This window comes from Gammaproteobacteria bacterium, assembly GCA_016199745.1.
Classification (GTDB): Bacteria; Pseudomonadota; Gammaproteobacteria; order Acidiferrobacterales; family Sulfurifustaceae; genus JACQFZ01.
In genome coordinates this window covers 57,672-104,404 of the sequence record JACQFZ010000046.1, presented here as the reverse complement: position 1 = coordinate 104,404, position 46,733 = coordinate 57,672, and the positions used below count along the sequence as shown (strand labels likewise).

44 protein-coding genes and 1 riboswitch (1 of these 45 only partly in view) are annotated in these 46,733 nt (G+C 59.6%); of the genes, 7 read left to right on the top strand and 37 right to left on the bottom strand.

Going from position 1 to position 46,733, the window contains the following annotated elements:
- Positions 1-566: 566 nt before the first annotated feature.
- From gcvPB to prlC, 16 genes are all read right to left on the bottom strand, one after another.
- Complete coding sequence (gcvPB, locus tag HY308_11080) at positions 567-2,018, bottom strand: aminomethyl-transferring glycine dehydrogenase subunit GcvPB (GenBank protein MBI3898826.1); 1,452 nt, start codon at positions 2,016-2,018, stop codon at positions 567-569.
- Positions 2,019-2,269: 251 nt separating this feature from the next.
- Positions 2,270-2,767: a thiol peroxidase gene (gene tpx / locus HY308_11075; protein ID MBI3898825.1), complete on the bottom strand. Its 498-nt coding sequence runs from the start codon at positions 2,765-2,767 to the stop codon at positions 2,270-2,272.
- A gap of 177 nt (positions 2,768-2,944) precedes the next feature.
- Positions 2,945-4,333, bottom strand: coding sequence for an aminomethyl-transferring glycine dehydrogenase subunit GcvPA (gene gcvPA, locus HY308_11070; protein ID MBI3898824.1), 1,389 nt, complete (start codon positions 4,331-4,333; stop codon positions 2,945-2,947).
- A 65-nt stretch (positions 4,334-4,398) separates the two neighbouring features.
- On the bottom strand, positions 4,399-4,794 hold the full coding sequence (gcvH, locus tag HY308_11065; protein ID MBI3898823.1) for a glycine cleavage system protein GcvH: 396 nt from the start codon (positions 4,792-4,794) through the stop codon (positions 4,399-4,401).
- 15 nt (positions 4,795-4,809) lie between these two features.
- A complete protein-coding gene (gene gcvT / locus HY308_11060) occupies positions 4,810-5,904 on the bottom strand; it encodes a glycine cleavage system aminomethyltransferase GcvT (GenBank protein MBI3898822.1) in 1,095 nt (364 codons plus the stop codon).
- Positions 5,905-6,133: 229 nt separating this feature from the next.
- Positions 6,134-6,235, bottom strand: a riboswitch (glycine riboswitch).
- Positions 6,236-6,347: 112 nt separating this feature from the next.
- A complete protein-coding gene (locus HY308_11055; GenBank protein MBI3898821.1) occupies positions 6,348-7,415 on the bottom strand; it encodes a DUF1513 domain-containing protein in 1,068 nt (355 codons plus the stop codon).
- A complete protein-coding gene (locus tag HY308_11050) occupies positions 7,415-8,419 on the bottom strand; it encodes an imelysin family protein (GenBank protein ID MBI3898820.1) in 1,005 nt (334 codons plus the stop codon). The genes HY308_11055 and HY308_11050 overlap by 1 nt, the downstream gene beginning before the upstream one ends.
- A gap of 74 nt (positions 8,420-8,493) precedes the next feature.
- A complete protein-coding gene (locus HY308_11045) occupies positions 8,494-9,957 on the bottom strand; it encodes a c-type cytochrome (GenBank protein ID MBI3898819.1) in 1,464 nt (487 codons plus the stop codon).
- A 245-nt stretch (positions 9,958-10,202) separates the two neighbouring features.
- Positions 10,203-11,348, bottom strand: coding sequence for an iron-regulated protein (locus tag HY308_11040; protein ID MBI3898818.1), 1,146 nt, complete (start codon positions 11,346-11,348; stop codon positions 10,203-10,205).
- 32 nt (positions 11,349-11,380) lie between these two features.
- A complete protein-coding gene (locus HY308_11035) occupies positions 11,381-11,599 on the bottom strand; it encodes a hypothetical protein (GenBank protein MBI3898817.1) in 219 nt (72 codons plus the stop codon).
- Positions 11,600-11,662: 63 nt separating this feature from the next.
- Positions 11,663-12,439, bottom strand: a complete 777-nt coding sequence (xth, locus tag HY308_11030) for an exodeoxyribonuclease III (protein MBI3898816.1) — start codon at positions 12,437-12,439, stop codon at positions 11,663-11,665.
- Positions 12,440-12,507: 68 nt separating this feature from the next.
- The gene (locus HY308_11025; GenBank protein MBI3898815.1) at positions 12,508-12,702 is read right to left on the bottom strand and encodes a type II toxin-antitoxin system HicA family toxin; all 195 of its coding nucleotides are present in this window, start codon (positions 12,700-12,702) and stop codon (positions 12,508-12,510) included.
- Complete coding sequence (locus tag HY308_11020; GenBank protein MBI3898814.1) at positions 12,702-12,944, bottom strand: DUF1902 domain-containing protein; 243 nt, start codon at positions 12,942-12,944, stop codon at positions 12,702-12,704. The genes HY308_11025 and HY308_11020 overlap by 1 nt, the downstream gene beginning before the upstream one ends.
- Before the next feature lie 513 nt (positions 12,945-13,457).
- Positions 13,458-13,955, bottom strand: a complete 498-nt coding sequence (locus HY308_11015) for a glutaredoxin family protein (GenBank protein ID MBI3898813.1) — start codon at positions 13,953-13,955, stop codon at positions 13,458-13,460.
- 2 nt (positions 13,956-13,957) lie between these two features.
- Positions 13,958-14,581 carry an SH3 domain-containing protein gene (locus HY308_11010; protein ID MBI3898812.1) on the bottom strand — a complete coding sequence of 208 codons (624 nt, stop codon included), beginning with the start codon at positions 14,579-14,581 and terminating at the stop codon, positions 13,958-13,960.
- A gap of 4 nt (positions 14,582-14,585) precedes the next feature.
- Positions 14,586-16,640 carry an oligopeptidase A gene (prlC, locus tag HY308_11005; protein ID MBI3898811.1) on the bottom strand — a complete coding sequence of 685 codons (2,055 nt, stop codon included), beginning with the start codon at positions 16,638-16,640 and terminating at the stop codon, positions 14,586-14,588.
- An 83-nt stretch (positions 16,641-16,723) separates the two neighbouring features.
- Between prlC and HY308_11000 the strand changes: the two genes are divergently transcribed.
- The gene (locus HY308_11000) at positions 16,724-17,806 is read left to right on the top strand and encodes a serine/threonine protein kinase (protein ID MBI3898810.1); all 1,083 of its coding nucleotides are present in this window, start codon (positions 16,724-16,726) and stop codon (positions 17,804-17,806) included.
- A gap of 4 nt (positions 17,807-17,810) precedes the next feature.
- Here HY308_11000 and HY308_10995 read toward each other — a convergent pair whose 3' ends face one another.
- Both HY308_10995 and HY308_10990 read right to left on the bottom strand, forming a co-directional pair.
- The gene (locus HY308_10995; GenBank protein ID MBI3898809.1) at positions 17,811-18,632 is read right to left on the bottom strand and encodes a methyltransferase domain-containing protein; all 822 of its coding nucleotides are present in this window, start codon (positions 18,630-18,632) and stop codon (positions 17,811-17,813) included.
- A 279-nt stretch (positions 18,633-18,911) separates the two neighbouring features.
- Positions 18,912-19,166: a hypothetical protein gene (locus HY308_10990; GenBank protein MBI3898808.1), complete on the bottom strand. Its 255-nt coding sequence runs from the start codon at positions 19,164-19,166 to the stop codon at positions 18,912-18,914.
- A gap of 357 nt (positions 19,167-19,523) precedes the next feature.
- Between HY308_10990 and HY308_10985 the strand changes: the two genes are divergently transcribed.
- Positions 19,524-20,051, top strand: a complete 528-nt coding sequence (locus HY308_10985; protein MBI3898807.1) for a gamma carbonic anhydrase family protein — start codon at positions 19,524-19,526, stop codon at positions 20,049-20,051.
- On the opposite strand, the gene aroE is transcribed toward HY308_10985, so the two are convergent.
- Positions 20,052-20,897 (bottom strand): shikimate dehydrogenase, encoded by an 846-nt coding sequence (gene aroE / locus HY308_10980; protein ID MBI3898806.1) that lies wholly within the window; start codon positions 20,895-20,897, stop codon positions 20,052-20,054.
- A 94-nt stretch (positions 20,898-20,991) separates the two neighbouring features.
- A complete protein-coding gene (locus HY308_10975; protein ID MBI3898805.1) occupies positions 20,992-23,094 on the bottom strand; it encodes a nitrite/sulfite reductase in 2,103 nt (700 codons plus the stop codon).
- Between the two features lie 130 nt (positions 23,095-23,224).
- On the opposite strand from HY308_10975, the gene cysB reads away from it, so the two are divergent.
- On the top strand, positions 23,225-24,202 hold the full coding sequence (gene cysB, locus HY308_10970; GenBank protein MBI3898804.1) for an HTH-type transcriptional regulator CysB: 978 nt from the start codon (positions 23,225-23,227) through the stop codon (positions 24,200-24,202).
- 3 nt (positions 24,203-24,205) lie between these two features.
- Here cysB and HY308_10965 read toward each other — a convergent pair whose 3' ends face one another.
- The 12 genes from HY308_10965 to HY308_10910 form a co-directional block, all read right to left on the bottom strand.
- Positions 24,206-24,550: a DMT family protein gene (locus HY308_10965; GenBank protein ID MBI3898803.1), complete on the bottom strand. Its 345-nt coding sequence runs from the start codon at positions 24,548-24,550 to the stop codon at positions 24,206-24,208.
- A 6-nt stretch (positions 24,551-24,556) separates the two neighbouring features.
- Positions 24,557-25,207, bottom strand: coding sequence for an alpha/beta fold hydrolase (locus tag HY308_10960; protein MBI3898802.1), 651 nt, complete (start codon positions 25,205-25,207; stop codon positions 24,557-24,559).
- 1 nt (position 25,208) lies between these two features.
- Positions 25,209-26,222 (bottom strand): sodium:calcium antiporter, encoded by a 1,014-nt coding sequence (locus tag HY308_10955; protein MBI3898801.1) that lies wholly within the window; start codon positions 26,220-26,222, stop codon positions 25,209-25,211.
- Between the two features lie 10 nt (positions 26,223-26,232).
- Entirely contained in the window at positions 26,233-26,832 is a 600-nt protein-coding gene (locus HY308_10950) for a glutathione S-transferase N-terminal domain-containing protein (GenBank protein ID MBI3898800.1), read from the bottom strand.
- Between the two features lie 4 nt (positions 26,833-26,836).
- Complete coding sequence (gene ubiA / locus HY308_10945) at positions 26,837-27,697, bottom strand: 4-hydroxybenzoate octaprenyltransferase (protein MBI3898799.1); 861 nt, start codon at positions 27,695-27,697, stop codon at positions 26,837-26,839.
- Complete coding sequence (locus HY308_10940; protein MBI3898798.1) at positions 27,688-28,266, bottom strand: chorismate lyase; 579 nt, start codon at positions 28,264-28,266, stop codon at positions 27,688-27,690. The genes ubiA and HY308_10940 overlap by 10 nt, the downstream gene beginning before the upstream one ends.
- Before the next feature lie 89 nt (positions 28,267-28,355).
- Positions 28,356-30,428, bottom strand: a complete 2,073-nt coding sequence (gene recG / locus HY308_10935; GenBank protein ID MBI3898797.1) for an ATP-dependent DNA helicase RecG — start codon at positions 30,426-30,428, stop codon at positions 28,356-28,358.
- A 151-nt stretch (positions 30,429-30,579) separates the two neighbouring features.
- The gene (locus tag HY308_10930) at positions 30,580-31,044 is read right to left on the bottom strand and encodes a RidA family protein (protein MBI3898796.1); all 465 of its coding nucleotides are present in this window, start codon (positions 31,042-31,044) and stop codon (positions 30,580-30,582) included.
- Positions 31,045-31,067: 23 nt separating this feature from the next.
- Positions 31,068-33,374 carry a bifunctional (p)ppGpp synthetase/guanosine-3',5'-bis(diphosphate) 3'-pyrophosphohydrolase gene (locus HY308_10925; GenBank protein ID MBI3898795.1) on the bottom strand — a complete coding sequence of 769 codons (2,307 nt, stop codon included), beginning with the start codon at positions 33,372-33,374 and terminating at the stop codon, positions 31,068-31,070.
- Positions 33,304-33,597, bottom strand: a complete 294-nt coding sequence (gene rpoZ, locus HY308_10920) for a DNA-directed RNA polymerase subunit omega (protein ID MBI3898794.1) — start codon at positions 33,595-33,597, stop codon at positions 33,304-33,306. The genes HY308_10925 and rpoZ overlap by 71 nt, the downstream gene beginning before the upstream one ends.
- A 150-nt stretch (positions 33,598-33,747) precedes the next feature.
- Positions 33,748-34,353, bottom strand: a complete 606-nt coding sequence (gene gmk, locus HY308_10915; GenBank protein MBI3898793.1) for a guanylate kinase — start codon at positions 34,351-34,353, stop codon at positions 33,748-33,750.
- Between the two features lie 111 nt (positions 34,354-34,464).
- Positions 34,465-35,328 carry a YicC family protein gene (locus HY308_10910; GenBank protein ID MBI3898792.1) on the bottom strand — a complete coding sequence of 288 codons (864 nt, stop codon included), beginning with the start codon at positions 35,326-35,328 and terminating at the stop codon, positions 34,465-34,467.
- A gap of 146 nt (positions 35,329-35,474) precedes the next feature.
- Here HY308_10910 and HY308_10905 point away from each other — a divergent pair, with 146 nt between their 5' ends.
- Positions 35,475-36,422 (top strand): serine/threonine protein kinase, encoded by a 948-nt coding sequence (locus tag HY308_10905; GenBank protein MBI3898791.1) that lies wholly within the window; start codon positions 35,475-35,477, stop codon positions 36,420-36,422.
- Positions 36,419-37,381 (top strand): serine/threonine-protein phosphatase, encoded by a 963-nt coding sequence (locus HY308_10900; protein MBI3898790.1) that lies wholly within the window; start codon positions 36,419-36,421, stop codon positions 37,379-37,381. Before HY308_10905 ends, HY308_10900 begins: the two co-directional genes overlap by 4 nt.
- Here HY308_10900 and HY308_10895 read toward each other — a convergent pair whose 3' ends face one another.
- Together HY308_10895 and HY308_10890 are read right to left on the bottom strand one after the other, a co-directional pair.
- Positions 37,382-39,025, bottom strand: coding sequence for a sigma-70 family RNA polymerase sigma factor (locus HY308_10895; protein ID MBI3898789.1), 1,644 nt, complete (start codon positions 39,023-39,025; stop codon positions 37,382-37,384). It lies immediately after the preceding gene.
- Between the two features lie 20 nt (positions 39,026-39,045).
- Positions 39,046-40,746, bottom strand: coding sequence for an Ig-like domain-containing protein (locus tag HY308_10890; protein MBI3898788.1), 1,701 nt, complete (start codon positions 40,744-40,746; stop codon positions 39,046-39,048).
- A gap of 290 nt (positions 40,747-41,036) precedes the next feature.
- Here HY308_10890 and HY308_10885 point away from each other — a divergent pair, with 290 nt between their 5' ends.
- Positions 41,037-41,852 carry an alpha/beta hydrolase gene (locus HY308_10885; GenBank protein ID MBI3898787.1) on the top strand — a complete coding sequence of 272 codons (816 nt, stop codon included), beginning with the start codon at positions 41,037-41,039 and terminating at the stop codon, positions 41,850-41,852.
- 55 nt (positions 41,853-41,907) lie between these two features.
- On the opposite strand, the gene HY308_10880 is transcribed toward HY308_10885, so the two are convergent.
- The 3 genes from HY308_10880 to HY308_10870 all read right to left on the bottom strand — a co-directional run bounded on the left by HY308_10880 (position 41,908) and on the right by HY308_10870 (position 46,170).
- Entirely contained in the window at positions 41,908-42,408 is a 501-nt protein-coding gene (locus HY308_10880; protein ID MBI3898786.1) for a protease complex subunit PrcB family protein, read from the bottom strand.
- Positions 42,405-45,086 (bottom strand): S8 family serine peptidase, encoded by a 2,682-nt coding sequence (locus HY308_10875; GenBank protein ID MBI3898785.1) that lies wholly within the window; start codon positions 45,084-45,086, stop codon positions 42,405-42,407. The genes HY308_10880 and HY308_10875 overlap by 4 nt, the downstream gene beginning before the upstream one ends.
- Before the next feature lie 100 nt (positions 45,087-45,186).
- Entirely contained in the window at positions 45,187-46,170 is a 984-nt protein-coding gene (locus HY308_10870) for a hypothetical protein (GenBank protein ID MBI3898784.1), read from the bottom strand.
- 287 nt (positions 46,171-46,457) lie between these two features.
- Between HY308_10870 and rph the strand changes: the two genes are divergently transcribed.
- Positions 46,458-46,733, top strand: partial view of a ribonuclease PH gene (rph, locus tag HY308_10865; GenBank protein ID MBI3898783.1) — the beginning only. It continues 447 nt past the right edge of the window; the window shows 276 of its 723 coding nt (coding positions 1-276); the start codon lies at positions 46,458-46,460; its stop codon lies off the right edge, out of view.

The following is a 46,733-nucleotide window of genomic DNA, read 5'->3' as shown; positions in this document are numbered from 1 at the left end:
ATCCAATCCGATCACCGCTGCGTTAGTATTCATCTGGGCTCCACCTCCTGACGATAGCGCGTTGACCGATTCAACCCGCTTGGCGCATTGTGACGCCGTTGAGTAAGGGGGTGGAGTCCATTGCATTAGGGTGGGCAACTTTGCTGCCCACCCGTTATTTGAACCCGCGTGGACAAAAAGGCGTTGCCCACCCTACAACAGCCACGTTCCCTCCCCCGCAACAGCGGGGGAGGGCTAGGGTGGGGGGTGAGTTAAATGGGCTTTTGCTGTTGTTGTTGCGGTTGCGGTTAATCCTCGTGTGGCGCATTCCGAGCATCGCAGCTTTTGACCTCGACGCGCGCAGGAAGCGCGCGGTCTGGCTCAACACAGGGATGTGTTGTGCCAGACATAGTTGGTAGCCAAAAGTGAGAAGCACAGGAAGGCTTTGCGCCACCCCGGGGGGTGCTTTCTTTTGGTTCCTTTTCTTTGCACAAGCAAAGAAAAGGAACCCTGGGCTGCGGGGCGGAGCATCCCGCTGATTACATTTATTACCTCGACCAGCATCGCCCCAACGGGGCGATTCAACCCTACTCCCCCGACCCCCACTTAAGATCCAACTCCCGCGCCGCCCGCACATCATCAAGCCGACGCACCGGCGTATTATGCGGCGCTGCCTTCACCATCTCCGGATTCTCATTCGCCTCGCGCAAAATTTCTTTCATCGCATCGATAAACCGATCCAGCTCTTCCTTCGCTTCCGTCTCGGTCGGCTCAATCAAAAAACACTCCGGCACAAGCAACGGAAAATACGTCGTCGGCGCATGGAAGCCTTTATCGAGCAGCCGCTTGGCCACATCCATCGCCGTCACACCCTTCTGCTCTTTCAATTTCTTAAACGTCAAAATGAACTCATGCGTCGCCCGCCGTGTCGGAAACGCCGCGTCGAACCCAGACTCGGTCAATCGCTTGAGCATGTAATTGGCATTGAGCGTCGAGTACTCGGCGACGCGCAGCATTCCTTCGCGACCGAGCAAGCGCGCGTACACATACGCCCGCAGCAACACCCCCGCGTTGCCCATGTTGGCCGACAAACGACCGATGGTTTGCGGCCGATCCTTCTCGGCCAACCAGTGATAACGGCCCTGCGTGTTACCCACGATCGGCACCGGCAGAAACGGCTCGAGCCGCGCACCCGCCGCCACCGGCCCGGCACCCGGACCGCCGCCGCCGTGCGGCGTCGAGAACGTCTTGTGCAAATTCATGTGTATCACGTCGAAGCCCATGTCGCCCGGCTTCACCCGACCGAGAATCGCGTTCAAGTTGGCGCCGTCGTAATACAGCAACCCGCCGGCTTCGTGGACGATGCTGGCGATCTCAGTGATCTTGCGTTCGAACACGCCAAGCGTCGACGGATTAGTCAGCATCAAACCTGCGGTCTGCGGACCCACCGCCGCTTTCAGCGCCGTGATATCGACGTCGCCTTCGTTGTTGGTCGGGATCTCGCGCACGGTGTAACCGCACATCGTCGCCGTCGCCGGATTGGTACCATGCGCCGCATCCGGCACCAAAATTTCTTTGCGGTTCCGGTCGTCGCGCGCGTCGTGGTAAGCACGGATCATCATCACGCCGGCGAGTTCGCCCTGCGCACCGGCGAGCGGCGTGAGCGACACGGCTTGCATACCGGTGACGTCCTTCAGGATTTCTTGCAGGTCGTACATGCACGCCAGAAAACCCTGGCCGGTCGACTCGGGCGCGTACGGGTGGCGGCCGAGCAACGACGGCAACATCGCCAACTTGTTACAAGCGCGCGGGTTGTACTTCATGGTGCAGGAGCCGAGCGGATAGAACTGCGTATCGATCGAAAAATTCTGGCGCGACAAATTGGTGTAGTGTCGCACCGCCTGCATCTCCGACACTTCCGGCAATAGCGGTCGACGCTGGCGCCGAAAACGCTCCGGAATGCCGTCGATCTCCGGCTTGGTCAACGGCGCTTGCGACGGATTACGCCGGCCGGGCTGGGAATGTTCGAAGATCAACATGGTCTGACTCCGCTTTTACATTTACCACGACTACTGAACAACGGGCCTCCCTCCCCCCTTGCGGGGGGTGAGGCGGGGATTTCACGAATGCACTTAACGTGCGTTCGCGCCGCCGAACGGGTGCGCGTGATTTTCGTGCACCCCGGGCGGGAACGAGAACGAGGGAGAGGGGGAAACATACGACGCCCCCTCTCCCCTTTCCCCTCCCCCGCAAGGGGGGAGGGGAACGATACTTTTTACATCGGTGCTGCCTACTTCAGCGCCGCTAACGCCGCTTCGTAATTCGGTTCTTGCACAATTTCCGGTACGAGCTCGGTGTACTTCACCTTGTTGTTCTCATCGAGGACCACCACCGAACGCGCGCACAGACCGGCGAGCGGGCCGTCTTCCATCAGCACGCCGTAGTCCTTGCCGAAGTGGCGATCGTGCATGCTCGACAGATGCACAACATCGCCCGTGTGCTCAGCGGTACAAAAGCGATTGTGCGCGAACGGCAGATCGGCCGAGATCATCAGCAGCGCGGCGTTGAGCTTCTTCGCCTGTTCGTTGAATTTCTTCACGCTCATGGCACAGATGCCGGTGTCGAGACTCGGAAAAATATTGAGCAACTTTTTCTTGCCGGCGTACGCCGCTAGCGACACGTTATCGAGATCGGTCTTGGTGAGTGAAAAATCGGGTGCAGCGCTTCCGACTTTCGGCAGCTCACCGTTGGTATGGATCGGATTGCGTGTGAACGTGACCTTGGCCATTTTTTCTAACTCCTCCAGAGTTGAACGAAGCGATCTCCCTCCCCCTCAGGGGGAGGGTCGGGGTGGGGGTGGGTTTTTCTTCTTGATTCAAACCCGCCCCCTTCGTTTGAACCCACCCCCACCCTTTACCCTCCCCCTGAGGGGGAGGGGAAGTCGGTGGGAATCTCTTTTATTAAGCTATTTAATCTGCCGCACGCGCGGCATTACCTGGCGATTGCCAGTGATGCGACTCAATTGATTGGCGTAGCGTTTGATATCGTCCGGCGTACGCACTTCCGTCGCACACACCAGCAACGCCGGGCCAAGCTCGGGGTAATACGGCGTCAGATCGTAGCCACCGAGGATGCCTTCGGCTTCGAGCGCGCGCAGTGTGCTGTCGACGCTGGTCGGCAAACGCAATACCGATTCGTGAAACACCGGCCGATTGAACACACGCTCGACACCGGGAATCGATGTCAGCTGCTCGACCAACGCGTTGGTGTTGGCATGGCACGCATGGGCGACGCGCTCCAACCCATCCGGACCGAGCAAGCTCATATGGATAGTGGCGGCGGTGACGACCAATCCTTGATTAGTGCAAATATTCGAGTTCGCCTTGGAACGACGAATATGTTGCTCGCGCGCTTGCAGCGTCAGCGTATAGCCGGGCTTGCCGTCGCGATCGACCGTGCGGCCGATAATGCGACCGGGCATTTGTCGCACCAGCGCTTGCTTGCAGCACATGAAACCGAAGTATGGACCGCCGGACGACAACGGCGCGCCGAGCGGCTGACCTTCGCCGACGGCGATGTCGGCGCCCTTGCTGCCCCACTCGCCGGGCGGTTTCAAAATCGCCAGCGACGTTGGATTCACTAAGCCGATCACGATCATGCCGCGCGCATGCGCCATGTCGGTCAGTTCGTCGACCTCTTCGAGCACGCCGAAGAAGTTCGGCTGCGGCACTACCAGCGCGGCGAAATCACCGCTGGCGTAATCGTCGAGCGCGATCGGTGCGATATTGCCGCCGTCTTTGGAGTGCGGCACTTCGACGATGTCGATGCCCTGATGGCGCACGATCGCACGCACGACTTTGCGGTAAATCGGATGTACTGTCGTCGGCATCAACACACGGCGCGCGCTTTTGTGTGCACGCACCGCCATCAACACCGCTTCGGCCAGCGCCGACGCGCCTTCGTAGAGCGACGCGTTCGACACGTCCATGCCGGTGAGCGATGCCATCATCGTCTGAAATTCGTACAGCAATTGCAGCGTGCCCTGCGCCGCTTCCGCTTGGTACGGCGTGTACGACGAGTAGTACTCGCCGCGGGTCGTGATCTCCCACACCGCCGCCGGAATGTGATGCTCGTAGGCGCCGGCGCCGATGAAGTTAATGTGGTAGCCGTCATGCACCGCACGCTCTTGCATCAACCGCGCGATCTGCATTTCGTTCAAGCCCGCCGGCACGCGTGCGAGCCGGCCGCTACGCAGACGCTCGGGGATCTCTTCGAACAGGGCGTCGATACTGCCAACGCCGATGGCGGCGAGCATCTGCTCGATATCGTGGTCGGTGTGCGGAATGAAAGGCATCACTTCAATCCTAGTTGAAAGAATCTTGGGGACTCCCTCTCCCTGACCGGAGAGGGAAACAATTCCTAGTGGCTCTCCGCCGCCAGCACCGCGTTGTAACCGGCGGCGTCGAGCAACGCGCTTAGATCGGCGGCATTCGCCGGCTTCAGACGAAAGATCCAGCCTTCGCCGTAGGGATCTTTGTTCACCGTTTCCGGAGCATCGGCTAACGCTTTGTTGATGCCGATAACTTCGCCGGCAACCGGCGCATACACGTCGGACGCGGCTTTGACCGATTCGACGACGGCGGTTTCTTTACCGGCGGTAACCTGCCGACCGGACTCGGGCAGATCGACGTACACCATATCGCCCATCATCTCTTGGCCGTGATCGGTAATACCGACGACCAGCGTTCCGTCGGCTTCACGCCGCACCCACTCGTGCGATTTAGTGTATTTGAGATTGTCTGGCACATTGCTCATGAGGAGTCCTCTGAATTAAGACAAACAGCTTTTACCCTGGCGAACGAATGGATATTTCACGACGCGCGCCGGCACCAGTTTACCGCGGATGTCGACTTGGCACTGACTGCCGATCGGCACACCGGCCGGTACGCGCGCGAGCGCGATCGAGCGGTTGAGCGTCGGCGAGAACGAGCCGCTGGTGATTTCGCCGCGGCCGAAGCCGTCGCACACCACTTGCTGATGCGAGCGCAGCACGCCTTTCTCTTCGAGCACCAACCCCACCAATTGCCGCGGTGCACCCAGGGTTCGCTGCTGATCGAGCGTCTGCCGGCCGATGAACTTGCGGTCCTTCGGCTCGAACCCGACGGTCCACGAAAGACCGGCCTCGAGCGGCGTCGTGCTTTCGTCCATATCGAGCCCATAAAGATTCATGCCGGCTTCGAGCCGCAACGTGTCGCGCGCACCGAGACCGATCGGCGCGACACCGGCGGCGATCAACGCTTGCCAGGCCGATACCGCCGCACCGCGCGGCAAAATAATTTCAAAACCTTCTTCACCGGTGTAGCCGGTGGTGGCGACAAAATAATCGCCGATAGTGGCGGCATGAAACGGCGGCAACACCGCCGCCGCACGCAGCGGCGCGCCCAGCGCCGTGTAAACTTTTTGCTTCGCGTTTGGACCTTGCACTGCAATCATCGCCACGTCGTCGCGCGGCACGAGCTGCACGCCGCCGAACAGCTGCGCGGTGTTGTGTACCCAATTCAAATCTTTTTCACGCGTGCCAGCATTGGCGACGACGCGGAACCAGTTTTCGTTCAGGTAATAAACGATGAGATCGTCGATGACACCGCCATCCTTGTTCAGCAGGCACGAATACAGCGCCTTGCCGGGGGTGCGCAACTTGCCGATATCGTTCGCCAACAGCAACCGCAGAAAATCGCGCACCTGCTCGCCCTGCAACTCGAACACGCTCATGTGCGAAACGTCGAACATACCGGCGTCCTGGCGTACGCGATGGTGCTCGTCGATCTGCGAGCCGTAATGCAGCGGCATGTCCCAACCGCCGAAATCGACCATCTTGGCGCCGGCGTGGACGTGCGTTTCGTAAAGCGGTGTGCGATGACCCATATTGTCGGCGGATGTAAAACTGCAAAAAAGGGACGTGACAGGAGGCGTCTTCGAGACTGCGGTCCGATCACACCAAAGAAAAGCGACTAACGCTTTTCAAAATTTAAACGGAAAAAGGGCGATGACAGTCGCCATCGCCCCTCTGTTTGGGTGACCTGAGAGTCTTAGCCCCTTCGGTGGACCGTGCCTTACCTTATATATAGGAAGGCCGATCGCTCTCCAGAGTCGAATGCTCCCTGCGGTCCTTTTGCCTGAGCGATTCCGGGCGGGTTGCGCCTTCGGCGCCTCGCGGCGGGGTTAAAGCGCGCGAGGTCTCTCCCGCAGGGAGAACATCGATGGCCGAACTATAACGCACACGCCCTATTCTTGCCAAGGCGCGTCATCGTCTGCGTGCTGGAGGACTGCGGGCACCGTGGTGCAGGAAACACCGGACACTACCGGTTCTAGACAGACATCGCGGCGAGATGGTTGTCCCATAAGCGGCCGCGCACCTGCCGCTGTACTCGTACCCGCAACTGCTCGGCGTCAATACGAACAAGTTCACCAAACTCGTTGCTGACCAGCCAATCGTTGCCGAGTCGGACGATGCCGGACGGCTTGCGCACCGTCAGCTCACCGCAATAACGACCGCGCGTATCCCACACGACCACGCGATCGGCGCGAGTGCAGGTGACAGCGAAGCGATCGCCCCAGGTAGCAACGGCGGCGGCGTAACCGCCGATGTGTTGCGCCAACGTCGGCGAGGTCGGTACCGCCTGGAACGTCCCGTTGCGCAGTAGTGCCAGCAACGGCGCGGCGGCAGCGCCTTCGTTTTGTAACGCGACCGCGAGCGTGCCATCGTCGGCGCGCGCGAGGTGGCGAATGCTGAGCTTGTGATCAGCCAAGACGAAGGCGGCGAGCCGGCTGCCGTCGCGCGCATCGACTAACACCAACGACGGTGCCATACGGTCGATGTTTCGTTTGACACGTCCGGTCTCGGGCAACGTCAAGATACCGCCGTTCGCCACCACCAACACATCGCGCTCGAGCCATAACAATTCGTGCGGACCGATGCCGTGCGTTGGCCAGCTACCGAGGCGCTGTAAGCTGACACCATCATATAAACCGATACGACCTTGGCCCTGATCGATCTCGCTCTCAGTGACGAGCACGCGGTCGCGCACGGCGTCGATCAACACGTGACCCTCGAATCGATAAATCGCTTCGTCGACTTGCGTAGCAGCGCGCGTGCGGGCGGTCTGTGGATCGAAGTGAATCAGGTACGAACCCGGACGGCGCGCGCAAACATAAGCGCTGTCCGATCGTTGCGGATGGGCGATAACAGCATGGGCGCGCGCCGCTAACGCCAGCGCCGGTACGGCCGTATCGATCGCGCCGGCGAAATAACGCCGTTCACCAGCAATGTCTTCGGCCCAGGCCGACAATACCGACGGCGTCGCTGACGCGTGGCCGATGCGCGTTGCCGCCAACGCCGTGCCGGCCATGCACGATAAAAAAATGCGCCGCTGCATCAATCGCCGTCGCTCTCGTTGAAACCGATGCTGATATGCAAGGTCTCGGCCACGTCGCCAGCGAGGGTCTGCTGCAATTGCGCGACGGCGGCAATCGCCTGCTTCAACAACGGCACGTGCTTAGGCGCGGGTTGTACCGGCAACGCCGACAACGCGTGCTCGACCGCGCGCATGTCGCGCGTCACTCGGACAGCGAGCGACTTGCGTAACAACCGCGTCAGGCCGACGCCGGAAGCACCACCGATCAGCGCGATCCGCAAACCATCGGCAGTCGCGAGCCAATGCGCGCGGGTAGCGCCGCTACGCCAGGCGTCGAACAGCGGCTCGCGCCGGCCGAGCGCCTGCATCGGCTTCGACAACTTGCGCGAATACAGCTGGCCAAGCGCACCGATGATGGCGTTGATAGCGTCGGTCAATGCCGCTTGCTCGCGTTCGCGATCGATCGAGCCGTCGCTCCAATGCGCGCTCCATTGGCGCCATTCTTGCGCGAGCACACCGGCTTCGTCGGCGACCGCGTGCGCCAGCTGCCCGGCATAGCGGCAACGCGGACCATCGGCAGCGCTTAACGGCCGCGCCGGATCGAACAACAAATATTCGAGCGCCGGTAATCCTTGCGCACCGACACCAGCGGTTGCATTGCCGGCGATGGCGGCATCGATCTCGGCCGGACGCGTCGGCCAGAAATCGAACCGGCGCAAACTGCGGCGTTCGAGCGTCGGTCCGATCGGCAATACGTCGAGCCGGCGCCAGGTTTTGGCGAGCGCACGCCATTGCACCTGCGCCTGGCTAGCGTTGTTGTCGGTCGCTGCGCACAACGCTTGCAGCGATCGATCGAGCTGCTGCGCCTCATCGGCAAGATCGCGGTAACCCGGCACCAACAAATCGTCCGCGAGCGCATGCAGCCATTGCGCCGGTCGGATCACGGATCCGGCATCGGCCCGTATCGGCGTCAGCGGTAACAGCGCGATCGATCCCAAGCAGGAGAAAAATTTTCGTCGGTCCATTGGCAACACCGATCTTCCAAGAAGCGTTGAATAGTTCAACGTAGGGTGGGCAGAGCGCTGCCCACCCTACATTTTTAAAGAGACTGCAAGAAACTCAGCAACGCCGCTCGCTCGCTCTTAGTCAGTTGCAGCACACGCTGCTTCGCCGCCTCAGCCTCGCCGCCATGCCACAACACCGCCTCCATCAAGTCGCGGGCGCGGCCATCGTGCAGATAATAGGTATGGCGGTTGACGGTCTTGATGAGGCCGATCCCCCAGAGCGGCGGCGTCCGCCATTCGCGGCCGTCGGCGGCGAAATCGGGACGGTGGTCGGCGAGGTGTTCACCCATGTCGTGCAACAACAAATCGGTGTACGGGCGGATCGTTTGTCCGGACAGCTCGGGAAGACCGTTGAGCTCACCGGTGCGGTATTGCGGTACGTGACAGCTGGCGCAACCGGCGTCGTGAAATAGGCGTTTACCCCGCAACACCTCGGGCGCGTCCCAGCGGCGCCGCGCCGGCACCGCCAGCGTGCGCGTATAGAAGATCACTTTATCGAGCGTGCGTTCGTCGATATCGACCGGTGATTCGCCGCGAGCGCGACGAACCCCGGCTTCGCGCGCGACCGCGTCGCGGCAATCTGGCTGCGCATCGGTACAGCCGTCGTTGCTAAAACGTTGCGAGGTAATGCCGATGTCGCCGACAAAGGCGCCGGCGTCTTGATGGGCGACGCTGCCAACGTTAGCCTTCCAACCGAAACGGCCGATCACCCACTCTTGCGCATACGCATCCCAAACGCGATTCGGGCGGCCGGAGATGCCGTTGTTGGCGATACGCTGGCGCTCGGCGTTGGCGAGGATATCGTCGGCGCGAATCGCTTCGAGCAAACCGAGACCGATCACTTGCGGCGCCACGCGCGGCGAGATCAGCGTCTGTGGATGTAGTTTGCCGTAGGCCAAATCGGTGAAGCGATAGAGCGGCTGGCGCAATTGATAACGCGCACCGTCGGCGAAGCGGCCGGCGATCGTTTGGTAACGAATCTGTACGCGCGCTTCCGGCTGCACGCCTTGAATCGCGCGGTTGTTCAACTGGCCGCCGTAGGTCGGTTCGGAGACGACACCGTAGATGCCGCCGTCGCCGGGAATCGAAAGTCGAAACAACAAACCGGTCGGCGGTTCGATAGCGACACCGCCGCGGGTTTTGGGCGGCGCGCCGCGGCCGTCGAGCACGTGGCAACCGGCGCACGCACGCGCGATGAAATGCGGCCCGAGGCCGTCACGGGCGCGCGTTGATGCTGGCGCTTCGACCCAGTTCTTTTTGAAAAACGAATTGCCGATAAAAAAATCGGTTTGACGATCGGACGTGAGATTCGCTGCTGGATAGGAGAAGGCGTTGCGGCCGTCGTCGAATACGGTGGTGGCACCGCCGGATAATTCTTCGCCGAGCTCGGCGTGGGCGGCTGGGCCGGCGGCGTGAGTGGCGGTGGTCAACGCAAAGAGTAATACCCCCACCCTAACCCTCCCCCGCAACAGCGGGGGAGGGGATGCAGCTGTCAGCATTCGGCGTTTTTTAATTCCCTCCCCCGCGCTGTTGCGGGGGGTGAAGCGGAGCTTTCGCGAGTGTCCAGTGGACACTCGCGCCGCTGAACGGGCGTGCTGTCGTTGCGCGTACCGGACGGGAATAGCTAGGGTGGGGGTATTATGACAATTCTTAGCCATAAATAATTTTGAAAAGAATTCTGAATCATCGGATCTAATTCGGTCGATGCAGAACGAACCATCGCTGCTCGCTCTACGCCAACTAATCACTCCGGCACCGCCGTGTTCAACCGCTTAATGCCCAACACGCCCGCCGCCACCACCAATCCTTCAGCCTGACGCTTCAGCGCCACTACCGTCTGCTCGACCGCCGGTCGCCCTGGGCTACCGACGACGATGGCGCGATCGAATGGCGCCGGAATCGACTCGGCCGCTTGCACACTGGCGTCCACGTCACTGTCGACGCGCTCGGCCGCGGCTTTGTTCTTCGCCGCTACCAACTCACGCAGACTCGGACCGGTGAGCACCGAACCATCGGCACGCTTGAATTCACCGCGCCAGACGTTGCGAATGCCGCGGCTGTTGGCGACGACGTCGCGATGGGTGTTGTCGGAGAAGCACGAGTGCTCGTCTTCTTGGCTTTTGGTATCGAGCGCGACCTCGATGCGTTCGCCGGCGAGCTCACCGCGCGACAACACGCCGATGCCGGTCAGCATCTTGCCGAGATTGGCCGGGTTGGCGACGAAACGAGCACGATAGTTTTTCGCCGTCGGTGCCCACGCCTTCGTCACCTGCGTGAGATCGTCGAGCAATAGGTCGGTCGCTACCTTCAAATACTGCCGGCGGCGCACAGCGTTCGGCGCTTTGTCATCGACGAAGTCGGTGTACGGCCGATTGCCCGGGCCGTTGATGTCTTGGTCCTGACCCCAGAGCAAAAATTCGATCGCGTGCCAGCCGGCGCTGATGTTCTCCTCGCCGTCCTTCTCGTTGAGTGCCATCAGAGTTTTCTTAGTGATAGCGATCTTCGGATTGTTGATGATGCCGCTGTCGGCACGATCCTTTACCGCATCGATATAAGCCTCGTCCACCGGCCACGCATTGAGCCGTCCTTCCGGACCGGTGGCGCTGTCGATCGGCCCACCGTAAAAACGAAACGCCTCGGTCTGGCCATACCACTCGCGGGCAGCGAGCCATTGTTTACGTGCCTCCTGCAATCCGTCGGCGCTCGGCGCAGCAACGAAACGATCGACCGCCTGCTGTAGATGGCGCGCGGCGTTCAATGTGTCTTCATAACTGGCGTAGACGACTACCGCATAATGCTCGACGACGGCCTTCGGCGTTGGCGCTGTGGTGGCGGCGGCCGACGCCGAAAAAATCATCGTCGCCGCCATCACTGCAAAACGTTTACCCATACTCAACTCCTCTCTCGTATCGTTCTGTCGGATTAAAGCGTCGCTCCACCGGGCGCGCGACTGGCTGGGCACAACCCGCCGGTCTGCAGGCCGTCGAGCACACGCAACGTTTCTTCCGGGTTGAGACCAACGTTGAGGCCGTTCACGGCGAAGTAGATGACCTTCCACTTACTGGAAAACGATTTCTCGGTGATCTCTTCGGCGTTCACGCGGTGTCTGTCATCGGTAATGAGAATGATAATGATTCTCATTTATCCAATGGAACGCGTCAAGTCCCGCGTCAGTTCTATAGAGAGAAAATTTATTCGGGGTTTTTAGAGGTCGAACTCGGCGATGACGGGCGCGTGATCCGACGGACGCTCCAAGGCGCGCGGCGCCTTGTCGATCGAGCAGGCCCGGCAGCGATCGGCAAGCGCTGGACTACAGAGGATGTGGTCGATGCGCAAACCGAGGTTACGGCGGAACCCGCCCATGCGGTAATCCCACCAGCTATAGCTAGCTTCCGGCTGGTCGAAGCGACGAAAAATATCGACCAAGCCGGTACCGACAACCGCCTGCAGCGCCGCGCGCTCCGGCTCGCTGCATAACACTTGGCCGCGCCAGCGCTCTGGATCGTGCACGTCGCGATCTTCCGGGGCGACGTTGAAGTCGCCGACGATGGCGAGTTGTGGATAACGCTGAAGCTCGGCGGTTAAGTAACTGGTTAACGCGCGGTACCAAGCGAGCTTGTACACATACTTTTCCGAAGTGACACTCTCGCCGTTCGGAACATAGACGTTGATCACGCGCACGCCGCCGACGGTAACGGCGACCGCTCGCTTGTGCGAATCGTTGAGCACCGGCGGCGACTCCATCACTTCTGCCGGTGCGACTCGCGTCAGCGTGGCCACACCGTTGTAAGCTTTCTGACCGAGATGGGTAACGTGATAGCCCGCCGCCCGCAACGACTCGTGCGGGAATTCCTCGTTAGTAACTTTCGTTTCTTGCAGGCACAGCACGTCCGGCTGCACTTGCGTCAACCAATCGAGCACGTGCGGTAAACGCACGCGAATGGAATTAACGTTCCAGGTGGCGAGTTTAAAAATACTCATAACTGTATGAATACGAGAGAGTTCAACTTGAGATTATCGAAAAAATAAAATAGCCAAGTCGCTATAACCTAAAATTTCTTTTCTAAGCCGGCTTGTTTCAGCGCCGCATTGGCGGTGTGGCGAGACTTAATGTTGTTGTCGACGGTAAAGCGGATTTTCGTAATTGGGCTGTACCAAGTTTCATGGTCGCCCTTTCCCTGCTTTTCTTTGTAGCACCCCGCAGCCGTAAGAATCTTCTTAAGCTCCGGGGTATAACCAGCCATTAAGCTGCTTTGCCAGCCTTTAGCTGAAAATGTTTTTGAGTAAGCAACTCAATAGGAATTTCTTCGGGATGATTAGATACCACCCCGTTGAGTTCAAGCAGTTCAGGAACAATTACTCGAAGCTTCTCGAGCAAGCGCTCGACAGTTTCTGCTTCGGTTGCAAGGCCCGGAACATCGTCGCTAGTAGCAACCCACACCTTAGCATCTGGGTCCCATGTGGCATGAATGGCAAACGCACGCATAGGCATCTCTAACTTCCCCTGGTAACAATTCACCCGCTGTAGGACAGACAATAGCACAACATGTTGCGTTTTTCGTATTCCTGCCTACGCGTGGTTTGTTATAAGACAATGTTTTTATTGGTATTTTTACGGAAACTGCCATTAAAATTTATCAAATCCTTACCAAATCTTTAGCAAAAAACCCACCGTTAATCGTATGCCGTGGGTGGTTGATTTTCCATCACACCGTCCCGTCCTTGTGGGCCTCGCCTATTACCCCCTTCGCACTTTTTCCCTTGAAAGGTGCTAAACCAACCGGGGAAGGGGTTCTCGCTTTTCGTGGATCCATTTAGACTTGGGTTATTACTTTTGTCCGTAATTACGCAGCTAACTCTCGACCTTCTTAACGGGGAATTATGGATGGCTTAAAAGGTAATTTTTTTGATTCTTGATCGAGGACTGGGTGTCTTGTGACATTGCGAGAAATGACTAAAGGCGCAGGTAACGCGTTCCAAATTTAACAGCGACCGGCAATCAAGGTTGCGCAGGAGTTTGCGCCGATTCCTCGGGTTTGGTTTCGGCTTTCGGATAACCGGCCTGGTCGAGCTCGCCTTCGAGCAGCGATTCCATATAACCGCGCATGACTTTTTCCCCAACCGTAACAGTGGGGACCGACAGACCACCGGTCTGCTTGATCATTTCATCTTGCAGTTTACGATCTCCCTCGACGTTCTTTTCGGTAAACGGCACGCCGCGTTGCTTCAGGTAAGTGCGAGCGTTGTTGCACGATTCGCATTTGGGAGCGACATAGAGCACGACCGGAAATTTCTCCGAGGCATCGCTCTTAATCGGCGGTTTCGATTGACCGGCGATCAACTTTTCTTCAACGCGATAATCGGAATCGCTCGGCGGCAATTGATCGTGATACGACACGTTGCCATTTTTATCGACCCATTTATAAAGTTTCTGGGCGTACGCGGTTGGGGCAAGAATAAGCGCCGCTAATAACAACCAAGATAATCGCCGACTCATCGCTAGATCCTCAAGTACATTCCGCCCATGCGCCGGCGGATCGATTCGCGCACCCAAATAACCCCGCCGATAAAACCTATTACTAGCATAGCAAAGCTCGCTATTAGCCAAATAAGGCTGAACCGACTAGCGGCCGGTGCGGTGGGAACCGGCGGAACAACGCCAGGAGATGCGCCGGCGAGCGCCATGTCGCGTTGCGTCAGTTCGGCGCGGGTACGTGCCAATTGGGCACGGGCGGCGGTCAATTCCTCTTGCAGCGCTTCCGTACTCGGTGCCGTTGTCATGTGACCTTGGTCGATCAAGGCTTGCGCGGCGACGAGCTGGGTACGGGTACGTTCGAGCTCGGCGCGCAGTAGCTTCAACGGCGCCGCCGCCGGTGGTTGCGGCAACAGTAGCGACGCTTCGATCCAGCCCTCGACGCCGTGGCTGTCGCGCACTTGCACCGAGACACCGTCACGACCGATGACTTCCAGCGCATCGCCGGTGTCGGCGGTCGCCAGTATCGCCGCGGTCGCGGTCGGCTCGGCGCGCAAAGGCACGGTTAGACGGTCGATCACGTATACCGTCTCGGCGAACACTGCGGTTGGCGCCAACACGGCAGCGGCAAGTAACCAGCGCAAGCGCATCGTCTTAAACCGCGAGCCCGGAATGTCGCAACAATGGCTCGATCGACGGCTCACGCCCGCGGAAATTGACGAACAGCTCCATCGGCTCGCGCACGCCGCCCTGCTCCAAAATGTTGTGCAGGAATTCGAGGCCGGTGCGGCGATCGAACACGCCGTTTTCTTCGAACTTGCTGAAGGCGTCGGCCGATAACACCTCGGCCCACTTGTAGCTGTAATAACCGGCGGCGTAACCGCCGGCAAAAATGTGACTGAAGCTGTTTTGAAAGCGGTTGATCGGCGGCGGAATGATGACTGCCACCTCGCGCCGTACCTCGTCGAGCAGCTGCTGCACGGTGCGCGTGCCGGCCGGATCGAAATCGGCGTGCAGGCGCATGTCGAACAGCGCGAACTCGAGCTGACGCGCGAATTGCATTCCCGATTGGAAGTTTTGCGCCGCCCGCATTTTTTCGTACAGCGCCGCCGGCAAGTGTTCGCCGGTCTGGTAATGCGCGCTGATGAGATCGAGCGCTTCGCGTTCCCAACACCAGTTCTCCATAAACTGACTCGGCAACTCGACGGCGTCCCACGCCACGCCGTTGATGCCGGAGACGCCGACGTAGTCGACCTTGGTCAGCATGTGGTGCAGGCCGTGGCCGAACTCATGGAACAGCGTGTTCACTTCATCGTGCGTAAACAATGCCGGCCGACCATCGACCGGTGGCGTGAAGTTACATACGAGATATGCCACCGGCACTTGCACGTCGCCGCCGCGTTGCCGACGGCTGATGCAATCGTCCATCCAAGCACCGCCGCGCTTATGAGCGCGCGCGTACAAATCGATGTAGAAGCGACCGCGCACCTCGCCGGCCTCATCGCGGATCTCGTAGAAACGCACTTCAGGATGCCAAGTTTCGACATCTTCGACCGCGCGAATCGACAGTCCGTACAAGCGCCGGACGACTTCGAACATACCCGGCACGACACGGTTTTCCGGGAAGTACGGCCGCAACTCTTCTTGCGTGAACGAATACCGATGCGCCCGTAATTTCTCGGAGTAATACGCCACATCCCACGCCGCGAGATCGCTCAGGCCATGCTCGCTGCGCGCATAGGCCTTTAGATCTTCCAAATCGCGCAACCCGGCCGGCCGCGACGGTGTGACCAACTCTTGCAGAAATTCGAGCACCTGCGGCACGGTCTTCGCCATGCGGGTTTGCAGCGCGTACTCGGCGTAATTATCGAAACCCAGCAAACGCGCTTCTTCGCGACGCAGCTTCAGTAATTGAACGATGAGCGGACCGTTATTCCATTGACCGGCGTTCGGCCCCAGCTCACTGGCGCGGGTGTTGTAAGCCTCGTACATCTTTTGCCGGAGCGCGCGATTGTCGGCGTACGACATGAACGCCATGTACGACGGCGCATCGAGCCCGAACTTGTAACCGTTCTTCTGCTCGCGCTCGGCCGCTTGACGTGCCATCGCCATCGCCGACGGCGGCAAACCGGCGACATCTTTCGGATCGGTCAACACGAGTTCCCACGCTTGTGTGGCGTCGAGCACGTTCTCGGAGAACTGGCTCGCCAGCATCGACAATTCGGTTTGAATCTCGCGAAAACGATTTTTATCTTTTGGCGACAGCTCGGCACCGGACAAACGAAAATCGCGCAGCGTATTTTCGATGATCTTGCGCTGCGCCGGCGACAGCTGCTGGAACTCGGGACCGTTAGCAATCGCGCGATACGCTCGGTACAGGCGCTCGTCTTGCGCCAATTCGGTCGAGTAATCGGTGATACGCGGCACGGCGGCGTTGTAAGCGCTACGCAAAGCCTCGTTATTGACGACGGAATTTAGATGGACCACCGGCGACCACACACGCTGCAGTCGTTCCTGCATGTCCTCCATTGGCCCAGCGAAGTTGGCCCAGGTGTAGGACGAGTTGGCGGACAGCAGCCGTTCGCGTTCGCGCCGATTTTCGGCGAGCAGTTGATCCAACGCCGGACCAACATGTTCGGGAAGAATCGCGCTGAAGCGCGGCAGACCGGAAATATCGAGTAAAGGGTTGGTAGTGTGTGAGCGTTCCATAGCAGAGGAATAAGCATGCGAAACCGCGGTGCGAGTAATGTAGCATGCCTTCGTCGTCGTTAGATAAGCCGGAGCTGCCGTCCATGGCGGAACATAATCGCCCTAAAGATACCCCGGCCCGTACTTCCGTGTACGGGCGTTCGCCGGGCGAAGACACGTTAAGTGTCTTCGCTACTGACCCGGCTCACCCCTACGACGCGCTGACACCGGAGACCATTCTCGACGCGGTTGAAACCTTTGGCGATCGCTGCACCGGCGCGCTACTGGCGCTGAACAGCTACGAAAATCGCGTGTATCGCGTGAATGTCGACGACGGCGAGCCGGTGGTCGCCAAATTTTATCGGCCGGGCCGCTGGACCGACGCGGCGATTCTCGAAGAGCACGCCTTCGCCCAACTATTGGCCGATCATGAGATCCCCGCCGTCGCACCGTTGATACACACTGACGGCCGCACGCTGCACGAGCATGCCGGCTTTCGCTTCGCGCTATTTCCGTGGGCCCGCGGACGCACGCCTGAGCTTAACACCGCCGATGATCGCAAACTGCTCGGCCGCTACATGGGCCGGTTGCATTTAATCGGCCAGGCCGAACCGTTCCAACATCGGCCGCGGTTGACGGTCGAGGAGTACGGTCGCAAGTCGGTCGCGTTATTGGCGCAAACCGCGTTTATTCCGGACGAGCTGCGCGAGCCGTATTTCCGCGTGACCGAAATGCTACTGCCGATGCTCGACGAAATTTTCCGCGAAGTCGGCGATGTCGCCTGGATTCGATCGCACGGCGATTGCCATCTCGGCAATATTCTCTGGGGCGCTAACGGTCCGATCTTGGTCGACTTCGACGATTGCCTGGCGGCGCCGGCGATTCAAGATCTGTGGATGATGCTCGGTGCCGAGCGTGAGGAAATGGAATCGACGTTGGCCGATTACCTGAATGGCTACGTCGAGTTCCACGACTTCGATCCGACCGAGCTGCGTTTGATCGAGCCGCTGCGGACCTTACGCATGCTGCGCTACGGCGCTTGGCTCGCGAGCCGCTGGGACGATCCGGCGTTTCCGCGCAGCTTCCCGTGGTTCGCCGCGCGCCGCTATTGGGAAGAACAAATTTTGGCGCTTAAGCAGCAGCTGGCGGCGCTGAGCGAACCGCCGTTGATTTGGCGTCTGGTCTAAGACGTCAACGAGACGAGCGTGTAGCAATCGTTTGCAGGTACTCGGCTTCGAGCATCATCGTGCCGTCGGTAGCGCGGTTATAACGGTTGAATACGGCGGCGAGGTCCCGGTGCAAATCGGTCTGCGTTTGCGCGTCGCTCTTTTCCAGTGCCCACCGCGTCGGACCGAAGTACGCGCGAAAGACATCGACCGCATGATCGGTCGAGCGATAGTACTCGAACAGCGATCGCCGTTCGTGCTGCATTGAGCTGACGCCGGCCCGCAGTAATTCATCGAGCCCTACCGCTGTGCCCCAACGAATCGCCGGCTTGACCTCAGGCGGCGCCGGCAAATACCGCGCGTGCACTGTGAAGAATTCGCCGCCGAACGCTTCCGGCATCCAACAGACCAAACCGATTTTCCCACCCGGCCGGCAGACGCGCAGCAGCTCGCGGGCGGCACGTTCCTGATCCGGCGCGAACATCACGCCAAACACCGATAGCACCACGTCGAAGCTGGCATCGGCAAACGGCAGCGCCTGCGCATCAGCCACACGAAAATCGACCGTCACTCCTTCCGCCGCCGCGCGCGCTTTGGCGCGTTCGAGGAGCGCCGGCACGTAGTCGATCCCCGTCACCTCGCAGTAACGCCGCGCCGCGCTCAGCGCGGTGTTGCCGCTGCCGCAGGCGACGTCCAACACGCGCTGCCCGGCATGCAGATCGAGTGCCGTACACAACGCATCGCTCGCCGACATCATTTGGCGTGCGATCTCGTGATAGTCGCCGGTCGCCCACATCGCTTGCTGGCGTTCGGTAATCGCTCGATAGTCGGTCGGTGTCGTTGCCATATTGCCTCTTCGGTCGTCCCTTCACCTTAAAGAACTATCATTAAATATTCTTCCGGCGGGAGCTAGCTTCTTAAAGATACCGTGGCGAAGCGCTCCATCAAACTGAAGCAAGAATGTGACGGACGATAAAACAGGCAAGCAGCCGAAGAATTTATCGGATGAAAACACGGGAGAGCCGGCGACGTACTTTGCCAGCCAGAACGGTCTGATAGTTAAACGCCAACGGAAATTTTCTTAGAAATCGGCCGGCTAGCGTCGCTAACCGGCCGATGCATTCTGCTATTTAATGACTTTCCCGCCCTTCTCTTCGCATTCTTTGGTGGACTTCGCGTTTACCCAACCGTGGCCTTTGCAGGTGTTCTGACCCTTACAAGCGTTGGACGCCGTCTTACATTCGGATGTTCCTTTGCAGCTATTGATGCCGGAACATTTGACCTTCGCGCTGGCGGCATGAGCGACGGTCGTCGTCGTAACACCGACGGCGAACAACAGTGCCGCCGTCGTCGCAATCGCCACGCCTGATCTGATCTTCATCAAAGTCTCCTTGTCGTTGGTTGAAGGTGAGAACAACTCCTGATTACAGCTTGACCTCGATCTCCAGGCGCATATTCGGACGCGACGTGCATTCCACTCCGTCTTGCGGGTAAGAACCAAGGTCGAACGTGGCGATTTCGCTTAAGCTAACAATATAGTGCGAGTCAGCGGCAATTCCTTAACACTAGTACAAAAAATCGGGCGCAATGGTAAGAACCGCTGGATGGGATTATGGACCGGCGAAAATTAGGGGGTGCTTAGGGAAGGTGCTGCGCCCGCCAAGGCGAATAAGGGGCTTTTTATTTCTTGCGGTGGCTTTAAAGTAGACGACCTTACTTAAACCAACGTCGACGCTCCATGGCTATTCAACCCTTCAAAAACATTCGGCCGGCAATCGCCGAAACCGCCTTCGTACACGAATCCGCCGCGATAATCGGCGACGTCGTCATCGGCGACGACGCTTCGATCTGGCCACAGTGCTCGGTCCGCGGCGACGTCAATTACATCCGCATCGGTGCACGCACCAATATTCAAGACGGTGCCGTTATCCACGTTACCAGCCCGCACCCCTATGCGCCCCAGGGAACACCGACGGTGATCGGCGATGACGTTACGGTCGGTCATCAATGCATCTTGCATGCATGCACGGTCGAAGACCTGTGCCTGATCGGCATGGGCTCGGCGATTCTCGACGGCGCGATTTTGCGCAAAGGGGTACTGCTCGGCGCCGGTTCGCTCGTGACCGAAGGCAAAGAGCTCGAAGGCGGTTACTTATGGGTCGGACGGCCGGCGCGACGCATGCGCGAGTTGACGGAGCAGGAAAAAGCCTGGTTCGCGAAGTCGGCCAAGCACTATGTGGATTTGAAGAACAATTACCTGAAGTAATCAGGCGTTGTTTCGGAGAAGCGCGATTACCGCCGGCGTCTGCGGTCTTACGCCACGCCAGATGAAATACGACTCCGCCGCCTGCTCCACTAACATACCCAACCCGTCGCTGACGCGCTCGGCGCCATGCAGCGACGCCCACTCCATGAATCGTGTCGGCTTGTCGCCGTACATCATGTCGTAAGCGAGCGCGTCGCGCGCAAACAGCGTTGCCGGCAAATTCGGCACCTCACCCTGCAAGCTCGCACTAGTACCGTTAATGACGATATCGAAGTGCTTACCGCGTAGATCGTCGAAACTACAGCCGTCGACTTGACCATGACCGGCGAACACGTCGGCAAGCTCGCGCGCTTTCACCACGGTACGGTTGGCGATCACGATGCGGGCGGGATGATGTTTCAGTAACGGCCCAAGCACGCCGCGGCCGGCGCCGCCGGCACCAAGTAGCAGAATCTGCTTACCCTTCAGCGCGACGTTTAGATTTTTTTCGATGTCATGGACCAGGCCGGCACCATCGGTATTGTCGCCGAAGATCTGGCCGGCACCGTCGAACTTAAGCGTGTTCACGGCGCCGGCGAGCTTGGCGCGATCGCTCAAATGCTCGGCCAAACGAAATGCGTCGAGCTTGAACGGTACCGTGATGTTGAGGCCTTTGCCGCCAACCGCCTGAAATTGCGCCACTGCTTGCGGCAAGCCGCCAACATCGACTTGAATCGCCGTGTACTCGAGATGGTGGCGGAATTGGTGCGCGAACTGTGCGTGGATTGCCGGCGACTTACTGTGCGCCACGGGGTTACCCATAACCGCGTAACGGTCCCGGCGTTCGAAATCGAAAGGATCGGTCATACGGCTAGTGTAACGCGCCGCGCGCCGAAGCGAGATGGCTTAACGAAAAACGGCCGAGGCGAACTTGCGCCTCGGCCGTTGTCGGAAAAAACGACTAAGCGATGCGCGCCGACGGTGCCGGCGCAATCGGGATAACACGCGCGCGATCCATCTCGCGCGGTACCGAGGTCGACAGATCGAGCAGCGGATCGAGCGACTCGCAGAACGTGGCCGATAGCCGCATCCAGTTGTCGATCTGCGCCGCGGCCAGCGTGTAGGTGTCGACTTCTGAGTGGGCGCGGAACGTATCCAGACCGATCAATGCGGCTTGTAGCGTCGATGCCAAATCCGGCCGATCGGGCACGGCTTCCTGCATCAAATTCGGCAATACACTGAGCTCGGCATCGACGATCTTGCGCGTTGTCACATGCAATACCGATTTTGCCGTCAGCCGCAGAATCGCTTCGAGGCATTCCAACGCTTCGTGGTATTTGTGCTCAATCGCGAAGTTGTTGCGGCAATCGCGCTCGTACGCGGCTTCGAAGAAGAACGCCGACACTTGCTCTTGATTGGCACCGCCGCACTCGCCGCCGCCGAGCTGCAACACCTTGAAGGCGCCCTGCTCGCCGTGGTCGGATAACAGCGACGGGACATCGGCTTCTTCGACCTTGGCCAAATCGACCAACAGCGTTTCGAAATAATCCGCGCCCATGCGCCGGCTCCACGAGAAGAACGTCTCGTTGGCGCTGCGCGCCGTCTGGAATTTATCCTTGATGCGCTGCACCGCTTCGACCACGCGCGTCGCCGGAATTTCCGGGCCGTCGAACGTGAACGCGCCGCCGGCCATGCCGTTGCCGCCGAGTTGCAACACATAATGCGGAATTAATTTACCGAACAAACGGCGGCCTTCGCCATAGAGGCCGATATCGCCGGTATCCGGTTGGGCACAGCTGTTATGGCAACCGCTGACGCGCACACGCAGATCGAGCGGACCGCCGTTGACCAGTTGACCGACGATTTTCGACGAGGTGATGCCAAGCTTGCAGGTCGAGGTGCCGGGGCAAGCGACGACGTCGTCGCCGATCTGCGGTTCGCCGAGCGCGAGCGGTTTCAAGCCAGCGCGCAACCGCGGGATAGTCGCCTCGGGCACGTTCAGGATCATGAGGTTCTGATCTTGCGTCGCGCGAATTTCGTCGAGGCCTTCGCGCTCCATCAATGCGGCAATACCGCGCAGCTGTTCAGGCGTGAGGTCGCCGATGGGAGCGGCGATCGGAAATACGAACAATCCTTTTTGCTTCTGCGCGATCACTTTGCGCGGCGCACCGGCGCCGCAAACCGGGCCGTCGGTGCCGGTTTTCCAATCGCCCTTCGGATAGTCCTGATGCTCGAACGCCGATTTCGTGCGCGCGAATTCTTCGCGATACTTTTCGAGGAAGCCCTCTTTGCCGAATTTGTCGACCAGGAACTTGATGCGCGCTTTGGCGCGGCGCTTACGATCGGAGTAACGATGGTGCAACGCGATCACGGCCTCGATGCACGGCAGCAGGTCTTGTTCGCTCAGGAACGGCTCGACGACGATCGCTTCGTGCGGCTTGTGGCCTAACCCACCACCGGCCAGCACTTTCAGACCAAACTTGCCGTCTTGCTTGACCGCCACTACGCCGAGGTCATGCATCATCGCCTGCGCGCAATCGGACTCGCAGCCGGAGAAGCTCATCTTAAATTTGCGTGGCAGGTGCTGCGTCAGCGGATGCCGCAAGAAACGCTTCACCGTGCCTTCGAGATGCGTGGTGATGTCGACATGCTCACGCGGGCAGACGCCGGCCATCGGGCAGGCGGTGATATTGCGCACCGTATTGCCGCAGGCTTCGCGCGTGGTCAGCTCGTAGCCGGCCAGGTGACGCAGCAATGCCGGCGTATTTTCGGTCGGGACGTAATGCAGTTGGATATCTTGGCGCGTGGAGATGTGCGCGATCTTGTGATTGGCGTACTTCTCGGTCACTTCGGCGACGGCGATCAACTGCTGACGAGTGATACGCCCGCCCGGCAACTTGATGCGCACCATATGAACGCCGGTCTGCCGTTGGCCGTATACCCCTTGTTGCAGGCGAAAAGCCGTAAAGCGTTCGGGGTCTAACTCACCGCGAAGGAAGGTGTTAACCGTTTCTTCGAACCGGTCGAGCTCTGTCGGTTCGGTCAGATTCCAGCGTGAATCCATAACTCTATGCACCGTAATAAATAGGGGAATGGGCCGTGTGGCGGGTTTTATAACTTTGAAACTCTAGCAATGGTCGCTGCTATATTAAAGAATAATGCAGTATATTTTTATACTATTTATTTATATCACGATGAAATTACAGCAACTTAGATACATCTGTGAAGTCGCTCGCTGCGGGCTCAATGTCACCGACGCGGCCGCCAACCTTTATACCTCACAGCCGGGAATCAGCAAGCAAATCCGGTTGTTGGAAGAGGAACTCGGCGTGCTGATCTTCAAACGCAGCGGCAAGCACTTTGTCGACATCACCCCGGCCGGCCGCGCCATTATAAAGCGGGCCGAGCAAGTTTTACTGGATGTCCGGAATATTAAGGAGTTATCACAGGAATTCGCCGACCAAAACCGCGGTAGCCTGTCGATCGCCACGACCCACACGCAAGCCTGCTACGCGTTGCCGCCGACGATCCAGACGTTCCGCGGCCGCTATCCCGACGTCAGCTTACACATTCACCAGGGCACGCCGATGCAGATCGCCGAGCAAGCGGCGCGCGGCGAAGTCGATTTCTCAATCGCGACCGAGGCGCTGGAACTGTTCGAAGACCTAGTCACGTTGCCGTGCTATCACTGGAACCGCTGCATCGTCGCCCCCGTCGGTCATCCGCTCCTGGGCGAGCCAGTAACGCTTGAAACCCTGGCCAAGTATCCGCTGGTCACCTATGTCTACGGCTTTACCGGGCGCTCCAAGCTCGACCAGGCATTTGCCGATAAGGGGCTGACGCCGAACGTTGTGTTCACTGCCACCGACTCCACCACCCTCAAGACCTATGCCCGTCTCGGCGTTGGCGTCGGCATTATGGCCAAGATGGCGTACGACCCGGCGATAGACAAAGACCTCGGCATGGTCGACGCATCGCCGCTGTTCGAGAGCAGCACCTCGCACATCGCCTTCCGTCGCGGCGTGGTGCTGCGGCGTTACATGTACGACTTCATCCAATGGTTTGCACCGCATCTCACGCGCGAGTTGGTCGACGCGGCGATGGAAATGGAAACGCAGCAGGAACGCGACCGGATGTTCGCCGCCAAACTCCCGGAATTGCCGGTACGCTGACGCTTACGACTGGCTGAGCGGCGTGCGGAACATGAAGTAAACCGCGCCCACTAAACATAACGCCGCCCACAGAAAATCGAGCCGCAGCGGTTGCTTCATGTACAAGACGGCGAATGGTACAAACACCGTCAGCGCAATGACTTCCTGAATAATCTTCAACTGCCCAAGATCGAACTGGCCGTAACCGGCGCGGTTAGCCGGCACCTGCAGTAAATATTCGAACAGGGCGATACCCCAGCTCACCAGCGCAGCGACGATCCACGGCTTATCACGCATATCTTTCAGATGCGCGTACCAAGCGAACGTCATGAAGACATTGGAAAGCGACAGCAACACTATTGTTTTCATCGCTTGCTACTCCCGACGCAGCTGCGGGCCAATCTCTTCCTGCACCGCCACCCGCAGGTCGTTCAACCGGCCGTGGAAGAAATGCCCGACCTCCGGAAACTCGCGTACGGTCGGTTTCGATTCGAGTCGATCGATCCATTTTTTTAGGTCGGCGGCCGGCGTGATGTCATCCTCCTCGCCTTGGAGAATCAACAACGGCACGCGCGGTTCTGGCGGTGGGCCGAGCTCACGATAAACGCCGACGGCCGGCGCGACCAGAATCAAACGCGTCACCGGAAAACGTTCGGCCGCGCACAACGCCACGAATCCACCGAAGGAAAAGCCGGCCAACCAGATTTCATCATTCGGCCGAACAGAACGCACCCAGGCGAGCACGGCCAACGCGTCCTCGGTCTCCCCCGGACCTTGCGTATACTCGCCGACGCTGGCGCCGACACCACGAAAATTGAAACGAACCGTACGCGCGCCAAGATCGCCGAAGGCCCGCGCCAACGTATGCACAACTTTGTTGTGCATGGTCCCGCCATCGCGCGAATTAGGATGACAAATGATCGCGGTGGTCGCTAGCGGATCGACCGGACACGCGGTCAAAACTTCGAGCGCACCGACAGGGCCGGGCAAGAGCAATGGCGAGTTACACGGAAAATCAACTGTCATACTAGATCAGCACCGTGACGATGTAAGCGACATAGCAAGCACCGTTGAACAACATATGATACGGCCGCAACGTGCCGCGCGCGGTCATCAGCAGCAACCAAAGACTGGCGCACAACGTTAACACGAGCACTGCCAACACTTCCGGCCGCGCCTCCCACGGCGTCAGAAATATTCCCAACGCCGGTAACAAGCTACCTTGAAACACCATCGCGCCGGTGACGTTACCGAATGCCAGCGTATCTTTACCGCGGCGTATCCATAGGACGCTGTTTACCTTCTCCGGTAACTCGGTCGCTAACGGAATAATCAACAACGATAGCGTTAGCGCGGTAATGCCAAGCGTCGCCGAAAGATTCTCGACACCACGCACAAAACCATGCGCGCCGCCGACAATGCCGGCCAATCCTAACAACAGTTGCAACAACTCCACCGGCAACGAACTAGGTGCACCGGTACGACCGAACGCGCGCAGCAACAACAGCGGCTGACCGGCCTCGGTGCCATGACCGTCGGCAACGAGCTTAGCGGAGGCACGCACCGTCAGCAGTAAATAAAAAAGGTAGAGTCCGATCAACGACAGCGCAATGGCGGCGCGCGTCAGTCGCATTTCATGCGGCACGAAAATGGTCGCCGCCGATAACGAGAATACGGCGACGAACCAAGTAAGATCGCGCCGCAATCCACTGTGCTCCGGATGGAAATGTCCCGCCCAACCGCGCCGGAACGCGGCAAACAAGCCCATCAGCAACATAGCGACTGTCGACAACATCAACGGTGCGCCAAGAATGGCGCCGACGCCGACTTGCTCGCGTACATCCTGCGTGGCCGCGGTCGACAAGACAGCGACTATCGGCACCATCGCCTCCGGCATCGCCGTACCGACGGCAGCGAAGACCGAGCCGGTTACACCTTCAGAAATTTTAAAGCGCGCGCCGACGTGTTCGAGACCATTGGTAAAAGCTTCAGCGCTGATAAGAATCAGCAGTAACGAACCGAGCAGTAGGAGGAACGTCATCGAGCAGCACTCACTTCGGTGGGCGCGTCTCCACGAACGTCGGCCGTGCGCTCAGCGGCATTAGCCACTCGGCCAAACGCGGGTGTCGACTGCGCCAATCATGCGGATAACGGAAGTCGACATATTCGAGCGCGACCGCCAGTGCGATGTCGGCCATCGTTAAGCGATCATCGATGAGAAACGGGTTAGCTAAATTCTTTTCGGCGAACGCCAAGGCCCGGACGATCTTTTGTTCGCGGCGCTGCTGCGCTTCCGCCGATTGCTGCGCCGTCGGCCGCCGCAACTCCATTAAGCGCGCCACCGTCATATCGAGTAAGCCATCCGCCAATGCCATCCAGCGCAACGCCGCCCAGCGCGATTCGCCGGTAGCGGCGATGAGTGCCGGCGCTTTAAGCGTGTCGAGATACTCGACGATCACCGGCGAATCGAACAACGTCACGCCGTCGTCGCGCACCAATACCGGCACCAAACCCAGCGGATTGTGCTGCGGCACCACGCTGTCTGCAGCGTGCGGATCAGCGACGACGAGCTCGCATGACAATTGTTTTTCGAGGATCAGAATGCGGACCTTACGGGCATAGGGCGACGTCAGTGAGCCGAAAATTTTCATTGTTCTATCCGTAGTAATCGAGCGCCAAGCCAATGAACACCGCCGCGCCGAACCAATGGTTATTGAGAAAGGCTTTGAAACAGTTGTCGCGCGTACCGCTGCGCAACAGCGCTTGCTCATACACCGCCAGTCCAGCGGCGACGGCAAGACCTGCATAATACAGCAGCCCTCTCTCACTCATGACTCCGGCCAACGCCAATAACATCAATGTACCGACATGAAAAACACCAATCAATGCGCGGTCGTATCGCCCGAATAAAATCGCCGTCGATTTCACGCCGACACGAAGATCGTCCTCACGATCGACGATGGCATACGCGGTGTCGTAGGCAACGCTCCAGCAGACATTCGCCGCGAACAGCACCCACGCTAACGTCGGCACCGATCCGGTCTGTGCCGCGAACGCCATCGGAATGGACCAGCCAAAAGCGGCACCGAGATAAAACTGCGGTAGATGCGTATAGCGCTTGAGGAACGGATAGGTGGCGGCGAGAAAGGCGCCGGCGACCGACAACAAAATCGTCAGTCGATTAAGCGTCAACACCGACGCGAATGCGATCAGGCAAAGCACGACGAATAGCGCCAGCGCCTCGCGCGGGCGGACGCGGCCGGCAGCGATCGGTCGATCGCGCGTGCGCTCGACATGCGGATCGAACTCGCGATCGGCGTAGTCGTTGATAACGCAACCGGCCGAGCGCATGAGCACGACACCGACGACGAACACGAACAAGACCTGGCCGTCCGGTCGCCCTTGCGCGGCGAACCAAAGTCCCCACAGCATCGCCCACAGCAACAAGAAAATGCCGATCGGCCGATGCAATCGCATCAACTGCGCGTAGTCCTTGAGACGTTCGTTCAGTTGCATGACAGCGGAAACGAACCGACCGCCGGCAAGAAAACCTCGCTGACCAACAGCGGTTTGCCTTTCAGCGTGAATTGCGCCCGCCGCGCCCACACTTCCGCTGGCCGTTCGGACAACAAAGCGGTCGCCTGTTCATACAAACGATCGTTAGGTAATGCGCGCGCCACTTCGATCTCGCTGCGTGCGACCGAGGGATCGGCAAACAGCACAGCACCGAGCGAACGCGATCCCAGCCAGTGCAGGCGCCGCTCGCTGCCGGTCAGCGTACTCGCCGGAATTATCGTGCGTGCATAAACCCACGGCCGGCCGTTACAAACGAGCTTCACTTCGCGCAGCACGGCATAGGCGTCCGGCCGCAAGCCGAGCCGTAACGCTTCGTTGCGCATCGGTCGCGCCCATGCTTGGCGCAACACCACGACGCTAAATTCGCCGCCGCAAGCGGCGATGATTCGCTGCGTCAGCGAACCGGTATCGAGCAACCACGGCCGCAAATGCGCTGGCACGTACGCGCGCGAAACGCGACGATGCGGACGCCACAACGGCTCTTTGAGATTCTTGGATGAGGCGTGCACGACTTCTAATCGATGGTGAAGAGAAACGATGCTAACAAAAAGTCACCGGAGGGTGGGCAGTGCTTTTCAGCCCGCCCCACATTTTTCTATCAAACCGCGCCGTATTCCTCGCGCTGTCCGAGCCAACGGCGAATGATCGGCTCTACCCGCTCCGGATAGCGCTCGAGCAGCACGTCAGCGGCCCGCTGGACACCGGGCAACAATGCCCGATCGCGGGCAATATCGGCGATGTGAAACGCGGCGGCGCCGGTCTGGCGCGTGCCGAGCAATTCGCCGGGACCGCGCATTTCCAGATCGCGGCTGGCGATTTCGAAGCCATCGCTGGTTTCGCGCAACGCGGCGATACGCGCGTGCGCCACATCGGACAGCGGCGGCTGATACAACAACACGCAACTACTCTGCGCCGCACCGCGACCGACGCGGCCACGCAATTGATGCAGCTGCGATAATCCTAAGCGCTCGGCATTCTCGACAATCATGAGCGATGCGTTCGGCACGTCGACGCCGACTTCGATGACGGTGGTCGCCACCAGCAAGTGCAGCTCGCCGCCTTTGAACGCGGTCATGATTTTTTCTTTGTCCGTCGCCCGCAATCGACCGTGCACCAAACCGACCTTGAGCTCGGGCAAGGCCGCTGCCAAGACTTGCGCCATGCTGGTCGCGGTTTCGAGATCGAGCACTTCCGATTCTTCGATCAGCGGACACACCCAATAAGCCTGGCGGCCGGCGGCGCACGCCTGGCGAATGCGCTGCACCACCTCCGGTCGGCGTGTCGCCGGAACAGCGACGGTGTCGATCGGCTTGCGGCCGGGCGGCAACTCGTCGATCACCGACACATCGAGATCGGCATACAAGCTCTGCGCCAACGTCCGCGGAATCGGGGTCGCGCTCATGATGAGCTGATGCGGCGCTAATCCTGCGTGATTCCCTTTGGCGCGCAACGCCAGACGTTGCTGCACGCCGAAGCGATGCTGCTCGTCGACGACGATCAAGCCTAAGCGCGCGAAACTGACTTCGCCTTGGAACAAGGCGTGCGTGCCGACGACCACGGCGGCGCGACCGCTGGCGACCGTCTCGACCATCTGCGTGCGCGCGCGACCGGTGACGCGGCCGGATAGCACGACCACGTCGATCCCGAGCGGCGTCAACCAAGCGCTCAAATTTTTTAGATGCTGCTCGGCGAGCAATTCGGTCGGCGCCATGAACGCCACCTGAAATCCGGCTTCGACCGCGAGCAACGCGGCGGCGGCGGCAACCACGGTCTTGCCCGAACCGACGTCGCCCTGCACCAACCGTTGCATCGGCGATTCGAGCGCGAGATCGCGAGCAATTTCCTGATACACGCGCTGCTGCGCATTCGTCAGCGTAAACGGCAATTGCGCCAGCAACCGTTCGACCAAAGCCCCACCGCCGGCAAGCGACGGCGCACGCTCGGCTTTGATGCGGTTGCGTACGCGCTTCAGACTCAAGTAGTAAGCCAGCAATTCCTCGAACGCGAGTCGCTGTTGCGCCGGATCGCGGCCGGCAAACAAGGCGGCGACATCGGCACCCGGCGGCGGGCGATGCACGTGCATAAGCGCGGCCGGCAGATTAGGCAAGCGCATCGGCGCAAGCAGTTCGTCCGGCAACCAATCGACGATCGGTTCGAGATAACGCTCAAGCGCCTGTTGCGCCAACCGCCGTAGCGTTCCTTGATTGACGCCGGCGGTGGCCGAGTACACCGGCGTCAGATGATCTTCCGGTTGCGGTACCGAATCGTCCGGCAACAGCGTGTACTCCGGATGCGTCATCTCGTAACCGGCCGGACCGAAACGCACGGCACCGAAACAACGCAACAGGCGTCCACGCGCGAGTTGCTCACGCTGTACGGTGTTGAAATAAAAGAAGCGCAGATGCAAATGACCGGTGCCATCATCGAGCCGGCAAACAAGCGCACGGCGACCGCGGAGCACGACGTCGGCCAGCTCGATACGGCCGGCGACCAATGCTTCGCGCCCCGGCCGCAGCGCACCGAGCGGCGTCAGACGCGTGCGGTCTTCGTAGCGATGCGGTAGATAGAACAGCACGTCCTGCACGGTGTGCAGACCGAGCTTGGCAATGCGCTCGGCCAGCTTCGGGCCGATGCCTTTCAATTCCGTGACGGAAGTTTTCGCGACGTCCATTTACCGTGATAGCCATCGAAGAGTTTCCCTCTCCCCTGGCGGGAGAGGGAACAAGGGAGAGGGGAAATAATAAATTTACTACGCCCCCTCTCCCCTTTCCCCTCTCCCGCAAGGGGAGAGGGGGACGCTACGTTTCACTTAAACGGGTGACTTAACGTTTCTTGCTCTTCTTTTTGGCCTTAACGCTTTTGCTTTTTGCTTTCGCCTTGCGCTTCGCCGTCGGCGCCGAACGCGCGGCGCTGACGAGCACCGCGTCCATCTCGACCGGCACACCCTTCGGCAACGCCGCAACACCGACGGCGGCGCGCGCCGGATACGGCTCTGGGAAATATTGCGCCATCACTTCGTTCACCAACGGAAAGTTGGCGAGGTCGGTTAAGTAAACGTTGAGCTTGACGATGTCGCTGAGGTCGCTGCCGGCAGCGCGAGCAACGGCTTTCAAGTTCTCGAACACACGCGTGATCTGCGCGCGCATGTCACCGGATTCGAGCTCCATGGTCTCGGGTACCAGCGGGATCTGGCCGGAGAGATAAACCGTATCACCGACACGGATCGCCTGGGAATAGGTACCAATGGCTTTAGGCGCGGCAGGGGTCGCGATGACTTTCTTCGACATGGGACTTCCTTCGTTGGTTAGGATTAAGCTTTTTTGCGGTTGATGCGCACGACCGAATCGAGCGAGCGCAGCCGGCGCATGATACTCGCCAAGTGCACACGATCTTTGACCTCGACCGTGAATTCCATCGTCGTGTACTTACCGTCGCGGTCATCGAACGTAACGGTATCGATGTTCGCGTCTTGCTCGGCAATAGCAGCGGCGACCGAGGCGAGCACGCCGCGTTGATTGCGCACATCGAGTCGGATCGACACCGGGAAGACACTTTCGATGTGCTCTTCCCAGCGAACGTCGATCCATTGCTGCGGTTGCTTGCGGAATTTGCTTAAGTTGCGGCAATCCTCGGTGTGAATGACGATGCCGCGACCGGCGGACAGAAAGCCGAGAATGGGGTCGCCCGGGATCGGCCGGCAACATCGTCCGTACGTTACGACCACACCTTCGGTACCGCGAATCGCCAACGCCGGCGTCTTGTCGCCGCTGCCTTTTAGTAGCGAACGGAAGCGGCGTGTCAGCGCGAAGCCGGATTCTTCAGTTTCTGGTGTCGGCACCAGCTGGCGGGCGACAACCGCCGCCACGCGATTGCCGAGGCCAATATCGTGCAGCAATTGATTCCAGTTAGCGAGTTTAAGACTGGCGATCAAGCGATCGCGTTGGGCGTTGGTCACAGTCGCGACATCGACACCGGCGTCTTGTAAGGCGCGCTCGAGTAACCGCGTGCCGAGCTCGACGGCGCCGCCGAACTGGCGGCCTTTGAGGAAGCTGCGGATATGCGCACGCGCCTTGCCGGTGACGACGTAATCGAGCCATGACGGATTCGGACAGCTGGCATCGGACGTGAGAATTTCGACGTGGTCGCCGTTCTTCAGCGTGGTCCGCAGCGGCACTTGCTCGTGGTTCACCTTGGCGCCGACGCAGCGGTTGCCGATATCAGTGTGCACGTCGTAGGCGAAATCGATAACCGTCGCGCCGCGCGGCAACTTCTTAATGTCGCCGTGCGGTGTGAACACGTAGACCTCGTCCGGAAACAGATCGATCTTGAGATGCTCGAGGAACTCGTGCGAGTTGCCGGCCTTCTGCTGGATCTCGAGCAGCTCCTTCAACCACAGCAGCGCGCGCTCGCGCATGCTGTCGCCGCCGGGCTCGCCGCTCTTGTAGAGCCAGTGCGAGGCGACGCCGGCGTCGGCGACGCGGTGCATCTCTCGCGTGCGGATTTGCAACTCGATCGACACGCCGAACGGGCCGAACACAACGGTATGTAGCGATTGATAACCGTTGGTCTTGGGGATGGCGATGTAATCTTTGAAGCGGCCGGGAATCGGCTTGTACAAACTGTGCAACATGCCGAGCACGCGATAACAGGTGTCGGCTCGATCGACGATGATGCGGAACCCATAGACGTCGTACACCTGATCGAACGGCAGTTTCTTCTGCTGCATCTTTTTATAGATGCTGTAAACGTTCTTCTCGCGGCCGCTGACTTCGGCAGTGACACCCTCTTGTTCGAGCTGCATCGTGATCGCCGTGCGCATCTTCTCGACAATTGCCTTGCGATTGGCGCGGCGTTTGCGGATTTGCTCGTTCAAGATGCGATAACGCAGCGGAAAGAGCGTCGCCATCGCTAGGTCTTCGAGCTCGGTCGACCACTGGCGTACGCCGAGGCGATTGGCAATCGGTGCGTAGATATCGAGCGTCTCGCGCGCGATTGCGCGTTGGCGCTCGGGCGCTAAGAAACCGAGCGTGCGCATGTTATGCAGCCGGTCGGCGAGCTTGATGAGGATGACGCGGATGTCGCTCGCCATCGCCAGCAGCATCTTGCGGAAATTTTCCGCCTGCGCTTCTTCCTGACTCTGGAACTCGATGCGAGTGATCTTGGAAACGCCGTCGACTAACTCGGCGACGTCTTTGCCGAACATCTCGGCAATCAGCTCCTTCGCTGTCTTCGTGTCTTCAATGACGTCGTGCAGGATCGCAGCGATGATGCTCTTCGCGTCCATATGCATGGACGCCAGCATGTGCGCGACTTCGAGCGGATGGGAAATGTACGGCTCGCCGCTGACACGACACTGACCTTCGTGCGCGTTAGCGCCGAATTGGTAGGCCGCCGTGACGTCGGCAATGTCCTTTGGATCTAAATAGGTTTTGAGCAACGCGCAGAGATCGGCGATCTCGAAGCGCGTGGGTGCAACTCGGGCGGCGGCACGTTCGCCGCGCCGCCGAGGCTCGGCCGCGGCATTGCGGGCTGGAGCCTCCACCACGTCATTGCGCGGCGGTGTCTCCCGGCTCGGCAGGGATGCCGATCGCCGGTGTTTGTTGGGATGAATCGTCATCTACCTCAAATCCGACCTGTGGGCTGTCTTCGTCCAGAATCGAATTGGTCACGAACCCGCCGGCGATCTCACGCAACGCCAACACTGTCGGCTTGTCGTTCTCTTTCGGCACACACGGCTCCGCGCCGATGCCCAATTGGCGCGCGCGCTTGGCGGCGACCAACACCAATTGAAAGCGGTTCTCTACGTTTTCCAGGCAATCTTCTACCGTAATGCGGGCCATGCGTAACCTCACTCACTTAACTTTAAATAATGATGGAAACCGGCGAGGGAGAAAGGCGCGGCTCCAAAGGAACGGCTATCTTACTGGCCGGTTGGCCTTATTTCTAGGGAATTCCGGGATCGACCGTGCAACGAACCGGCGCGACGGTCTTTAAGCCTTCAGCAAGGCATTAATATCCACGGTGAGCGGTCGGCACGCCTTCGGATTACCGCGGACAATCGCCTCGATATCCGCCAGCGCTTCAGCAAATTCGTCGTTTACAACGACATGTTCGAACTCATGATAATGGCTCATTTCATCGACCGCTGCTTGCATACGCCGGGCGATAACCTCGGGGCTGTCTTGGCCACGGTCCTTTAACCGCTTCTCCAAGACCGCACGCGACGGCGGCAGGATAAAAACGGTGACTGCCGACGGGTACGCGCGCTTGATGGCACGCGCACCCTGCCAGTCGATGTCGAAGATCACGCCCTTACCGCTCGCCAGCATGTCGTCGACGAACCTCCGCGTGGTGCCGTAGCGATTGCCGAAGACCGTGGCGTGCTCGAGAAATGCGCCGGCCGTGGCCATGGCCTCGAACTCGCTGGGGCTGACGAAGTAGTAATCGACGCCGTGCTGCTCGCCCGGACGTTTCGGCCGCGTGGTGTGCGAAATGGAATGCGTCAAATTCGGCACACGCTCGACCAACGCGTCGGCCAGACTGGTTTTACCAGTGCCGGAAGCGGCGGACAGAACGATAAGTCTTGGTGGTTGCACAGGCCGCGCATTAGAGCGGAAAAGCCGCTCTCTCGACAAGGTGCTTATGCCAAAGATAGCACTGGATACGCCGGAAACCCCGGCGCTGGCGTCGGAAAACCGACGGGCAAATTATTCGATGTTCTGCACTTGCTCGCGCATCTGCTCGATCAACACCTTAAGCTCGACGGCGGCATTGGTCTGGCGCAGATCGACTGACTTCGAAGCGAGCGTATTGGCTTCGCGATTCAGCTCTTGCATCAAGAAATCGAGCCGGCGGCCGACTTGGCCCTTGCCGCCTAGCACCCGCTGCACTTCGGCAACGTGGGCATTCAGACGGTCGACCTCTTCGGCGACGTCGCTACGCGTGGCGTGCAATACCATCTCTTGCTCCAAGCGCGTGGTGTCCAGCTGGTTACGGATTTCGCCGAGCCGAGCTTCCAGTCGCGTCCGATAATCGGCGGCGATCTCAGGCAACAACGTTGCCAAGCGGCCAAGAATATCGCCGATCGTCCGTAGCCGATCTTCCAGCATGCCGCGCAGACGGGTGCCTTCGCGCATGCGCGTAGCGATCAACTCATCGAGCGTCGACCCGAGCAGCTCAAGCGCGGCGCGGCTGAGCGCTTCGGCATCGAGGCCGGGCGAGCGCAGCACGCCCGGCCAACGCAGCACATCTGTCACGGAAATCGGTGCCAGGCCGGCGGCAAGCGCATTGACATCGCGCGCGGCGGCCAATAGTTTGCGAGCGGCTTCGCTGTCGAGCGCGAGACCGGCAACGGATTCGCGTGGCTGAAACTTGAGCGTGACCTCGATCTTGCCGCGTTCCAAACGGGCGCCGATGGTCTCGCGGGCACCAGTTTCGATGGCGCGCAAGTCCTCGGGTAGACGCATGCTCACATCAAGATATCGGTGATTGACGGAACGCAACTCCCAAACGAGGCTACCGCCGGGTGTATCGGTGCCACGGCGGGCAAAAGCGGTCATGCTGAGTGTCATTGGTGGGTCGCTCGATAAAGTCGCGCGATGGTAAACGGAAACCGGCGACGGTAAAACCGAAAACGGCGGCGCCCGCGCGACTCTTATATATAATGAGGATAGGCCGGAGGGACCCCCGCGACCGGCCGATACAACATACGATTTCAATGGACAAAAGAATCGAACACGCCCTGCCCGCGGGCTACGCCCTTCGTCAATACCGCATCGAGCGTACGCTCGGCGGTGGTGGCTTTAGCATCGTTTATCTGGCGCAAGACACGCAGAACCAACGGCTCGTCGTCATCAAAGAATATCTGCCGAGCAATCAGGCCCGACGCGAAGGCGAAACGGTGGAAAGCCTGTCGGCCGAAGCCAACATCACCTTCAAGCAGGGCATCAAACGCTTCTTCGAAGAAGCCGCCTCGCTCGCCACGATCAATCATCCGAACATCGTCCGCGTTGTCGATTTCTTTCGCGACAACAACACGGTCTACCTCGTTATGGTGTACGAGGACGGCAAGGACTTGCGCTGGTACATCAAGCGCCACGGCGGACGGTTGTCAGAGAAATTCATTCGCACGGTGTTTCCACAGTTGCTGCTTGGCTTGCGCGAACTGCACGCCAACAACCTGCTGCATCTCGATATCAAGCCGGCGAACATCTTTTTGCGGCCCGGCGGTAAACCGTTGCTGCTCGACTTCGGCGCCGCCCAACCGGCGTACCGCGAAGGTCGGGTTCAAACCGCCCATACGCTGACGCTCGGCTACGCGCCGATCGAGCAACATCGGCGCGGTCATCTCGGTCCGTGGACCGATATCTACGCGCTCGGCGCATCGATGTGGAGCTGCATGGGCGGCCGCCCGCCGTACCCGTCGCTCGAGCGCGCCGAACGCGATAAGCAGAAATCGGCGGTACGCACATTTTCGCGCTACTACTCGAAGCAGCTACTGGAAATCGTCGACTGGTGCTTGAAGATGGACCAGATCGAACGTCCGCAAACCGCGCAGCAACTGCTCGACGTCTTCAATCAAACCTCGGAACCGGCGGCCGAATCGACTGAGCTCAGTCTGCTCGATCGACTCAAGCTGCCCTGGCGCAAGCGTCCATCCGAATGAAATATCAGGTCGCACAGTTTTCGGTCGTCGGTGGGCGATCGACTAACGAAGATTGCGTCGGCATCGCCGAGCGTCCGAACGCGGTGATCCTGGTGTTAGCCGACGGCCTCGGCGGTCATACCGGCGGCGAGCTTGCCTCGCAGACCGCGGTCGAGACGGTGCTCAAAGTTTTTCAGGGCGTTAAGCAAGCGCGGCTGCAAGATCCGTTTGCGTTCCTGGCGCTCACGTTGCTGCAGGCGCATCGGGCGATCGTCGCCCGCGCGCAAATGCATGTGCCACCGCTCGAAGCGCGCACGACTTGCGTCGTCTGCCTAGTGCAAGACGGCTACGCCTACTGGGCGCATGTCGGCGATAGCCGGCTGTATCATTTCCGGCGCGCGCGCATGCTGAAGCGCACCGAGGACCACACGCCGGTCGAAGAGCTACGTCGCGACGGCATCATCAGCGAAGAAGAGATGGCGAGCCATCCGCGCAAAAGCTATTTGCTGCGCTCGCTCGGCGGCAACGAAGACCCGCGCATCAGCCTCGGCGAAGAAACGCCGCTGCATACCGACGACATGCTGCTGCTGTGCTCGGATGGATTATGGGAAGCGCTCACCGCCGAACAAATACTCGTGCATCTCGAAGCGCCGAAGCTCGAAGACGGCGTCGAAGAAATGCTATTCGACGCGGAAAAACGCATGGGTCATCACTGCGACAATGTCACCGTCGCCTGCCTGCGCTGGGAAGACCGCGCCGTACGCGCCCTGCCGCGCCATACGCAACCGGCGTCGCAGATCGACAGCGCCCAACTCTATCGCGGTGCCGCCGCTAAGGTGGCCGCGCAACGTAACGCGCCGACACCCAAAGAAAAAAAACTGGAAGAAAGAAAGCCCGACACCAGCGCCAACGAGCAAACCTCGATCGAAAACCGTATCCAAGAACTCGAAGATTTCTTGCGGAAGTTCGAGCCGAAGTAGCTAGCCGTCCCGCATCAGCTCCGCCATCGTTTTCACACGGCGATAACCCGCCGGCACCTGGAACAAACGGTCCGACAGATTGCCGATGCGGACGTCGTGCACCTCGCCGACAGTACCGCCCCAGCTCTTGTCGCGAATCACCAAGCCAAGTTGTGGGTCGTACCATTGCGGAACGGTGGTACCGGCGGTGGTGTTACCGCACAACCACTTGACCGTGGGCCGCCCCAACATGACTTCTTCGCCGACCTTTTGCTTGGTGTCGAAATCCTCGCACGGCTGCCAATCGAGGGTGGTGGTGAAATCGACGGCGCCGCCGGGTTTAGTCGGCTTCGGATCTTTGAAGATCTCGGCACCAACGCCGTCGGCGTCGAGCGTGTCCTCGACGTAAGTCTTGGTGACCGGATTGAGCAGCCAACCTTTACCGAGCTTGAAGTTCACGATCATGACCCACTTCGTGTCGTCGAACTCTTGGCGCGTACCGATCTTCGATTGGTAAAGCAGCGCCACCCGCGTTCCCGAGCGACTTTTTTCCACGAAGCGCGCGGCAAATGTCGGTCCGTTCCATAGCGGCATCACGCTTTTACCGGTCTCGGTTTTCGGAGTCGCGGCGATTTTATTGACCGGTGCGGTGTCTTTGCTCGCTTCGGCCTGCTTCGGTTTGGCGACCGGTGCGGCCGGTTTCGCGGTAGGCGCGCTCGGTGGCGGCGCGGGCGGCGCCGTTGGTGGCGGCACCGGTGTCGTTACCGTCGGTGCGAGCGGCGTCAACTTCTTGTGCGCCAGCCAGTAACCGCCAACGCCAACGACGGCAACGACGACGACACTGGCGACGATTTTCATCGCCGTCGTCTTGATCACGGCGGTCTTAACAGCCGGGGCAGTGGTCCCGCTGCCCGGCAACGACGATGCCAGCAAGCGATCGAGTACCGCCGGCGCCGGCACGAGCGGCAGCGCCGCGAACAACTGTCGCGAACGCTTCATCTCCTCCATGTCATCGGTACAAACCGCGCAATCGGCCAGATGTTTGTCGACCACACGGATTTGCTCCGCCGGTAATTCTTGGTCGGCGTACGGCGCCAGCAACTCGCCGAGCGAAGCGCAACGTCGGCGCGCCGGCGCGACGCGCGCATACATCAGATAGGTGAAATCGGCCTCGAACTGTAATCGGGCGCGGTGCAAATTAACTTTGACATCGGAAATGCCGCGGCCAGTGACCGCAGCGATTTCTTCGATACTGAGATCCTCGCTATAACGCAGCAACATGAGCTCGCGGAACTTGGGGCGCATGAGCGAGATGGAATGCTCGATCTTGTCCTTCATGTCCTGGCGTTCGGCTTGTGCTTGCGGCGCTTCCAGCGGATCGTCCGGCAACTCATCGAGCGCGGCGTGTTCGTCGTCCGACAGCCGCTGCTCTTTTTTCCGCTTCCATTCGTCGTACAAGGTGTTGCGCGCGACCGTGAGCAGATACGCCCGCGGCTGCTCGACGCCGGCAAGCTTCGGATCGGCGAGCGCTTTGAGAAATGTCTGCTGGGTGACATCGAGCGCGAGATCGCGATCGAAGGTGAGCCGGACCACGTAGTTGTATACGTGGTCCTTGTGCTCACGGTAGAAATGCTCGAGCCTTCCCTTGGTCGTGCCGTCTGCCATGTGTACCTTTACTATTTTTGTTATTGCCCTAAATCGACCGCCGGCAAACTATCGCCCATCTCGGCGATCTGATCGCCGCGAGTGATGTTGTCGCCGGCGCCGAGCTGACCGCTCGCCGCCTGGCCCCAGCACTTGATGCGACCGTCGTCCAAGCGCGCACACGTATGCGAGAACCCGGCAACAACTTCCAGCGCCTTGAGATTCGAACCGACATTGACGGCGATGAGCGCGTCGCCCATCTCGTCCGGCGCATCGCCGACGCCGCTGCTGTCGTAGTAACTCCCGTAACCGAGTTGACCGATGCTGCCCTCGAGGCCCCAACATTTGAGCACACCGTTGTCGAGCAGCGCGCACTTGTGGTTGTTACCGACGATGAGATCGACCACGGTGCGGCCGGCGCCGAGACTGACCGGCGGCAAATTGTCGCCCATCTCGCCGGGAGCGTCACCCCGATCGGTCACGTCGCCGAGACCGAGCGCACCCCAGGCATTGTCGCCCCAACATTTGATCTGACCGTTGTCGAGCACGGCGCAACTGCTCTGACCGCCGAGCGCCATTTTCACGACGTGGCGGCCGGCACCGACGTCGAGCGCTGGCAGATTTGCCGGCACGGTTTGCGGCGTGTTGCCACGCAAGATCTTGTCGCCCAGGCCAAGCTGGCCGTTGCTGTTGAAACCCCAACATTTGACGTCGTCGTTATCGAGCCGGGCACAGTTGTGCGCCCAACCGGCATACAGACTAACGACGGTGCGATTGACGCCGAAGTCGAGGTAAGGGAGATGGTCGCCCATCTCGTCCGGTGTGTCGCCGCGCGAGCCGGAATCGCCGAGCCCGAGGGCCAGACTCAACCCCCAGCACTTAACGCGGCCGTTATCCAAGCGCGCACAGGTATGGTCCTGACCAGCGACCAGCTCTACCGCGAAACGCCCGGTACCAAGATCGACCACCGGCAAGTTATCGCCCATATCGCCGGGTTGATTGCCAATCACAGAATTGCTCTGGGTTGATCGACCGAGCTGACCGTAGCCGTTGGCACCCCAACATTTGATCTGCAAATTATCCAGACGCACGCATATGTGCGAGCCACCGCCGACGATTTGCACGGCGGTGCGGCCACTACCGAGATCAACCGCCGGCAGATTCGCGCCCATCTCGTTCGGGCCATCGCCGCGATTTTCGGCGTCGCCTAAACCGAGTTGACCGGAGGGATTGACGCCCCAGCATTTGACGCGCCCATCCACCAACCGCGCACAGGTGTTGTGGGCCGAACTGCCGAGCGCCAGCTGCTGACCGGTGTTGAAGTGCCAAGTGTAATCAGCAACGAGTCGATTGCCGGCGCGATCGCGGATCGCCGTCGTCAACGTTGCCTGATAGTCGGTGTTGAACGACAACGGCACGCTCGGCGTGAAGCTGACGGTCGTGCCGTCGACGGTGACATTGCCATTGATCTGGCCGGTTGGGCCGGTTACCACAACGCTGCCGACCGTCACCGTCGTCGGGTCGAGCGCTTCGGAAAAAGTCGCGCGCAGTGCTAACAGGCTCGCCCCGACCGCCGTATTGGGCGGATTGGTCGAGACAACGGCCGGGAGTGTCGTATCCGCCGACGGCGGGGGCGGGGGCGGGGGCGGCGGATTCGGACCGTCACCATCACCGCCGCCACCGCCACCACAACCCGCCATCAATAGACCGGCCACCAGCAACACGCCAACTCGCTTATACATCGGTATTCTCCGTATTAGGTGATATGTGCCCCCCGAACAACAAGCCGCGGCGACGCCGGCGCCTCCCTATTTTTTTTGACTCCTGCCGGGCGTTACGCGCTCGTTGTTCGGGGCGCAATGGATAAGACGAGTGAGGTGGGAATTAGGTTACAAAAAACGCAGACCATACGATCGCGGCGATACCCGAAAGAATTTCACGTCTTCCGCCATATCTATCAATTGTTTGATCGCGCTGCCGGCAACAAACTGTGCCGGACTGACTTACCGACCGAGAAAATATAATGCCGACCGTGACAAATTGGACACTCGACCGCAGTTATCGCTTTCGAAATCACACCGTGCGTTATGCCGTCAGCGGCGATGGCCCGCCGTTGGTGCTGATTCATGGCACACCGTTCTCGTCGTATGTATGGCATCGCATCGCGCCGCACCTGGTCGAACGCCATCAATTGTTCGTGTTCGACCTGCTCGGTTACGGCCAATCGGACAAAGCGGCGGATGTTTCGCTGGCGGTGCAAAACGAATTGTTGGCGGAGCTACTCGATCACTGGCAGCTCGATCGACCGGATGTGGTCGCGCATGACTTCGGCGGCACCACCGCACTGCGCACGCACTTGATCAACAACCGTGATTTTCGCAGCTTGACGTTAATCGACCCGGTGGCAGTCGCGCCGTGGGGCTCGGCGCTGGTACAGCACGCGCGCCGGCACGAACCCGCATTTGCCGGCATGCCGGCTTATTTGCATGAAGCGATCGTGCCGGCGTACGTGCGCGGTGCCATCAAGCGAACGATTGCCGATGACGAGTTGGCGCCGTATGTGCGGCCATGGCTCGGCGCGGACGGGCAAGCGGCGTTCTACCGCCAGATTGCGCAGATGGATCAGCGCTATACCGACGAGATCGAGCCGCGTTACGGCGAGATCCGTTGTCCGACGCTAATTCTGTGGGGCGAAGACGATCAGTGGATACCGATCGAGCGCGGGCGTCACTTAAAGCAGCTTATTCCGTCGGCGAGTTTTCGCGCAGTGGCGAACGCCGGTCACTTGGTGCAAGAAGACGCGCCGGAAGCGATCGTGGCGGCGTTGATGGGATTTTTACAACGGTAATAACGAGGAACCGATGAAGCCGCAGACGCCGCCCGCGTCTGCGGTTGTTCACTCGTTACAACGAAATCTCCAGCCGTACGTTGCCCTGCAAGTCGAGCACTTGAATACTGGAATAACGTGCCTTCGGCAGCTCGATCATCACGCACGGGCTGGTCAACACTTGCGCCGTCATCGCATCGGCCGGCGGTGTCTTCCAATCGAGCGTGATGCGGGCGGTACTATCGGTTCGCTCGACCGTCGATTGGGTCAACGCCAAACGATAGCCCGCGGTTGGCCGCTGACCCGCTTCGACCAACAACACGCCCGATTTTTCGAAGTCCACCGCCGGTGGCGATGGTTGCGGCAATATTTGCCGCGTTAGGCGCTGGTGTATTGCCTCCCATTGCTCCGACTGCGTGATCCATTTCGCCGCCGGCTCAGGATCGGCGCGACCGCAATCGCCACTCGCGTACAACTGCCGGACCGGCAATATTTCCGTCTGCGCGGATTTAGTTTCGGCCGTGCAACCGCTAACCAGCGATAACGCGGCGAGCATAGCGATTGAGCGTAACGTCATGGTGCGGCTCCGCCTTCGATACGAGACAGCGCGCGCTGTGAATGAACGCCGCTGACCGTCGGCGAGATATCAATTTGGAACGAGCTACTGAAATCCAGACCGCTGACGGCTTCCGTTCCCACTTTAACGATCTCCGCTTTTGATAACACCGGATAACCGCCGCAGGCTTCGCCGCCATCACAAACTTTGTCGTCATTATCGATATCGGAACCGGCGTAAATAAAATAATCGCCCGGCGCAACATCGGTGAAGGCAAACGAATAAACACCGGCCCCTGGCGCTACTGAAACGGTACGGACCGTACGGAATGTCGCCGGGTCGATCAACAACACGTAGTGTTGCCCGGCATCGCCCTTAGTGGTCGTACCCGGACCGACTTGCATGCGCACCGGAATGTTGGTGGTGACGCCGCCGGTTTTGATCGAGAGCGTCGCTGAGTAAGCACCGGCGGGTAAATTGCCGCGGCTAACGGTGGCGGTATACGTACCGAGACCGGCGCCATCGACCGTCGCCGGTACTACCGTCAACCAATCGGCATCGTCCGCCACATCCGTCACCGTCAACGTGCCGCCGCCGCTGTTACGCAGTGTCAACGTCAGCGTCGTCCCGGTCGGGCCAAAATTCAACAAGCCCGGCGACGCTTCAAGTGCCGGCGGTACCGGCCCATCAGGCGCAGCATCGCGCGCAGCTTTGACCGCCTTGAACGCATCGATCAATCCATAACCAAATTTGTCGTCGCGACCGGCGACACCGAGGTCTTCGGTCAGATCACCGGCGGCCAACATGGCATCGAACTGCGCCGGCGTCAGCCCCGGATTCACTGACTTCATGAGCGCGACCACACCGGCCATGTGCGGCGACGCCATCGACGTGCCGTTCATGAAACGGAATTTGAATTCGATCGTGCCGTTTGAGTCGTCGGCCCAGGTGCTCAACACGCCATCGGCGAAACCATCGCCGTTAAGATCGACCGACTCGTCGCCACCGGGCGCGGCGACATCCACCTTCGGACCGGTGCTGGAGTAGCGCGTCAATTGCTTATTGATATCGACCGCCGACACCGATACGACGCCGTCATACGACGCTGGAAACTGCGGCACGCTGTCACCGGTGTTGCCGGCGGCGGCGACGATAATGACACCGGCTTCGCGCGCCCGCCGGTAAACGTCTTGCTCGGCTTGTGAACCGCCCGAACCGCCGAGGCTCAGGTTAATGACGTCGGCGCGTTTTGGCGGCGTGCGGCCGGAATCGTTGGCGAGACCGGCGGCGTAAAGCACCGCTTGCATGGTGTCGTAATTGGCGCAACCGTCGCGGCCGCAAACACGCAACGGCATGAGGCTGGTTTTCCAATTGATGCCAGTCACACCTTGGCCGTTGTTGCCGGCGGCACCGATGGTGCCGGCGACGTGCGTGCCGTGGAACGAGCTCGAACCGTTGGGAAACCCATGATCGCCTTTATCGGTAGGATCGGCGTCGAGGCCGTCACCGTCGCCGGCGCTGGTGGCAGATTTGATGAAGTCATAACCATCAATCAGATTCGCCACCAAATCGGGATGCGCGACCACGCCCGTATCGATAACAGCGACGATCACTGACGCCGAGCCGGTCGAGATATTCCAAGCTTCGGGCAATCGGATCAGTGGGTAATGCCATTGCAGCGGATAATTGCTGTCGTTCGGCACCGCTGTCGGAAAACGCAGATAATTCGGCTCGACCGCGGCGTACTCCGGGTGTTCGCGCAAAGCCTTCACTGCCATCAACGTTCGATACTTCTCCACTTGTGCCGGCGTCATCGGCACCGGTAGATCGCCATCATCGTTGGCCGCCGTTAGCACGCGTGCCCCGGTCGCCGCGGTTTCGAGCTTCAGCAACATCGGCCGCCCGGAAGCGCCGGCTGCGACTTGCAATCCCAAACTATGTTCCATCGCGCGCAAGTTCTGCGCCGACGTCGTCGCCTTCTGTTTCGGCAATGTCACGACTTCGCCCACCACGAACGAATCTTCCAATCGCAGCGGCTGAACCGCCAACGCCGGATCTTGGTTGCCAATCGTCAAAATGTAATTCGAATGACCGGCGTGTGCGTCGACCTTGATCAGATATGTGGCGCTAGCAGCGCCGGTCGGAACCGTCACTGATTCGATGCTGCCGGTATCGACCGACGACGCCAACGTGTGGCTGCCGTCAGCATCGAGTAGGTACAAATCGAGATCGACCTGGTTGGGGTGAGCGTTGTTGTAGTCGCTGATGTGCAGCGTAACGGCTTGGCCCGGCGTCAATGTCGCTTGGTAAACATCGGCCGGATCGCTTTCTGTTTGGAAACGGTCGCCAGCATGGTCAGTCGCGATTTTTGTGACGAAGCCACCGAGGATGACGGGGTTCGGTAACGTTTGCGCTTGCGCAAACGTGTTATTGGGCGTTACCGGTGCATGCGGGTCGTTGGTATCGCCGTCGACCGCGGTTCCCGGTTCGACGCTGACAGTGCCACTCACTTGCACGCCGCTGGCGGCTGGCGGAGTTTCACTGCCGCCATTGTCGTCGCCACCACCACCACCGCCGCCGCCGCAAGCGATTAGTACGCTGCTCAATGCGAATACCAACACACGTCGAGCAGGATGAGCGACACGGCCCAGAAGATTTTTAAATGACGATAGCGCGATCGGCTTCGTTTGACGTTCCATTGCCAACTCCCTTTTATATTTGCTTCTTAATTGGACTACTTTCGAGTAGCCGTCTTTCTAGTGTCTCAAGGATTTTGTGTCAACCGGCAAATATATTGCCTCACTGTTGTTGGTGGCACGCCATGCAGCTGTATGCCGAATTCACCATCATTCGCACGGTCGGCTTCTCGCCCTTACGTTCGGGCGCGCGGAACACTGCCACGTTGACCTGCGCCTGCCGAATACGTTCCTCCAAGAGAGGGCGAAATTTCCAGCGCGCATAATCGGGCGAGAATCGAGCGTTGGCGTAAATTTTTTGCGCCGTTTGCCAATCGCCGGCTTTTACCAGCATGTCGCCCATGCTCAGAAAAAATCCCTCGAAGTTGTGCGGCGCGATTGCCGAGTTCCAGCACGCGCGGTTGTTACCGGTCGCGGTATACAACTTCATGTACCGGGAAAAATCTAAATTACGCCGATCGACTTTTTCTTCGACGCACTCGTCGATCGCGCGCCATTGCCATTCGATCGCTTTTTGGAATTGCGGCGAGTCCGCCGGCTGCCGACTGAACACATAGCCGGCGGTAAACAAATTGAATTCCGGCCAAGCGTTTACCGCGTCGAGCATGGTGAAATAACCCTGCCGCGTGAGCCGCTGATCGTGATGCACCGTACCTTCCGCGAGCATGGCGCTGGCAAGAAAGCCGAGGTAGCGCGCGTCCGCTGGATCGAGATTCACCGCCTCTTGGAAATATTTGCGCGCCAATACGACGTGGTCGGTGATTGTCGGCGGCACCTGCGCTAACCGCGGGCGCTCCGCCAAGGTCCAGGTGTGCAAGAAGCCGATGTGCGCCGCGGTAACGGCATCTTCGGGATTTTCCAAATACGCCGCGGTGAGCGCCGTCAGCACGTCAGAAATTTTCTGGTACTCGCCGTTGTGTAGCGCATGCCAAAACAACTCATCGGCAGCGAGTGCCGCGGCGCTACGTGTGGCTGCGGCGTGCTTCTTTGGCGCAAGCTGCACGGCGATGTGTTGATAATTAAAAGCGGCCGAAACGCCGAGCACAACAAGAACAACGACGATCCAATGTTTTTTGTTAAAAGTCATGAATCGATACGAGTAAGAAATGAAGCGACTAACAATTGTAACGGCAATGAGCGGCAGTAAAGAAGGTACCTTCATACCCTCATTATTAGTTTGCATATCGTTAATGGAGTACCAACCACGACGGTAACAATCCGATGGCGAAAAAGCGTGTATACGAAGGTATATTTGGTGTAACGACATCCTTTCGGTCGACCTAGCAAGGACAAGTGGGCGTCGCCCGAGCGGTCCCGGTGAGATAGCAGCATCTGCTAAAATGCCGCGGTCTTCCTTCCTATAGAGAGCCTGCCATGCGACCCAGCGGCCGCGCCGTTGATCAGTTACGTTCGATCCGAATCACCCGCCGTTACACGCGCCACGCCGAAGGATCGGTGCTCATCGAATTCGGCGAGACGCGGGTGCTTTGCACCGTCAGCGTCGAAGAACGCGTGCCGCCGTTTTTGAAAGGCAAGGGCCAAGGTTGGGTCACCGCCGAGTACGGCATGTTGCCGCGCGCGACCAAAGAACGCACGCAGCGTGAAGCCGCCAAAGGCAAGCAAAGCGGTCGCACGCTCGAGATTCAGCGA

Coding starts and splice junctions, on each gene's coding strand:
- gcvPB (MBI3898826.1), bottom strand. CDS start 2,018: ATGTTGATCTTCGAACATTCCCAGCCCGGCCGGCGTAATCCGTCGCAA.
- tpx (MBI3898825.1), bottom strand. CDS start 2,767: ATGGCCAAGGTCACGTTCACACGCAATCCGATCCATACCAACGGTGAG.
- gcvPA (MBI3898824.1), bottom strand. CDS start 4,333: ATGCCTTTCATTCCGCACACCGACCACGATATCGAGCAGATGCTCGCC.
- gcvH (MBI3898823.1), bottom strand. CDS start 4,794: ATGAGCAATGTGCCAGACAATCTCAAATACACTAAATCGCACGAGTGG.
- gcvT (MBI3898822.1), bottom strand. CDS start 5,904: ATGGGTCATCGCACACCGCTTTACGAAACGCACGTCCACGCCGGCGCC.
- HY308_11055 (MBI3898821.1), bottom strand. CDS start 7,415: ATGCAGCGGCGCATTTTTTTATCGTGCATGGCCGGCACGGCGTTGGCG.
- HY308_11050 (MBI3898820.1), bottom strand. CDS start 8,419: ATGGACCGACGAAAATTTTTCTCCTGCTTGGGATCGATCGCGCTGTTA.
- HY308_11045 (MBI3898819.1), bottom strand. CDS start 9,957: ATGCTGACAGCTGCATCCCCTCCCCCGCTGTTGCGGGGGAGGGTTAGG.
- HY308_11040 (MBI3898818.1), bottom strand. CDS start 11,348: ATGGGTAAACGTTTTGCAGTGATGGCGGCGACGATGATTTTTTCGGCG.
- HY308_11035 (MBI3898817.1), bottom strand. CDS start 11,599: ATGAGAATCATTATCATTCTCATTACCGATGACAGACACCGCGTGAAC.
- xth (MBI3898816.1), bottom strand. CDS start 12,439: ATGAGTATTTTTAAACTCGCCACCTGGAACGTTAATTCCATTCGCGTG.
- HY308_11025 (MBI3898815.1), bottom strand. CDS start 12,702: ATGGCTGGTTATACCCCGGAGCTTAAGAAGATTCTTACGGCTGCGGGG.
- HY308_11020 (MBI3898814.1), bottom strand. CDS start 12,944: ATGCGTGCGTTTGCCATTCATGCCACATGGGACCCAGATGCTAAGGTG.
- HY308_11015 (MBI3898813.1), bottom strand. CDS start 13,955: ATGAGTCGGCGATTATCTTGGTTGTTATTAGCGGCGCTTATTCTTGCC.
- HY308_11010 (MBI3898812.1), bottom strand. CDS start 14,581: ATGCGCTTGCGCTGGTTACTTGCCGCTGCCGTGTTGGCGCCAACCGCA.
- prlC (MBI3898811.1), bottom strand. CDS start 16,640: ATGGAACGCTCACACACTACCAACCCTTTACTCGATATTTCCGGTCTG.
- HY308_11000 (MBI3898810.1), top strand. CDS start 16,724: ATGGCGGAACATAATCGCCCTAAAGATACCCCGGCCCGTACTTCCGTG.
- HY308_10995 (MBI3898809.1), bottom strand. CDS start 18,632: ATGGCAACGACACCGACCGACTATCGAGCGATTACCGAACGCCAGCAA.
- HY308_10990 (MBI3898808.1), bottom strand. CDS start 19,166: ATGAAGATCAGATCAGGCGTGGCGATTGCGACGACGGCGGCACTGTTG.
- HY308_10985 (MBI3898807.1), top strand. CDS start 19,524: ATGGCTATTCAACCCTTCAAAAACATTCGGCCGGCAATCGCCGAAACC.
- aroE (MBI3898806.1), bottom strand. CDS start 20,897: ATGACCGATCCTTTCGATTTCGAACGCCGGGACCGTTACGCGGTTATG.
- HY308_10975 (MBI3898805.1), bottom strand. CDS start 23,094: ATGGATTCACGCTGGAATCTGACCGAACCGACAGAGCTCGACCGGTTC.
- cysB (MBI3898804.1), top strand. CDS start 23,225: ATGAAATTACAGCAACTTAGATACATCTGTGAAGTCGCTCGCTGCGGG.
- HY308_10965 (MBI3898803.1), bottom strand. CDS start 24,550: ATGAAAACAATAGTGTTGCTGTCGCTTTCCAATGTCTTCATGACGTTC.
- HY308_10960 (MBI3898802.1), bottom strand. CDS start 25,207: ATGACAGTTGATTTTCCGTGTAACTCGCCATTGCTCTTGCCCGGCCCT.
- HY308_10955 (MBI3898801.1), bottom strand. CDS start 26,222: ATGACGTTCCTCCTACTGCTCGGTTCGTTACTGCTGATTCTTATCAGC.
- HY308_10950 (MBI3898800.1), bottom strand. CDS start 26,832: ATGAAAATTTTCGGCTCACTGACGTCGCCCTATGCCCGTAAGGTCCGC.
- ubiA (MBI3898799.1), bottom strand. CDS start 27,697: ATGCAACTGAACGAACGTCTCAAGGACTACGCGCAGTTGATGCGATTG.
- recG (MBI3898797.1), bottom strand. CDS start 30,428: ATGGACGTCGCGAAAACTTCCGTCACGGAATTGAAAGGCATCGGCCCG.
- HY308_10930 (MBI3898796.1), bottom strand. CDS start 31,044: ATGTCGAAGAAAGTCATCGCGACCCCTGCCGCGCCTAAAGCCATTGGT.
- HY308_10925 (MBI3898795.1), bottom strand. CDS start 33,374: ATGACGATTCATCCCAACAAACACCGGCGATCGGCATCCCTGCCGAGC.
- rpoZ (MBI3898794.1), bottom strand. CDS start 33,597: ATGGCCCGCATTACGGTAGAAGATTGCCTGGAAAACGTAGAGAACCGC.
- HY308_10910 (MBI3898792.1), bottom strand. CDS start 35,328: ATGACACTCAGCATGACCGCTTTTGCCCGCCGTGGCACCGATACACCC.
- HY308_10905 (MBI3898791.1), top strand. CDS start 35,475: ATGGACAAAAGAATCGAACACGCCCTGCCCGCGGGCTACGCCCTTCGT.
- HY308_10900 (MBI3898790.1), top strand. CDS start 36,419: ATGAAATATCAGGTCGCACAGTTTTCGGTCGTCGGTGGGCGATCGACT.
- HY308_10895 (MBI3898789.1), bottom strand. CDS start 39,025: ATGGCAGACGGCACGACCAAGGGAAGGCTCGAGCATTTCTACCGTGAG.
- HY308_10890 (MBI3898788.1), bottom strand. CDS start 40,746: ATGTATAAGCGAGTTGGCGTGTTGCTGGTGGCCGGTCTATTGATGGCG.
- HY308_10880 (MBI3898786.1), bottom strand. CDS start 42,408: ATGACGTTACGCTCAATCGCTATGCTCGCCGCGTTATCGCTGGTTAGC.
- HY308_10875 (MBI3898785.1), bottom strand. CDS start 45,086: ATGGAACGTCAAACGAAGCCGATCGCGCTATCGTCATTTAAAAATCTT.
- HY308_10870 (MBI3898784.1), bottom strand. CDS start 46,170: ATGACTTTTAACAAAAAACATTGGATCGTCGTTGTTCTTGTTGTGCTC.